A 57671-nucleotide genomic window follows, 5' to 3' on the forward strand; every position below is an offset into this window, starting at 1 on the left:
TTCCGTTGATAAGGCAGCATATTCTCAATCCGCCCCTGCGCCTTATGCAGTTTGGCAGATGCCACCATCTTCATAGCCGATGTTATCTGGCGTGTACTCTTGACGGAGCTTATTCTATTTTTTACCTCTTTCAGTGAAGACATATATCTATTTACGATTTAATTATTTACGATTTACGATTGAAGTTACTTTTGCTTGCAGCCGATTTACCACTTACCATATAGAGTAGCCCCAATCGTAAATCGTAAATCGTCCAATCGTAAATTACATGAATTGCCTTGCAACCGCCTCTGCCGTCTCCTCAATCTTCTTGCAGACATCGTCATTGATGGCACCCGTCTTTAAAACGTCGAGTACCTCCATGCGATAGTTCATCTCAAGAGACTCAAGGAAGTTGCGTTCAAACTCGCTGACCTTGTCCAAAGGAACATTCCTCAACAAGCCGTGCGTGCCGCAATAAAGAATGGCAATCTGCTTTTCTACCGGCATCGGGCTGTATTGGGGCTGTACCAGCAGGCGTGTATTCTTCTGTCCCTTGTCGATGGTCAATGCCGTCACGGGGTCCATATCGCCACTGAACTTGGTAAACGCTTCCAGCTCCCGGTACTGTGCCTGGTCAATCTTTAATGTACCTGCCACCTTCTTCATAGCCTTGACTTGGGCATTACCACCCACACGGCTCACAGAGATACCCACGTCAATGGCCGGACGGTTACCCTGGTTGAAGAGGTTCGTATCAAGGAATATCTGCCCGTCAGTGATTGAAATCACATTCGTTGGGATATAGGCAGACACGTCTCCTGCCTGAGTTTCGATAATGGGCAATGCAGTCAGCGAACCGCCACCTTTCACCTTGCCTTTCAGACTGTCCGGCAGGTCGTTCATCTCGCGTGCCACTTCCTCCTGGCTGATAATCTTCGCCGCACGTTCCAACAAACGGGAGTGCAGATAGAAGATATCACCCGGATAGGCCTCACGTCCTGATGGACGGCGCAGAATCAGAGACACTTCACGATAGGCCACCGCCTGCTTGGACAAGTCGTCATAGACCACCAGCGCATGACGGCCGGTATCACGGAAATACTCTCCGATGGCAGCCCCTGCAAAGGGAGCGTAATACTGCAATGCAGCCGGGTCGCCCGCCGTAGCAGCCACCACAATGGTATAGTCCATCGCACCGTACTGGTGCAGGGTATTCACGATAGAGGCAACGGTAGAACCTTTCTGACCAATGGCTACATAAATACAATACACCGGATCACCAGCTTCAAAATTGGCACGCTGGTTGATGATGGTATCGATGGCAATGGCCGTCTTACCGGTCTGGCGGTCACCGATAATCAGTTCACGCTGTCCGCGGCCGATAGGTATCATGGCATCCACAGCCTTCAGACCGGTCTGTAGCGGCTGATTCACCGGCTGACGGAAGATAACTCCCGGCGCCTTGCGTTCCAGCGGCATTTCATAAAGTTCTCCGCCTATCAGTCCTTTGCCATCGAGCGGCGCACCCAGAGGGTCTATTACACGGCCCAGCATACCCTCTCCCACCATGATGGAAGCAATACGCTTGGTACGCTTTACAATGAAGCCTTCCTTGATTTTATCCGTAGGGCCAAGCAACACAGCACCCACATTATCCTCTTCGAGGTTCATCACAATGGCCTTGATGCCGTTGTCGAACTCCAACAACTCGTTGGCTTCGGCATTGCGCAACCCATAGATACGGGCTACACCGTCACTGACTTGCAGTACCGTGCCAATCTCGTCCAACTGTACGCGGGTGTCAATCCCTTCCAGTTGCTTGCGGAGAATATCGGAGACTTCGCTTACTTTTATATTTTCAGACAACATCTTAGTATTTACTATTTTACAATTTACTATTTACTATTTGAAAGAACCCGAATCATATACTGTTTGACCTCTACAACTTACGCATCACAAGACTATTAAATAAGTAAATTGTAAATTGTCAAATCGTAAATCACACGATTCTTCTATTCTTATCAATGAACTGCTGTTTCACTTTCTTAAGCTGCGTAGCAATACTGGCATCCAGACGGAAGTCGTTGATGTCGAAGATAAAACCACCTTCAATGGAGGGATCCACTTCAGTCTGCAGCTCCATGCTGGCATGCAGCAGGGAGGAAGCACTGTCATGGATGCGCTCCCGCACTTCCTGGCTGACGGGAACGGCTGTTATCAGCTTTCCTACACCGATATGCTTGTCTTTCCGGTACAAATCCAGAAAACTCAGGCAGATGTACTGGAGAAAGTTTTCCCGCCGGTTCTTCAACACCAGGGTCATGAAACGCGCAAACTCACGGCCCGCAGGAGCATCCCCCACAGCAGCGGTACAGATAAGTGTTAACTTCTCACGTATCGTCAGGATGGGGTTTTCCAATGCCATGCGCAAATCCGGATGTTTCCTGAAGCTACGGTCGAGCATACAAAACTCCTTGTACAGAGTATCTTCTGCCCCCATGCTCTTGGCATATTCCATCAATGCTTTCGCATAACGCATCGAAACGATTCCTATATCCATTTCTTTGAGAATTAATTGTTTTTACTTGCGGCCAGCACTTCATCCAGCATCCGGTCTATCATCTCCATCTGCTCATGTTTCTCGTCCAGATTCTTGCGGATAATTTTCTCGGCTATATCTACGGACAAGACTGCCACCTGGCGGCGAATATCGCGGATGGCCTCTTCCTTCTCTTGCTGTATCTGCTTTTTAACTTCGTCCAGCTCCTTCTGCGCGGCGGCTTCCGCCTGCTTGCGTGCTTCGACGATAATCTTGTCACGCTCATGCATCGCCTCCCGCAGAATACGTCCTTGTTCTTTGTTGGCAGCAGCAATCAACGCTTCACTCTCCTCTTTCAGTTTGGAGAGCTGGGCATTTGCTTCGCGTGCCACTTCCAAAGACTGGTCGATGTAGGTCTTGCGACCTTCCACCATCTTGGTGATAACGGGAAAACCGTACTTGGCAAGCACCACAAACACCACACCGAATGAAAGGAGCATCCAGAACAGCAGACCACTATCGGGTAATAACAATGACATAATTTTATTTACTATTTGACAATTTACGATTTACAATTTGGCTGCGCGGTGATGCTGCACGGACAAATTGTAAATGGTAAATGGTAGATTGTACATTATAAAAAGAATACCAATAAACACACAACTACTGCCAACAAAGCAACACCTTCAATCAAGGCAGCGGCAATAATCATGTTCATACGGATATCTCCGGATGCTTCCGGCTGGCGGGCAATGGCCTCCATAGCAGAACCGCCGATTTTACCAATACCTACACCAGCACCAATAACAGCCAAACCAGCACCAATGGCTGCACCCAGTTTACTAACTCCCACACCTGCCGCAGCAGCTTGCAATAATACAGATAGTAACATAACTTTTAGTTTTTAAATGGTTATTTTTATTAATATTTATATTCCCAATAATCGTATCACTTCACCGCCTTCTCCTTATGCTCTTCCTGCGCCAGACCGATGAACACGGCTGACAGCATGGTGAACACATATGCCTGGATAAAGGCAACCAACAACTCAAGTGCATTCATAAAGATATTGAACAACACCGATGCCACGGTCAGCGTTCCATTCAAAGCAGGTCCCATACTGGCCGAGATGAATATTAGGCAGGTAAGCACCAGCATTGCCATGTGCCCTGCCAGCATATTGGCAAAAAGACGTATCATCAAAGCAAACGGTTTGGTGAAAATACCGAAGAACTCGATAAACGGCATCATGGGGACCGGTACCTTCAGCCACCAGGGCACATCCGGCCAAAAGATATCTTTCCAATAAGTCTTGGTTCCAAAGATATTCACGGCCAAGAAAGTACAGATGGCCAATACCATCGTAATGGCTATATTTCCCGTCACGTTGGCCCCTCCGGGAAAGAAAGGAATCAGCCCCATAATGTTGTTGATGAAAATAAAGAAGAAGGCCGTCAGCAAGTAAGGTGCGAATTTACGGTACTTCGGACCGACACAGCTCTTTATAATATCATCGTTCACCATCATGATAAACATCTCCATAAACCCGATGAAACCACCGGGAGCGGCACTTCCCTGCGGGTGCTTGCGATACCAGTGCGCCACACTCAAAATGATGAGAAGCAGCAATGCGCTGTTGATGAGCAAAGCCAGTGTCACCTTCGTGATGGAGATGTCCAACGGGCGTATTTCGTTTCCGGTGGCATCATACTCCACCAGCTTGCCTTCGTACTTGCTTCCTGCGGGAGCGATGGAAAAGCCTTCATAACTTCCACCGTTCTCCTCCAGACGTGAGGATAGAAAGGCATGCCATCCGGTGGTAGAGCTATGCACTATTACCGGCAAAGGAATCGTAACGTGAGTTTCGCCCCACGTCGTGATGTGCCATTCGTAAGAATCGCCGATATGCCCGAAGACAATCTCCTTCACGTCCACCGTATTCTCGGCCCGCACCGTGGCGGGTAGCAACATGCCCAGTGCCAGCAGAATTACAGTCAGTATGTTACGCAATCTTTTCATTGTTACTTTTCTTTTTCAGTTTCCGATTCGCCTCAAAAGTGAAGAAGAACCAGGAATCATAAATCAAATATATCAGATAGTTGGCTATAAACGTCAACAAAAACGCCCTGGCTTCCTCACGTACTGCAACGCAATAAAACAGCATCACAATCATGGAGACCAGCATTCTCATCACACGCATCAGCAGATAAATCTGCAACATTCGTCCTGGCATCCGGTGACGGCAGCTTTCGGTCATATTAATCATGAATACTCCGAAAACAAAGAAGAAAAGCGGAATCAGCGGATAACCGCCGAAATAGTGATGCGGATTTATCGAAAAATACGCCCAACCGCCTACAATTCCTATCAATACCGTCAAGAGCGCTGTATGCAATAAGTAGTTTCTCTTAGTAATAGTCACGCCAACAACCTCTATTTTTTAATTTTTAATTTTTTAATAGCCTATTGCTGTTCTATACAGACGGCAACCCTTCCGTTACTCATCTCCACGAATCCGCTTTGAATATCCAACTCATGTTCCTCACCGTCCGTTGCGTAAATCAATTTCCCCGTTCCCAACGATGATACAATCGGTGCATGCTGCGGCAGGATAGAAAAAGAGCCCATAGTGCCCGGCAATGTAACACTTTCCACTTCCCCGTTGAAGAGTTCCTTCTCCGGTGAAACAATATTCAAATGCAACTTTTTCATCATCAAAGCTCCCAGACTTTTAATTTTTAATCGTTTTTCCCCCTGCCTGCTCCAGTAGTTTCTTACCCTTCTCAATGGCTTCTTCAATGGTTCCCACATTCAAGAAAGCAGGTTCGGGCAGGTAGTCCACCTCTCCGTCAAGAATCATCTTGAAGCCTTTGATAGTGTCCTCAATGGAAACCATTGTACCTGGGACACCCGTAAACTGCTCGGCAACGGCAAACGGCTGTGAAAGGAAACGCTGCACACGACGTGCACGGTTCACCAACGTACGGTCGGCATCAGAGAGTTCCTCCATACCAAGGATGGAGATAATGTCTTGCAATTCCTTGTTGCGCTGCAATATTTGTTTTACACGTTGTGCCACTTCGTAGTGTTCTACCCCCACGATGTGTGGGTCGAGAATGCGTGAAGTAGATTCCAACGGGTCCACAGCAGGATAAATACCAAGTTCAGTAATCTTACGACTCAACACCGTGGTGGCATCGAGGTGGGTAAACGTTGTGGCAGGTGCCGGGTCCGTCAAGTCATCGGCAGGCACATATACAGCCTGCACGGAAGTGATGGAGCCGTTTCTTGTAGAGGTAATACGCTCCTGCATGGCACCCATTTCCGTTGCCAGTGTCGGCTGATAGCCTACGGCAGAAGGCATACGGCCCAGCAAGGCCGAAACCTCGGAACCGGCTTGGGTGAAACGGAAGATATTATCAATGAAGAACAGAATGTCACGCGGACCGTCCGTCTCCGCTCCCATGTCACGGAAGGACTCGGCCACCGTCAACCCAGACAATGCCACGGACTGACGCGCACCGGGAGGTTCGTTCATCTGACCGAATATCAAAGACACTTGTGATTTGGCCACTTCGTCATAATCTACTTTGGACAAATCCCAATGGCCTTCCTCCATACCTTTCTTGAATTCTTCTCCGTAACGGATAACGCCGGATTCAATCATTTCTCTCAGCAGGTCGTTGCCTTCACGTGTACGTTCTCCTACACCGGCAAACACAGAGAAGCCGTGCTGCTTCTTCGCAATATTGTTAATGAGCTCTTGGATAAGCACCGTCTTGCCTACACCGGCGCCACCAAACAGACCGATTTTACCGCCCTTGCTATATGGTTCCAGCAAGTCGATAACCTTGATGCCTGTATAAAGCACCTCTTGTACGGTAGTCAAATCTTCAAACTTAGGGGGGTCGCGATGGATGGGATAAGCACCTGTACGGTCCAACTCCTTCATGCCGTCGATAGAGTCGCCCACTACGTTCATCAGGCGGCCTTTGATTTGTGTACCTATCGGCATGGTGATGGGGCCTCCCAGCGGATGCACTGTCATTCCTCTCTGCAGGCCGTCCGTACTGTCCATAGCAACAGTACGCACCGTGTTTTCACCAATGTGCTGCTGTACCTCTACAATCAGTCTTTTGCCGTTCGACCTTTTTATTTCCAGTGCGTCGTGAATACTCGGCAACATCATTTCTGCCTCCGTTCCTTCGAAATAGACGTCTACTACAGGCCCGATTACCTGTGAGATATGTCCGACAATCTGTGACATAAGCAATCTTTTTATTCTATATTTCCTTAATTATTTTTCCCAATACTAAGTTGTAAGTCGCGTGTATCCTCATTAACAAGTCAGCCAAGTCGCGTCTTTCATCAGCTATGTACTCGTACCTATTAACGTTTGTCAGCTATGGTTTGTTCATCCCAATAGTTACATAAACAACAACGCAAATGTATAAACAATTTGCATGTAGTTGTTACCGTGTATAGCATTTTTTGAACAAAAAAGACTATTTTGAACGATTAATACTACAATTGGAACAAATTGTTACAGACATGATAACGTCAGTTAACAATTAGCAAGAAAAAGGAATTGCCCACCCATCTTATGAAAAAACACTGAATTGACAACAGAGGTTCTGTATATAATATACAAAAAATAAGCCTTGTCTCTCGACAAGGCTTATTCACAACACAAACACAAAATAAAACACGACAAAACTACTATGCAATCTTACCTGTCTATGCCGGGGAGGCATACGTACTAGTTACGGATATTCACATATACATAAACAGCTTCAGGCTGATTTGCACATTATAAACAAATGCGGGGAGGCATTTGTTTATTGCCTATTTGTTAAAAAACACAAATTCAAAGTTTGTCATTGAATACCTCTTTCACGAAGCTTCAACTGCCATTTCCATGCAGAAAGTAAAGTATCTTCAATACTTGTTTCTGCCTTCCAACCCAGTTCATTGTTTGCCAATTCCGGGTTTGCCCATACCTTCTCAATATCACCGGCACGCCGCCCTACTATCTGATAGTTCAGTTTTACACCGGTAGCCTTTTCGAAAGCATTAATCAGTTCCAATACGGAAAGTCCACGACCTGTACCGATATTGAATACTTCCACTTTTTCCTTCTGCTTGTTCTCCAAGATACGGCGGATAGCCACTACGTGTGCTTTGGCCAAATCGACTACATTGATGAAGTCGCGGATACAAGAACCGTCGGGAGTATCATAATCGTCACCAAACACGCTCAGTTTCTCACGGATGCCGATAGCGGTCTGGGTAAGATAAGGAATCAAGTTCTGCGGTACACCGTTAGGCAACTCTCCCAGCAATGCTGTGGGGTGTGCACCTATCGGGTTGAAGTAACGCAACAAGATGGCGTTTATCGGAGCACCGGAAGCAACCGTATCACGTACAATCTCTTCATTGATTTGCTTCGTGTTTCCATACGGAGACTCAGCTTTCTTAATAGGTGCCTTTTCCGTTACCGGAAGTTCGTCCGGCTGGCCGTAAACTGTGCAGGAAGAAGAGAATACGATACCTTCCACTCCATGCTTCGGCATCAATTCCAGCAGGTTTATCAGTGAAACCAGGTTATTACGATAGTAAAGCAATGGTTTCTGGACAGATTCACCCACAGCCTTGCTGGCCGCAAAGTGAATGATGGCTTTAATGCCTTTATATTTGGTAAACACAGCGTCAAGACCGGCATAATCCAAGCAATCCAATTCCTCGAATGCAGGGCGGATGCCCGATACCTTCTCTATGTTATCTACAACATCTGCGCTGGAGTTTGACAAATTATCAATAATAACAACTTCATAACCTGCGTTTTGAAGTTCCACCACCGTGTGAGAACCAATATAACCGGTTCCACCCGTAACTAAGATTTTCCCTTTCATATTAAATATAGATAATTTAGCTTTTAGGTTATCAATACGCCACAAATGTAAGGAAATAAATTAATAAAAACAGAAAAAGGGGGATAAATTTTAGTTTATCCCCCTTCCACTTTATTTCCGTTTTTTCTTCTTTAAATCTTCACAACCCCCGAAAAGCCCATGAATGCCATTGCCAGCAGTCCGGCAGTAATCAAAGCTATCGGAGTACCCTGCATACCTTTCGGTACACTAACCAGGCTCATTTGCTCGCGCAGGCCTGCAAACAGTGTCAGTGCCAAGCCAAAACCAAGTGCCGTAGAGAATGCATAAACCACTCCCGTCAGCAAATCATAATCTTTTTGGATAACAAGGATAGCCACACCGAGAATACAGCAGTTGGTAGTAATCAACGGCAGGAACACGCCCAAGGCCTGATACAGAGAAGGAGAAACTTTCTTCAGGATAATCTCTACCATCTGCACCAATGCGGCAATCACCAGGATAAAGGTAATAGTCTGCAAATAGCCCAAATCAAAAGCGTCGAGCACATACTTCTGAATAAGGAATGTCACGATAGTGGCGATGGTGAGCACGAATGCCACCGCTGCCGACATGCCCAATGCAGTCTCCACTTTCTTGGAAACTCCCAAGAACGGGCAAATTCCCAAGAATTGCGACAATACGATGTTGTTTACAAAGATTGCCGAGATAAATATCAATATATATTCCATAATCATTAAATTAAGAATTAAAAACTAAAAATTAAAAGCCCGGCAGTCTACCGCCGATACGTTCTCAATTTTTTCATTTTTAATTTTTCATTATTAATTCTTCTTCATACTGTTGATTAAAGCAATGAGATAGCCCAATGCGATGAATGCACCCGGAGCAAGGACAAATACCAACATGCCGTATTCTTCGGGAAGGATACTTAGGTTGAATATCTTGCCGGTTCCCAGGAACTCACGCACGGCACCCAGTAATGTCAGTGCAATGGTAAAGCCCAAGCCCATGCCCAGACCGTCGAACAAGGAAGCCACCGGATTGTTTTTGGCAGCAAATGCCTCGGCACGTCCCAATACGATACAGTTTACAACAATCAGTGGAATGAACAGGCCCAGTGTGGCGTACAATGCAGGAACGTAAGCTTGCATTATCATCTGCAACAGTGTCACAAATGATGCTATGACCACAATGAATGAAGGGATACGCACCATATCGGGAATCAGATTCTTGATGGCAGAAATCACCACATTGGAACATATCAGCACGAACATTGTAGCCAGTCCCATACCCATACCGTTAATGGCAGAGGAAGTGGTACCCAGTGTAGGACACATACCCAGCAGGAGTACAAACGTAGGATTCTCTTTGATAATCCCGTTCATCATAACTTTAAAATTATTCATATCTTCTACTCCTTTCTCATTTAGCGCTGAGTGTATCCACAGCTTCGGGAGCTGCGGAATCAGCAGGTTGTTCAACATTCTTTTGAGTAGCGCCGGTAGTGCCGTCGGCAGTTTCCTGACCGGCATAGGCAGCATAAGCCGCATTCACTGCATTCAAAAAAGCACGTGAGGTGATGGTAGACGCTGTAATGGCATCTACTTTACCACCGTCCTTGCTCACTGTCAACGCCGCTTCACCCGGATTCATGCCGGTGATGTCACCTTTATTGCCTTTCTTGAACCAGTCGGCAGCTTTGGAGCCCAACCCCGGAGTTTCCACATGCGACAACAAGGAGTAGTCGATGATTTTGCCTTCAGCATCGAAACCGACCAACACTTTCAGCTCACCGCCAAAACCCATGGCAACAGCTTCCACAGCAGCTCCGATATATTCTCCGCCTTTGGTGGCAGGATATACAGAATACTGTACTCCGTTTACTTCCTGCATCTTCTTCTCGGCGATGGGGTCATTGTCGAAGCCCGGAACCACCGCACTTACGGCATCGCTCAAGGTCTTTGCATTGGCCTGCGCAATGGGCTCCTTCGTCAATTCGTTTACATAAGCCAGCAGCGCTACGGAGATTGCGGTAACGCCCGTAAGTACCAGCAACATATTCTTCAAGGATGATTCTAACTTTTTCATTTCTTCTTCGCTACCTCCCCAAAGCGTTTAGGTTTAACATAGGTGTTGATGAGCGGAGTGAACGCATTCATAATCAGAATGGCAAACGACATGCCCTCCGGATATGCACCGAACAGACGGATGATGACAGTCAGCAGGCCGATGCAAACACCATAAATCAGCATACCTTTGTGGCTCATCGGAGAAGTCACGTAGTCCGTAGCCATAAAGACAGCACCCAGCATCAGACCACCGGACAACAACTGTACGACCGGGGATACATAAAGTTCCGGATTGACCAGATACATGATACCGGAGAACACGAATACCGTCACCAGAATAGATACCGGAATGTGCCAGGTGATGATTTTCTTCCACAACATGTAGAACAAACCAAGCAGCAGCGCCAAGGCACTCACCTCACCGAAACATCCTCCATTATTACCTATCAGAAGGTCGAAAGCTCCCGGAAGGTCGCTCAGGGACATGCCCGGAGCACCATTGATGACACCTTTCATAATAGCCAGCGGCGTAGCAGCCGTCGTGGCATCCGTATAGGCTGTCAACTGGCCTACAGCCGGCCATGTCGTCATCTGCACGGGGAATGAAAGCAGCAGGAACACACGTCCTGCCAGTGCAGGGTTAAAGGGATTGCAGCCCAAACCTCCGAAAGACATCTTGCCTACTCCGATGGCAAACAAGGCGCCGAGGATGATTATCCAAACGGGCAGGTTGGAAGGCAGGTTAAAGGCCAGCAACACACCGGTAATGATGGCAGAGCCGTCGGTGATGGTTGTGGTCTCTTTTTTCATGAGGAATTTGCCGATGGCCCATTCAAAGAACAAGCAGGCTGCTACGGAAGTGGCCGTAACAATCAGCGCACCCAGTCCGAAAAAGTAAAGCGAAACAAGGAATGCCGGAATCAATGCGATAAGCACACCGTACATATTCTTCTTCACGCTGTCACCGCCGTGAACGTGGGGCGAAAGGGATACGATTAATTTATTCATACTTCGTTATTTTTTAGCTTGACGTGCACGGATCATCGCTCCTACCTTACCCTTACCCAAGCGGATATAATCCAGCATCGGACGGTTGGAAGGACAAGTGAACTGGCATGAACCGCATTCTATACACGACATAATGTCTTCTTTCTCTACTCTTTCAAAATCTCCGTGGGCCGAAACGGTAGCCAGCAGATACGGCTCCAACCCCATCGGGCAGGCTCCCACGCACTTGGCACAACGGATACAAGGCTGTACCTCGCCGCGCTTGGCTTCCTTCTCGTTCATAATCAGAATACCGGAGCTGCCTTTAGCAGTCGGTACATCCGTATTCACCAGAGCTTTACCCATCATCGGGCCACCGCCGATAATCTTGCCCGTATCTTCGGGCAGGCCGCCGCAAGCTTCAATCAGCTGCTTCATCGGCGTACCGATACGTGCCAGGAAATTGGACGGCTTTGCCAGCGACTTACCAGTCACGGTAATGACACGCTCAAACAGAGGTTTGTTCTTCTGTACGGCCTGGTAAACGGCAAATGCGGTACCCACATTCTGCACCACAGCTCCCGTGGAGATAGGCAGCGCACCGGCTGCAACCTGGCGACTGATGACAGCATCAATCAACTGCTTTTCACCACCCTGCGGATATTGTACCTTCAAGGGTACCACCTCGATACCTGCATAGCTGGAAGCAACCTTCGTCATCAGCTGGATGGCATCGGGCTTGTTGTTCTCAATGCCAATGAATGCCTTGTTCACCTTTACCGCTTTCATCAGAATGGATACACCTACCATAATTTCTTCCGCATGTTCCAGCATCAGCTGATGGTCGGCAGTCAGATACGGTTCGCACTCTACGGCGTTGATGATGACACACTCTGCCTTGAATGCAGGAGGAGGACACAACTTGACCTGCGTAGGGAAGCATGCACCGCCCAGACCTACGATACCGGCATCAGCGATTTTCTTCACGATTTCCTCGGAGGTCAGACTGCATTCCTTCACCAACGTTTCGGAACGGTCAATGGATTCTTCCCACTCATCCCCTTCTACGTCAATGAATATAGCAGGCTTGGCGTAACCGCTGGCGTCGACAATCGTGTCAATCTTAGCGACCTTTCCGCTGACAGACGAATGGATGGCTGCTGATACAAAACCGCCGGGCTCGGCAATCTTCGTACCCACTTTCACAACATCACCTTTGGCAACGATAGGCTTGGCAGGAGCACCGATGTGCTGTCCCAGCAAGATAGCGGCCTTGGCCGGAATCTCTGCCTTGATGATAGGCTGATGTGCTGAAAGTTTATTTTCGTGTGGATGGACTCCACCAATTGAAAATGTCTTCAACATACAATTCTGTATTTTTAGTCGTTTATTTACTTTATTAATTCATACCTCAACTTGGGAAGTCTAAACCTCTGCTTTGGGAGTCTCAACCTCAGCTTTAGGAGCTGCAACCTTTACTTGGGGAGCTGCATCGTCAGCCTTCGGTTTGCGCGGCGGGAAGTTGAGGGCAATGATTGTGTTTTGCGGACAAGCTTCCTCGCACTTGCGACAGGATTTGCACTTATTGGGGTCAATGTAAGCCAGATTGTTTTCCAGCGTGATAGCCTCGAACGGACAAACCTTCACACACTTGCCGCAACCGATACATGCCACGGTACAAGCCTTGCGTGCTACGGCCCCCTTGTCCTTGTTTACACACTGTACGTAAATACGACGTGATTTCTTGCCTTGAGGACGGATTTCAATAATAGATTTCGGACAAGCCTTGGCACAAGCTCCACAAGCCGTACACTTTTCCTCATCCACTTCGGGAAGTCCGGTCTCCGGATTCATGTGGATAGCATCGAACTGGCAGGCAGCCACACAGTCGCCGCATCCCAGACAGCCATAACTACAACCCGTTTCACCACCATAGAGAGAAGCCGCAATGGCACAACTCTTGGCGCCATCGTATTGGTTCACACGAGGACGGTTGGCACAAGTTCCATTACATCTCACCACCGCAACCATAGGTTCGGCAGCAGCGGCATCCAAGCCCAGAATCTCGGCAATCTTTGTCATGACGGGCTGTCCACCCACCGGACAAAGTTTACCATCCAGCGAACCTGCCTTTACGCAAGCATCTGCAAATCCGCTACAACCGGGGTAACCACATCCACCGCAATTTGCCTGGGGAAGCACCTCTGCTACCTGGGCAATCCGCGGATCTTCATACACGGCGAATTTCTTGGAAGCCACGTAAAGAATAGCGGCTGATACCAGCGCTATAACTCCCAATGAAATCACTGCAATCAGAATTACATTCATAAATTAGTTGTTTATTAATTATTTGTTTTATTATTAGTTAGTTCATCGGTCGTACGGAGAATGAGAACTTCTTACCCATCCGCGACTTGTTCAGCCACAATATATAATAATAAGGTATAAGGAGTGCCAGCGAGCAAAGCGCGGAACGCAGCTCGTCATTCCAGATGGCCATAAAGACAAACAGTGAGATTATCAGAATAAGGAAAGGAAATATAAAGGCAAACAGAACTGCCATCACTCCCATTGAAAGTTCGCCCGTCACCCATACACGGTCGCCGGGCTGGTAGGATGCGGCATCGGCATCGGCCACATCGACAAGTTTCTCTTTCGTATCCGCAGAGGTACAATGTCCCTTGACACTACACGAAGCGCACGCTGAAGTCTGGATGATTCTCACTTGGAGATGAGAACCGTTTATGTTTTCCACAATACCTTGATGTTTTATAGTATTCGCCATTTTGCAAAGTGTGCATTACAAATCGCGGCAAATTTACGCATTATTTGTGAACTGCAAACCTTTCCTATGCATTTTCTGTGTTCGTAAACGTGCTTTTTCTATGTTTTTATGTTTTTTCACCTGCCACAGACTACAAAAAGACAAAAAACAGACGGTCTGTCAAGGAAAAACAGACCGTCTGACTAACCAAAACAGATAATCTGTTCACTCCGAACAGACCATTTGTTTATTTACCATTTATAATTGATACCGAAACTGAGCAATTCTTTTACCTGAAAATAGCTGTCCCCTTCCGTCGGCTTGGCACTGTCGTCATAGCGGGCGTGCACATAGAGCTTGGTGGAAAGATAGCGGTTCAGCACAAAGTTCACCGTGTTTTCCCATTCAATACGTGTCCACTCATAACTGGTCTGGAAGTCCAAGCGGGAATCCAGCGTAATGGAAGGAATGATGGTCCACGAAAGTGTAGGCTGTATCTGCGAACCGAAGTTATGCTTCACGCACTTGCCCTCCTCAAGACCGAAACTCACTTCATTCACCCCCTTATTTCCTACATAGCGCAGCATGTACGTCAGCGGAGCCATGAAAACGGACAAGCTGAATTTCTGCTTCTTCAACTTGTAGTCCATACCGATACTGCTCGACCAGTCTGCCGGAGCAAAGAAAGCCGAAACCAGCTCTTCACTGTTGGCCTTGTAGCCATTGCAGAACTGGGTCTTAAACTCAGTCGTGATGGTATAATACCACTTGGACGCAGCCTGAATACCCAGTTTACTGTACAGCCGGAGTTGGTCGGTACTTACCAGATAGTTATGAAACTCGTCGGAAGGTGCGGAGCTGAAGCCCAGCTTGGCATCGAGCAGATTTTCCCACTGCACCTTTTCACGGTCATTATAGTTGGCAAACAATTGCAGGTTGGCAAGCACGGCGTTAGTGCTCTCACCTCCCTTGTACCAGTTGTCGGAGATATAGTTCTGGGTAATCTGCAATGAACCGTTTCCACCCGTCACCCACCAGTTGGGCTTGTGGATAATCACGTCGGCTTCCTCCTTCACTCCCACCATATTCTCTTGTGCAAACAGTTTCACGACGGACGGCTTGGAAGAAACCTCCTTCTCTATATTATCCTTGAATATCTTCCCTTTCATCACCTCCTTCTCGGTCATTACAACCAGATTGGGACAATCTACATACGTGTTCAGCAGCGTACGGTCCACCAGTTTGTTGGCTCGGTCCTTTGAGGTGAAACTCAGTGTGTCGAACGGCAACATCTCGCGCGTCAGGGCAGGCACCGTATCAGGCACCTGGAAATGCCAGTCCACCTTGGAAAGGCGTCTCATGGGGGCATAATAATAGGTAAGGGGAAGGAACAACCTATAGTAGTTCGGATTGGAAGGTATATAACGCTCCGGAGTCGTGGGGTCATTCAAATAATCCAGCACTCCGATATACCTTTCATATAATATGGAAACAGTATCCAGCCTGTACCCCATACCTTCCGGTTTCAATTTCAGAATCATGTATTCTTTCATTATATCCGGCAAGGTGTCGGCTTTGGCAGTTGTTTCCTGTCCACTGTTCTTCGAGGCGGTATCCAGCGTATTCTGTGCCATCACCGACGAAGAAATCATCGTAGCAATTAACCAAAATGCAATGTGTCTATTCTTCATAATGCCCTAAAGTCTATGTTTCGAGCGCAAATTTAGCTTAAAATGTTTAGAAAACATAGAAAAGCCATAAGAAAAAGGCAAGAAGGACTTTCTTCGATGAAATCGTATTTTTTAATAATTGTTTCATCGAAACTTTCTCTACTTCCTCTTTTTTTTATAATTTTGCGCTTTTTAAGTTCTACGTGTACTGACGGGAGCAGTGCGCACCCTGAACGACAAGCCGTATAGGCTCTTGGCATTAGATTAAACAATTAATAAAATAATATAGTTGTGGGAGAAACAAAGTATATTTTCGTCACCGGTGGTGTTGCCTCTTCATTAGGTAAAGGTATCATCTCATCCTCCATCGGTAAATTGCTGCAAGCAAGAGGTTACAAGGTAACCATCCAGAAGTTTGACCCGTACATCAACATCGACCCGGGTACACTGAACCCTTATGAACACGGCGAATGCTACGTTACCGTGGATGGCCACGAAGCCGACCTCGATTTGGGCCATTACGAACGCTTCCTGGGCATCCAGACCACCAAGGCCAACAATATCACGACCGGACGCATCTACAAAAGCGTCATCGACAAAGAGCGCCGGGGTGACTATCTGGGAAAGACCATCCAGGTTATTCCCCATATTACAGACGAAATCAAGCGTAATGTAAAACTGTTGGGAAACAAATACAAATTCGACTTTGTTATTACCGAAATTGGCGGTACAGTGGGTGACATCGAGTCTCTACCCTATCTGGAAAGCATCCGTCAGCTGAAGTGGGAACTGGGAAAAGACGCCTTGTGCGTACACCTTACTTATGTCCCCTACCTGGCAGCTGCCGGTGAACTGAAGACCAAGCCCACCCAGCACTCCGTAAAGGAACTGCAAAGTGCCGGTATCCAACCCGATGTCCTCGTACTGCGTACGGAACATGAGTTGAGTACCACCCTGCGCAAGAAAGTGGCTCTGTTCTGCAATGTGGACGAGAATGCCGTGGTGCAAAGCATCGACGCGCCTACCATCTACGAAGTGCCTATCTTGATGCAGAGCCAGGGACTGGACGTTACCATTTTGAAGAAAATGGGACTTCCCGTCGGCGACACTCCGGGACTGGGACCGTGGCGCGCTTTCCTCGAACGCCGTCACAAAGCCGAAGAGACTGCCCCACTGCACATCGCATTGGTGGGCAAATATGACTTGCAGGATGCCTACAAGTCCATCCGCGAGGCCCTTTCACAAGCAGGAACCTACAATGACCGCAAAGTATCGGTAGACTTCGTGAACAGTGAAAAGCTGACTGACGAGAATGTGGCAGAAGCCCTGAAAGGCATGGCAGGCGTACTTATCGGTCCAGGCTTCGGCGAACGCGGCGTTGCCGGCAAGTTCGTAGCCATCAAATATGCGCGTACGCACGACATCCCCACCTTCGGTATCTGTCTGGGTATGCAGTGTATCGCCATCGAATTTGCCCGTAACGTACTGGGTTATGCCGATGCCAACTCACGCGAGATGGACGAAAAGACACCGCACAATGTCATCGACATCATGGAAGAGCAGAAGTCCATCACCAATATGGGTGGAACCATGCGTCTGGGTGCCTACGAATGTGTTCTGCAGAAAGGCAGCAAGGCATACGAGGCATATGGTACCGAGCATATCCAGGAACGTCACCGTCACCGCTACGAGTTCAACAACAGCTTCAAGGATGCCTACGAAGCAGCAGGTATGAAGTGTGTGGGTATAAACCCCGAATCGGACCTGGTGGAAATTGTTGAGATTCCCGCATTGAAGTGGTTTGTCGGTACCCAGTTCCATCCCGAATACAGCAGTACGGTATTGCATCCGCACCCACTGTTCGTAGCATTCGTGAAGGCCGCCATCGAAAATGAAAACGAAAAGAAATAATTTGTAATAAGTAATTTGTAATCAACAAAGAATGGATAAAAATACCATCACAGGTCTTGTTCTGATAGCGATATTGTTAGTAGGTTTCAGCTTTCTGAGTCGTCCCAGCCAGGAGCAGTTGGAAGCACAGCAACGTTACTACGACTCCATAGCCCAGGTGCAACAGCGCGAAGCCGACTTGAAAGCCAAGGCGGAAGCAGCCCTGGCCAACGAAAGCGGAGCGGAAGCAAGCGTTGACTCCACTGCCCTCTTCTTCGACGCCCGTCAAGGAACCAACTCGCAGGTAACCATCCAGAACAACCTGGCAGAAATAACCGTAGATACAAAAGGCGGGCGCATAGCTTCGGCCACGCTGAAGGAATACATGGGACAAGACAAGACGACCCCCGTCACACTGTTCAGCGGCAATGACGCTTCCATGAATTTCCTCTTTTACAACAAGAAAGAGACTATCCAGACGGAAGACTATTATTTCACCGCAGTAAACCGTACGGACAGTACCGTCACCATGCGTTTGTCGGCAGACAGCAACAGCTATATCGACTTTACATATCGCATGCACAATGACACATACCTGATAGACTTTACTATTCAGGCAGTCAATATGGAAGGTAAGCTGGCGGCTACCAACAATTATGTGGACATCGAGTGGTCTCAGCGTGCCCGTCAGATAGAGAAGGGTTACACCTACGAGAACCGTCTGGCTGAACTGACTTACAAAATCACCGGAGAGGGTACCGATTATCTGTCTGCCAACAAGAATGATGAAAAGGAAGTTCCGGAACGCCTGGACTGGATTGCTTTCAAGAACCAGTTCTTCTCTTCAGTATTTTTGGCAGATGCCGACTTTGAAAAGACCAAGCTGAGTTCCAAGATGGAGACTCAAGGCAGCGGCTACATCAAGGACTATTCTGCAGAGATGAGCACGAAGTTCGACCCTGCTGGCAAGGAACCTACCCAGCTGTTCTTTTACTTCGGCCCCAATCACTACAAGACTCTGACCGCACTCGACAAGGGACGTGACGCCAAGTGGGAGCTGAACCGTCTGGTCTATCTGGGCTGGCCGCTCATCCGCTGGATAAACAAATGGTTCACCATCAACATCTTCGACTGGTTGTCCAGTTGGGGGTTGAGCATGGGTATCGTACTGTTGTTCATGACGTTAATCGTAAAAGCTGTAGTATTCCCCGCAACGTGGAAAACCTACATGTCCTCTGCCAAGATGCGCGTACTGAAACCGAAAATCGACGAGATAAACAAGAAGTACCCCAAGCAGGAAGATGCCATGAAGAAGCAGCAGGAAGTGATGGGCCTCTACAGCCAGTACGGAGTCAGTCCGATGGGCGGATGTCTGCCGATGCTGATACAGTTCCCTATCTTGATGGCCTTGTTCATGTTCGTGCCGAGTGCCATTGAACTCCGCCAGCAGAGCTTCTTGTGGGCAGACGACCTTTCCACTTACGATGCGTTCATCAACTTCCCGTTCCATATCCCGTTCCTGGGAAGCCACCTCAGCTTGTTCTGCCTGCTGATGACGGTTACCAACATATTGAACACGAAGTACATGATGCAGCAACAGGATACGGGTGCCAATCCGCAGATGGCTGCCATGAAGTGGATGTCATACCTGATGCCTATCATGTTCCTCTTCATATTGAACGACTATCCTTCGGGATTGAACTATTACTACTTCATCTCTACGTTAGTCAGTGTGGTAACAACGCTCATCATGCGCAAGACAACCAATGAGGAAGCCCTTCTTGCTCAGTTGGAAGCCAACAAGAAAGACCCGAAGAAGATGAAGAAAACCGGTTTCGCCGCTCGTCTGGAAGCCATGCAGAAACAGCAGGAACAGATGATGAAAGAAAAACAGAACAAAAAGTAGTAAGACTACCGTTCAAGATATTCTTTTGCAGAAAGCCGGACAATGACATTTGCCCGGCTTTCTTATCCTTACGCCAATGAAAAAACTCACAGACTCTAAATTATGCAGACTAAATACACCTACAAACAAATCTGGCTCATAGCCTACCCTATCCTAATCAGCCTCCTTATGGAGCAGATGATAGGTATGACGGACACCGCCTTCCTCGGACGTGTAGGCGAAGTCGAGTTGGGAGCATCTGCCATCGCCGGTGTCTTCTATATGGTCATCTTCATGGTTGCCTTCGGTTTCAGCATCGGGGCACAGATACTCATTGCCCGGCGCAACGGCGAACGGCAGTATAAGGAAATCGGTGACTTGTTCTATCAGGGCATCTATTTCCAAGTCGGGATGGCGACAGTCATGTTCCTGCTGTCCTATTGCTTCTCGCCGATTATCCTGAAACGCATCGTAGCCTCGGAACATATCTACGAAGCAGCCACCAGCTACCTGCACTGGCGTGTATTCGGTGCCTTCTTCTCGTTCAGCGCAGTCATGTTCCGTGCCTTTTTCTTGGGAACCACCCAGACCAAGACACTGACACTGAACTCTATCGTCATGGTGTTGAGCAATGTTGTATTCAACTATATCCTGATTTTCGGTAAATTCGGTTTTCCTGCACTCGGCATTGCCGGAGCCGCCATCGGCTCCTCATTGGCCGAGCTGGTTTCGCTGTTATTCTTCATCCTCTATACCCGTAGCCGTATCGACTGCTGCAAGTACGGGCTGGACCGTATTCCGAAGTTCCGGTTGGACGTATTGAAACGGATGCTGAACGTCTCTTTCTGGACCATGATACAGAATTTCTTCTCCCTCTCCACCTGGTTCCTTTTCTTCCTTTATGTGGAGCATCTGGGAGAGCGCTCGCTGGCAGTGACCAACATTGTCCGCAACGTGTCCGGCATACTGTTCATGGTACTCATGGCGTTTGCCTCTACCTGCGGGTCACTGGTCAGCAACCTTATCGGTGCAGGCCACTCCGATTGCGTGGCAGGCACTATCCGGCAGCACGTACGCATAGCCTACGTTTTCGTACTTCCGCTGGCATTGCTTTTCGCGCTGTTCCCCAAGCTGATTCTGGGAATTTATACCGACATACCCGACCTGCAGGACGCTGCCGTGCATTCGCTTTGGGTGATGTGCTCCACCTATCTGTTCCTGGTTCCTGCCAATGTCTATTTCCAGGCAGTTTCCGGAACCGGCAATACGCGTACTGCATTGGGCATGGAGCTGGCAACGCTGGTCATCTACACAGCCTATATCACCTACATTATTCTGATTCTGCAACTCGACGTGGCCATCTGCTGGACCTCGGAAATGGTTTATTCCAGCTTTATTCTCATTTTCTGCTGGCTATATATCAAACGTGGGAATTGGCAAGGAAGGAAAATTTAGTATCTTTGCATTGAAATAACCGAAACAAAAAACATATATGAAACAAGTAAATCTACTACTTATGTCAGCAGCCATGACATTGGCCTCCTGCGGAGGAACAAAAGATGCCGGACAGCAGCAGGACGCAGCAGCGCTCATCCAGCGGTCGGACATCAAGATTGAAGGAAAGCGTATGACACCCGAGGCACTCTGGGCGATGGGACGTATCGGCAGTGTAGCCGTATCTCCCGACGAAAAGCAAATTGCCTACACGGTATCCTATTACAGCGTGCCCCAGAACAAGAGTAACAGCGAAGTCTTCGTCATGAATGCCGACGGTAGTGGCAATACCCAGATAACGCATGACGCCTGGCAAGAAGGACAGCCCACATGGTTCAAGGACGGCAAGAAGCTTGCCTTCCTTTGCAACGAAAGCGGCAGCAGCCAGGTATGGGAAATGAATCCCGACGGCAGCGGACGCAAGCAGCTGACCCAATACGAGGGAGACATCGAAGGGTTCTCTTTCTCGCCCGACGGCAAGAAACTCCTTTTCATTGCCCAGGTAAAGACCGTGAAGAGTACAGCAGACAAACATCCGGACCTTCCTAAAGCCACCGGCATCATCGTTACCGACCTGATGTACAAGCATTGGGATGAATGGGTGACTACTGCTCCCCATCCATTCGTTGCCGATTTCGACGGCAATGCCATCAGCAATGTCACTGATATTCTTGAGGGAGAGCCATACGAAAGCCCGATGAAGCCCTGGGGCGGTATCGAGCAGCTGGCATGGAGCCCGTCTTCTGATAAGGTGGCCTATACATGCCGTAAGAAAACCGGACTGGCGTATGCCATTTCCACCAACTCCGACATTTATATCTACGACCTTGCCTCCAAGGAAACCAAAAACATCACGGAAGAAAACAAGGGATATGACACGAATCCCCAATACTCTCCCGACGGCAAATACATCGCCTGGCAGAGCATGGAGCGTGACGGCTACGAAGCCGACTTGAACCGCTTGTTTATCATGAACCTCGAGACCGGCGAGAAACGTTTTGTAAGCAAAGCTTTCGAATCGAACGTGGACGCCTTCTTGTGGAACAAAGATTCCCAGAGCATCTACTTCATCGGTGTATGGCATGGCGAGACACAGATTTACAACATCGACCTTGCCGGAAACGACAAGCTTACCCAGCTCACCGACGGCATGTACGACTATGCTTCGCTTGCCCTTTGCGGAGACAAGATTATCGCCAAACGCCACTCCATGAGCATGGGCGACGAAATCTATGCCGTAAACAGTGCACGCAACGGCGACGCTTTTGCAGAAGCAGTGCAACTGACCACAGAAAACAAGCAGATTTACGACCAGCTGGAGATGGGTAAGGTGGAAGCCCGCTGGATGAAGACCACCGACGGCAAGCAGATGCTGACCTGGGTGATTTATCCTCCACAGTTCGACCCTAACAAGAAGTACCCCACCCTCCTCTTCTGTGAAGGTGGTCCTCAGAGTCCCGTCAGCCAGTTCTGGAGCTACCGTTGGAATTTCCAGATTATGGCGGCAAACGACTATATCATCGTAGCTCCCAACCGTCGTGGTCTTCCGGGCTTCGGTGTAGAGTGGAACGAAGCCATCAGCGGTGATTATGGCGGCCAGTGCATGAAGGACTACTTCACTGCCATTGACGAAATGGCCCAGGAACCTTTCGTCGACAAAGACCGCCTGGGTTGCGTAGGCGCCAGCTTCGGAGGCTTCTCCGTATATTGGCTTGCCGGACACCATGACAAACGCTTCAAGGCATTCATCGCACACGACGGTATCTTCAACATGGAAATGCAATATCTGGAAACGGAAGAGAAATGGTTTGCCAACTGGGATATGGGCGGTGCTTATTGGGAAAAGAACAACGCTACGGCACAACGCACTTTCGCCAACTCCCCGCACCTCTTCGTCGACAAATGGGACACCCCTATCCTCTGCATCCACGGAGAGAAGGACTTCCGCATCCTTGCCAACCAGGCAATGGCCGCCTTCGATGCAGCCGTGATGCGTGGCGTTCCTGCCGAACTGCTTATCTATCCGGACGAAAACCATTGGGTGCTGAAGCCTCAAAACGGCGTGCTGTGGCAACGTACCTTCTTTGAATGGCTGGACAAATGGCTGAAGCCGGCTAAGTAAAGCCCCTCAAAAACAATAAAAACAAATAATCCCGGACTCTTTGTCAAGAATCCGGGACTATTTGTTTTTATCGTACACCGCCCGATTCATTTTTTATGACTATAATTTGGGCAGTTCAAATAAAGTCAATACATTTGCTTTATGCACACTCCGAAGAAGTGTAAACAATATGTCCTAATATAACCCGATAAAAGATGAATGAAAATTGGCCTGAGATTGTGGAAACACTGATACCGTATTTTGAAACAAATTCGGTAGAAGGTGACTACCAGCGGGAAATAGAGAACTGCTTGAAATTTCTTGGATGGAAGAAGACCAATGGAACAATGGTATCCCAATATACATTACCGATAGGTAATAGCAACTCCATACGCCCGGACATTGTACTTTGGCGAAAGAACGAGCATGACACACAATCCCCCGTACTCCCTATTGAAATAAAGCGTCCGTCTAATATACGAAATGAAAGACAAGAAAATCAACTGATGTCGTATATGCGCCAACTGAAACTTAATGTCGGATTATATATAGGAGAAAAGATACAACTTTACTATGACATTCCCAATGATGGAGAGAATCCCATTTGTGTATTTACAGCGGAAATTAAAAAAGAAGATACAAATGGTTCCATCATCTGTGACTTATTGAGCTACGACAAATTCAATCTGGAAAAAATAGAAACATTCTGTAATGAGCAATATAAAAAAATCCAAGCGCGTAATAATCTGCATAGGAGGGTGTCAGAATTCTTATCCGAAGGCAATGGGGTAAAGAATATGATTTCGTTGCTCAAAGACAAGTTTACAGCTGAAGGATTTGAGGAATCCGCCATTAATGAAGAATTTGCCAATCTTACGCTTACAGTACATTACGAAAATAAGAGCATTCTGCCTTCATTACAGCTTAAAACGAGGCAAACATCTAAAAACTCACAAAACGACTATAAAGAAAGTGACTCCAAAGACCATACAAAATTCTCATTGGATGGAATCAACTTCTATGTCAAAAGACGTTTTGTATTGGAAGTAATCAAGCACTATATCAAAGACCATCCCAACATAAACTATGTTGAACTGGAAAAAGTCTTTCCATCCAATTTACACAGTAAAGCATTGGGTGTAATACGTACCTTGATAGAAGTCCAAGAAAAAATCAAATCTCATCCCGATTTAAAGAAACGTTACTTTCTTAAGCCTGATGAAGTTATTTTATTGGCAGACGGAACAAAAATTGTTGTCAACAACCAGTGGGGAACATTATTTCCAAGATTTCTTGAAGCAGCAAAGAAACTGTACCAAGTAACCAATGATACGGAAAGCAATACTCCAATATCCCGATTAAAGATTACTTTTGGTAATGGGAAAGTAATTCAAGAAACACAAGCAGCCGAGACTTTCCGGCAATTTGTGATGACAGTAGGTGTGGAACAAGTGCAATCTTTAAATATCAAGGTATGCAAGATTCCCTTGATATCAAACACACTTCATGAGAAATACCAGCGCGCTCAAAAACCATTAGGCAACGGACGGTTTCTTATGACCTGCAGCAATACAAAAACAAAGAAGCGTGATATCGAGCGTATTGCCAAAGCTTTGGGTATTCAGGTGACCGTGGAAATTGTATAATGGAAGACAGTAATTCAAGAGATATGTCTTGAAAAATACTTTTTCATGAAGAGTACGTATATTGCGCTCAACAGTAAGATACACCCTATCAAGAAGATATAGCCATACCGTTGGTAATAAATATATCCTACTATTATAAAAGTCTGTATTGTCATATAGACCAGAGAGACTATGACATGAGGAATCTTCAGCTCATTCGCCATAATCTGATACAGATGCTTGCGATGCGGCAGCCCGATATTCTCATGAAGTATCAGACGATGAATGATAGTCAGAACACTGTCTACCCCATAAACGGACAATAAGACAATCCAACTGAAATCACCAGTCTGGATGATGAGCCTGCCTATCAGGAAAAGAAGGATGAAAGCAATGCTCACCGAACCCACATCACCCGCAAAGCATTTGGCACGCTTGCGGAAATTGAAGAAACAGAAAACAAGAACGGAATAGATAACGGTATAGATGAAATCCGCTTCTACAAAAGTAACCACCTCCTTATTGATATAGGCCAACGCAGCAAGAATAACCAGAGAATAACCGCCAGTTATGCCGTTAATGCCATCCATAAAGTTGTAGGCATTGATGATACCCGTACAGACTATCAAGGCTATGACTATCCACCACCAGGACAAGGAGAACAGTCCCCACTGATAAAACATCAAGGCCATGGCAGAGAAATGAAAAAGCAGCCTTGTCATCTGTCCGGTGGATTTTATATCGTCCACGAAGCTGATGAACGTCACCAGTGTCAAGGCAAGCAGGAACCAGGGATATTCAAAGTCACTCGTCAGGAAATAGGCCAACGCTCCGAAATAGAAAATAATCCCACCACCGCGTAAAGTCACTTTCGTATGAGAACTCCGCTCATTGGGCTTGTCGATGATATTGCACCTATCAGCCACCCTAAAATAAAAAAGTTCTGCCAAAAACAGCAGAACCAATATTAACAGATAATACATAACAGTATTTTCCTCTTTAATTTTTAATTATCAATTTTTAATTCTTAACTTTTAATTTGAGAACGATTTTATCGTTCTCACTATCCCCTCCTCTGCCCTCACCGGCATTCTGTCAATTCCCAGGGCAGCCTTTATTTTCGCATTACTCACCACATAATTCTCTGTCAACTTGCGCAGACGCTCTGTATTCAAAGGCAAATGGAGCAGAGTCCCAAGCCGGGCACAGAATTCCATCAGTCCTCTGTTTATCTTCCAGATATGCGGCTTACGCTCCAAAGCCCGACACATCAAAGCTATCAGCTCATTCGTGGACAAGGCCTCGTCATCTCCCATGTGGTAGATACCACTCACCACCTCCTTAGTCAACAGCCCTTCCAACACGTAGCAAAGATTGTCTATCGAAGTAAAAGACCTCCTGTTCTCAAAGGCCCCCAAAGGCCAGGGGATGCCTTTCCTCACCACATTATAAAGAAGATTCAGATTGCCTTTATTGCCGGGACCATGAATCATGCAGGGACGCAGGATATAAACCTGCTTGTCATCATAAGGATTAGCTTTCAATTTCCCATTCTCAACCTTCAACTTGTCAAGGATGTAATTCTCGGCAGCTATCTTACTTTCCCCATAAGGCCCTACCGGAGCAGGCACCACATCTTCAGTCAGCATATCACCCACCACACTGTCTGCAGCGGCTTTCACAGAACTGAAGAATACGAACTTCTTCGCAGACGATTCCAGAAAGAAATCAAATATCTTTTGAGTCAATCCCATATTGATATCAAAATAGGCTTGGGCAGCAGACCGGTTCTTCGTGTCATGGGCTTTACCAGCCAGATGAATAATGGCATCGAATTCAGGAAGATTCCGCATCGGAAAAGAAGCTGGTTCAATATCCTTCCAGGAGAAAGTCTTTACCACCCCCTCCTTTTCAGGAGCAACAATATCCAGCCCGTAAAGGCTATGACGTTCCTTTAGGGCAACAACGAGATTGGAACCCACAAAGCCGTGGATTCCAGTGACGAGTATGTTCATTGAAATATGCTAAAAAATATACTGACCGGAAACGTGATTATTGGTTATGTATTTAATAAAATAAGTATCTCCAATGACAGAGAAGAAAATATACCACGTCGTATTAGAATTACGTTGATAAGTGATGTAATACATATCCTTACCATAACGCTCAAAAAAAGCGGGCGCTTTCTTTTTTAATTTAGAATGAATGTTCTGTTGAATATCAGCTATCAGTTCTTCTACATAAGAAATAGCAAAAGGATAAGTACCTAAATACTCCTTCTCAACAAGTATTTTTATAAGCCCATACAAATCCTCCTCTACTTCGGGAGCGAATACGACTCTCATCCAAACAAAGCCTTTATACGAGGGCAAAGCCTATCCAATAATTCTTCACCGGAAATAGCATGCCTAATGTCATCACGTCCTTCCGTAACGATATTCGGATTATTCTCATTACCCGTATATACAACTACCGGTTCACCAACATTCGGCACCATCGGTTCTTGTTCCTTATATGGCTTAATCTTCCTCATACATCCAATCTTTCCACAAAGATACCCGGAAATATCAAGTTATCCTAATCATTGACTGATAAATATCGTATGTTCATAAAGCTTCAACTAAGTCTACATATTTTTGAGTTACCACATCCTTGGAATATAATCGCTTAATCACCTCTACACCATTTCGACCCAGTAAAGCTAGTTCGCTTCTTGAGACGGAATTCAGCCAATCCACCATTTCTCCCACCTTCTTTTCCAAACTCTTCTCTGTAATCAATTTTGCACAGCCATGTTCCTGCAGGAAATTGATGATAGGCGTATCCTTTCCCGAGCAGACCAATAAAGGCCTACCACATGCCATGATTGTATAAACCTTGGAAGGGAATCCCTGCATCTCCATTTCAGGGTTCATGAAAATAAACTGGATGTCTGAATAGGCAAGAATGGACGGCATCAAACTTCTGGGCTGATAGGGCAAAATATGCACATTATCCAGCTCCAACTCACGTACTTTCTCCTCAAGAACGGGTTTCATGACTCCCTCACCGATTATAAAGTATTCAATGGAAAACCCTTTCGTCTTTTCTGCCAGACAAATTAAGGGCTCCCAATCTTGGGCATAACCAATATTCCCGGCATAAAGCAATTTCAAAGAATCTGTGGCAGGGAAAAAATGGGGATTCAGACATTCTACATTTCCACCTTGAGAATTATACAATTCTGTATCTACAAAATTAGGTATTATACAAAGCTTGGACTTATCCTTAAACCTTCCGGCTATTACATTATAAAAAACCTGGTCTATTGTCGTTACGGCCGTTGAGTTATTATAAACATACCGTTCCATCCTACGTAGCTGTTCTATAACAAGCCCGTCCTTTCGTTTCAAGATGTCAGGATATATTTCCTGCACATTATATATGGTTTTACATCCCTTGATTTTCGCCAGCCAAATGTTTATTACACCAATAGTCAAAGGAGGGGAAGGTGACAGTATGACATCTATATTTCTCTGGAACAAACCAATCAGGAAAGAGATAATATGCCAATAGACAAATCCCAGGACACGCAGAAATGTATTTCTGAATTTCTTCTGGGGTACATGAAGAACTCTGATTCCATGAAAACAGCTTTCTTTACAAATCCCCCAAACCTTCCATTTCAGAGGTTGTGCTGCCAGTTGTGATTCCACAACATTGTAATGAGGCGTAGTTGTCAATACCAATACTTCATAACCGTTTTCTTGGAATTTCAGAGCAATATCATTATAAAGATAGGCTGTCGAAACTCCATCCGGACTGAAAATCAGGCTATGTATCAAGATTTTCTTAGGCATGTCTCACCATTATTTTCTCCAGACCATCTTGTTCACCACCCCCGTATAGCTCTGAATCAACTTCACAACCTTGGCCGATACATTCTCATCCGTATAATTGGGCACCGGCAGGCCATCGTCACCATTCCTATTCATCTCCACAGCAGTATCTACAGCCTGAAGCAAGGATGTCCCATCAATGCCGGCAAGGACAAAGATACCCTTGTCAAGAGCCTCGGGACGCTCCGTACTCGTACGGATGCATACAGCAGGGAAAGGATGCCCCACAGAAGTGAAGAAACTGCTCTCCTCAGGCAGGGTACCGCTGTCACTCACAACGGCATAGGCGTTCATCTGCAGGCAGTTGTAGTCGTGGAAACCGAGAGGTTCATGCTGAATCACACGTCTGTCAAGTGCAAAGCCGCTTGATTCCAGACGTTTCCTGCTACGGGGATGACAACTGTAAAGTATGGGCATGTCATATTTCTCGGCCATAGCGTTAACCGCGCTGAAAAGGGACAGGAAGTTCTTCTCCGTGTCAATGTTCTCTTCCCGGTGCGCGGAGAGCAGGATGTATTTACCTTTCTGGAGATGCAATCTCTGGTGAATATCGCTGGACTCTATTTCCGTCAGGTTCTCATGCAGGACTTCCGCCATGGGCGAACCGGTTACGTATGTACGTTCTTTCGCCACGCCCGAAGCGTTCAGGTATCTGCGGGCATGCTCCGAATAGCAGAGGTTCACATCGGAAATGACGTCCACAATACGGCGGTTGGTCTCCTCAGGCAGGCACTCGTCAAAGCAGCGGTTGCCTGCCTCCATATGGAAGATGGGGATATGCAGACGTTTCGCGCCTATCACGCTCAGGCAGGAGTTCGTGTCTCCCAACACCAGCACGGCATCAGGTTTCACCTGCACCATCAGCTTGTAGCCGGCGTTGATAATATTCCCCATCGTGGCACCGAGGTCATCGCCGACGGCATCCATATACACATCGGGGTCTTTCAGCTTCAGGTCGCGGAAGAAGACACCGTTCAGGTTATAGTCGTAATTCTGGCCCGTATGTGCCAGCAGACAGTCAAAATAACTGCGGCATTTGTTGATGACAGCCGCCAGGCGGATGATTTCCGGACGGGTGCCCACTATAATCAGAAGTTTCAGTCTGCCGTTCTCCTGAAACCTGACTTGCGAATAATCCAATTTTATATCCATCTGTTCCTATATTCTTTAACTCGTTTCAGACTTTTTCAAAATAAGTGTCCGGACGTGCCGGGTCGAAACACTCGTTGCACCACATGAAGGTCACCAGGTCTTCCGTTTCCGAAAGGTTGACAATGTTGTGCGTATAGCCGGGAATCATCTCCACGACCTCCATCCTCCCGCCGCTTACCTCGAAGCTGACAACCTCCTCCGTACCTATCTTGCGGAGCTGTATCAGACCGTGCCCGCTCACCACCACAAACTTCTCGTTCTTGGTATGGTGCCAGTGCTGGCCTTTCGTAACGCCCGGCTTGGAGATGTTCACCGAGAACTGCCCGCGGTCGGAAGTACGGATAATCTCTGTAAAACTGCCGCGGTCGTCCACATTCATCTTCAGGGGATAGCTGAACCGTTCTTCAGGCAGGTATGAGAGGTATGTGGAATAGAGTTTCTTTGTAAAGGCATCGCTCAAATCCGGGACGGACAAGGTACCGGGCATTTGCCTGAAAGACCTTATCAGTTCCACAATGCCGCCCAAGGTAATGGTATGCACCACGGGCACTTCGCAATAATCCCCGTTGCGGTGTTCCCTGCCGCTTAGGGCAGAGATAAGCTCGTCCACCACATCGTCTATGTAAACCAGGTGCATCACCACCGAAGGGTCGTTCACCCGGATGGGCTGGTCATGGGCGATGTTGTTGCAGAAAGTGGCCACCGCGCTGTTATAGTTGGGGCGGCACCATTTACCGAAAACATTCGGGAAGCGGTACACCAGTACCTTTGCTCCCGTTTCCCTGGAGTACTCGAACAACAGTTGCTCCCCTGCCCGTTTCGATTCACCGTAAGGGTTGTCGAGTGTGGCCTGCGTGGAAGAGGAAATCATTACCGGACAGGTATTGCCGTACTTCTTCAATGTATCAAGCAGCGTGGAGGCGAAGCCGAAGTTCCCTTTCATAAACTCAGACGCATCCTGGGGACGGTTCACGCCCGCCAGATTGAAGACAAAGTCAGCTTGTCTGCAATAGACATCCAGTTCGGCAGGGTCACTGTCCATGTCATATTCGTAAATGGTAAGTTCCTCACCCGCAATGCCGTAATTACGGGCTTTCCCGTCACGGATGTTGTGCAGCTGGGATACAAGGTTCCGGCCGACAAACCCTCGGGAGCCGGTCACTAAGATTTTCATAAACTAATGGGTTCTGTTTGTCACAGAAAAGAGAAGATATTCATAGTGAATGACAGAAATCATCCAAACCTATAAAACTTACTTTTGGGAAATTATATTGCTTCAATATATGAAAATGATGATCTTCCGTAACAATAAACTTGGCATTAGCCACAATTGCACAGTCCACAAACTTATTATCATCCGAATCTGATTTTATCAGATTGAAGTTATAATAAGGAGTAAAGAACAAAGTATAAGGATTATTGAGAATGACATCAATCACCAGCTTAGCTATTTCCACACCTGCCAAACGTTCTAATATTTCCTCATATTCATTAAGAATTTCATCAGAAACGCATAACTGATTCGTTCCATCCAAAAAGCAATCCCAAATCTTACGGTACCTGCTTTTGGGAGAAATGCACTGTATCAAGCTATTTGTATCTAATACAATTCTATTCATCTCTTCGGAAGTGTACGGACATCAATTTTTCTCAGTTCATCAAGTTTTTCTTGGTTTAAAACTCCCGAATCCCATAAGTCATTCAAGCGGTCATCTAACTTCTGAGAAAAATATTTGGTCAACACTTCTTTAACTTCATTCAATCGCTCCTCCGAACCATCAAAAGCAAACATCTTCAAAAGATGTTGTTGAACTGAATTTAATACTGTTGCTGCCATATTCTCAATTATTAGTTTCAATATGGCAAAGATAGTTTTTTTTTCTAAAGGAACAATACATTCCCTCTTTCTTTCCTGTTGTATTATTCAAATTAAAGACTTATTCACTCTTGATTTCCGCGCTCTTCGCCTTTTCCTCCATTCCGAGGTCTTCGCGGATGAAGCGGAGTTTCAAAAGAAGCTTTTTCATGCCCTCCACATCCAGGCGGGCAGTGTTATGGCTGTGATAGTCCTCTATACGGGCAATATCCTCATTGCCTTCCGTGAAGAACTTGTCATAGTTCAGATCACGGGTGTCGCAGGGGATGCGGTAGTAGTCGCCCATGTCGACAGCCTTTGCCATCTCTTCGCGGGTTACCAGTGTCTCATACAGTTTCTCGCCGTGGCGCGTGCCGATGGTCTTCACCTCCGTCTCACCGTATTTCGGATCAACCTGCGCGTATGTTTCCTTCAAGGCCTGAGCCAGTACATCCAAGGTGGCGGCAGGAGCCTTCTGCACGAACAGGTCACCGTTATGCCCGTGCTCAAACGCATAGATTACCAGATCCACGGCATCGTCCAGCGTCATCATGAAGCGGGTCATGTTGGGGTCCGTTACCGTAATGGGCCTGCCGTTCTTTATCTGCTCCACCCACAAAGGAATCACAGAACCGCGACTTGCCATCACATTGCCGTAACGGGTACAGCAGATGGTCGTACCGGCTTCCTCACCCAACGCACGGCCCTTGGCTATGGCAACTTTCTCCATCATGGCCTTGCTGATACCCATGGCATTGATGGGATAGGCGGCCTTGTCGGTAGAAAGCACCACCACATTCTTTACACCATGCGCTATGGCGGATTCCAGTACATTGTCCGTACCGATCACATTGGTCTGCACAGCCTGCAACGGGAAGAACTCGCAACTGGGAACCTGCTTCAAGGCGGCGGCAGAAAACACATAATCCACTCCCATCATGGCACCGTCCACAGACTGGCGGTCACGGACATTACCAATGTAAAATTTTACTTTGGGATTTTGCAGGTGATGACGCATATCATCCTGTTTTTTCTCGTCACGGCTAAAAATACGGATCTCCTTGATGTCTGAATCAAGGAAACGACGCAATACAGCGTTACCGAAGGAACCGGTACCGCCAGTGATTAATAAAACTTTGTCTTTGAATATAGACATAACTACTATAGATTACAAAAATAATACAATAAAATTATGATTAAAGACTTACCACCTTTTCGTATAAATGCAAGTACTCCATATATCTTTCCTTTTTATCATATAAATTCCTTGCCCGTTCTCGACAGACAAAAGTCCAATGTTCTTTTCCCATTTCTTTGATAAACTCTACAATATTTGCAACTTCTGCAATATTTCCCTGTTCCACAACAAAACCTGTTCGTTCATCTACAGCTTCCACGCTACCACCAGTATGATATGTTATTACCGGAGTTCCACACGACAATGACTCTAAATTAGTAGTTGGAAAATTATCTTCCCAAGTCGGATTGAAATAGGCATCTGCTACAGAATAATAAGCAACCAAATCTTGAATGCTATTTGTACGCCTTATCCCAATAATTCCTTTAGGAAGTTGCTTGATTTGTTTTTCATCCAATCCAATCAACACAATACTATAATCATCAGATAAAAGCTTCCGAAGTTTTATAAAATCATCCAATCCTTTACGAGTCTCCCATACACTTGCAACTCCCAATATCATAAACTTATCTTTAAGTCCTAGATTGGATTTACAAATTTGTTTCGGACTAAATACATCTGTATCAATCCCATTATGAATCACTTGTATCGGATAATCTTTCAAAAAAGACAATCTCACCTCTTCTGCTAACCACGCAGAAACAGGAACTAAAGTCATATTCCTCACAGAAGTAAAAGCATGCAATTTATCACGGAAATTTTGTTCAGAGCGATCAGCAAACCATGAACTTGGATAGCTTTTTTTCTGAGGACAATCATGGCATAATGTACGCCAACGATTACAACCAACATAAGAATAATATGCACAATGCCCTGTAAATGCCCAACAATCATGGAGAGTCCATACTATGGGAATATCCAATTGAGCCAAATAGTCAAACAATATCTCATAGTTTAGATAATAACCATGAATGTTATGCAAATGTACTATATCAGGCTTTATGCTATCTATTTGTTTTATGAATGTCCGCGTTACTTGTTTAGAAGCCAAACCATGATTATCTAATAATCGAGACTGCAGAACATGATATTTCACATCCCAATTATTACCTATATGGATTAATTTCGACAAGCTTTTCGAATTAGTATCACGACCATAAGCAATATAACTTTCAAAATTATGAGACTTTGCCAATTTTCCAATTTCTTCTACTATATGCCCAGTAGACCCCCAATTAGCAACTACGTTCAGTTGAAGCAATATATACATAACATTATTGAAATACAAAACAATAAGGAGCATTCGCGATGTTTGCTCCTAATAGCAAGACTGTAAAAACAACCAATAGCACCAAAGAGAACTTCCTTTTAAGAAAATTATTATATCGCCATATTGATAATACATAGCATACAAAAAAGCTTGCAACAATAATTTTCATTGAAGTGAAACAAAAAGGCAATCGACTTAGTACCATATTCACTCCAGCAATATTTGCAATAATAGTACCTACAAAATAAATTCGAAAATAAATATCAAATCTCTCTTGTCTATATTTATAAAACAATATAGAAGAATTTAAAATTAGAATTATATCAACCAAATGCAATATTATCAATCCAATACCGCTACCTCCTTCCATTTCCCACTCATTCATAATTTCTAAATAAGTTGCATATCTTCCAGATAAGAAAGGAGTTATCATTTCAAAAAGAAAATGTTGTAGATAACTTGAAAAAAGCCATGTCAAAGTATAAACAAAAACAAGAAAATTAGAAGACAAAAGTTGACGTTGAGGAAAATAATAAAACAAAAAGCAAGGGATAAAATAAAAAGAGGTCACATGAAAACCTGCTGCAATTAAACAACACAACAGAAAAAAAAACAACCGTTTTTTTATAATATAATTGACCGAATATAACAATATAAAAAAAGCAATTGCCTGACGTTGAATATTGAGATACCAAAACAAGATTCCCAAGGAAATTAAAAAATATGTAGCATATGGAAATAGATAGCGAAAACAGTGAAATGATTTATAGTAAAAATAAAAAGGAATAAAAGCCATAATTACAAATAATAGATAATAAGGCATTCCAAATTTATAGCAACAAAAAGAAATAACAGCATAAAGAAATTCTATATTTTCCAAACTTTCATTAAATCCTCCCACAAAACGTGTTTCATAAATTTCTTTATATGCTAAGTAATCAACACCAACATCATATCTTAAACCGATTATCAAAGATATTAATGACACTGGAACTAAATAAAAGAAAATGCGATTCAGAATAGAACCACATTCTTTGTACACATTCAATTTATTGTTAGAAACAGCAGGAAACTTCCAAAAGAAAACAGCAATAATATACAACAAAAACACAACAAAAATTGTCAATATCATTTTAAGAGATATTTAATATCAAACAACCCACATAATAATTGTAGTGAAAAATTATATATAATAGCACAAATCTTTTCTTTTAAAGACATTCCTATCAATATCTTTATAGAAGGATATTCTCTCTTAAAATCCAACAAATATCTTCTTTTTTTTATACTATTTTCAAAATTTCCCAATAAGACTAAAAACATTATTTTAATACGATTTGACAATAATATAAAGTATTTCTTCTCTTTGTCATTACTTATAGATGGTATATAATTTTGATAGCTTTTCAAAATATAAAAAACGCTATCAAGCATTTTTTCATTTACAGAATTTACAAGAGAGTCCTTTCTTTGCCGATAATTGTATGCTATAAAGGGAAGCTCTTTAACACATTTAGCCTTTCTCAATACACGAGGAATTAATTGCAAATCTTCAAAAATAAGTCCTTCTGTAAAAAAGAAATTATTTTTCAATAAAAAATATCTATTAAACACAAAAGACCATGCATAAAATGAAAAAGAAAAATCTTTAGATAGAAACTCCATCCCTGTCTGACAAGATTCATCACCTTTTTTTAAGGGTGTATAATCTTTCAATATTTTTCCAGCCTCTGTAACTGTCCTATAATTCAATCTAAAACAATCTTTTGCACATAACGATATAGCCAATAAAATACGTTTTAAAATTCCAGGCTCAATCCAATCATCAGAATCTACAAACCATATATATTCCCCTTTAGCGATTTTCATTCCTGCATTTCTAGCAGCACTAAGCCCTAAATTTTCTTGATTGATTATAATTATATTCGATTGTTTTGCATATAAATTTATAAGATTAGCACTATTATCGGTAGAACCATCATTAACGATTATAATCTCATAATCAGTTATATCTACATTCTGTTCCAAACAGCTATCAAGACACTCAGATACATATTTTTCAACATTATACACAGGTATAACGATAGATAATTTCATACTCTAATAATATCTTATTCTATTTAAAATAAATCTTTTAGCTCTCTCAATTCCGCATACTATCAGAGGACTTTTATATCCAAGCAACTGAACAAATATAAAAGGTAGGAAAAATATATTCAAACCTTTACAGCTGTATTTTAAAGCTTGATAAGCTTCCCTATATTTACAAGTCAACAAAAGCAAATAAAAAGCATCTACACTATATTTCACTAATATCCGCTTTTGAAAATATTCTTTCAATTTTGTCTTTTCCGCAAACCATAATTGTATATCAACTCCATTTTGTATAAAATTTAATTGTTTTAAATACGAATCAAAATGAGATGCTGATAATTCCAACTTACGATAAACTCCTAAAACTTCATTTGCAAATTTTAATTTAGACTTTGAAGCAATATATAACCACAAAGGATAATCTCCCAACATTTTATTATGCATTTCTTTTATTTCCATAAATTCCAATAAATATATGGTGCGAAAGCAAACTGTCAAGGTAGGAATTGTATTTTCTAAAAGTAATTGTTCATACGAACTTGTCTGACGTCCAAATGAAGATAAAGAGACTTTTTGTTTATTCTGAACAAATACTCTTGCTTTTCCATAAATTAATCCATAATCAACATTAGCTTCTAAAAAATCAACTTGTTTTTGTAATTTTAGAGGATCAGTCCAATAATCATCTCCTTCACAATATGCTACATACTTTCCACAAGTATGTTTATTCATTATACGTCTAAGAGAACCATCTTTTTTTGAATATTGATTTTCTGTTTCATAAATAGGTTTAATAATATCTGGATACTTCTCTGCATATTCTCTTATAATCAGTGCAGTATCATCTGTTGATGCATCATCATGAACTATTGCCTCAAAACGAAAATTTGTCTTCTGCATACAAAAACCTTCTAAGCATTGCCTAATGTAGGGAGCTTGATTATAAGCTATGCACTGAATTGTTAATACAGGATTTTCCATTACTCCTCAAGATTATAAACAAAAATATTCAATGCTCTAGTGTCCTTAAAACTTTTGCAGGCATTCCTGCAACAACAGTATATTCTTCAACATTATGAGTAACCACAGCACCAGCACCAATATATGCGTTTTTACCTATTTCATGTACCTTGCCACTTACTATTAAAGCACCTATCCCTACAAAAGCATTATCTGCAATATGAACATAAGCACCTATTAATGCACCAAAGGCAAAATAGCAATTACAACCAATATAAGTATTGTGTGATATTGACACATTATAACTCAATACTGTGTTATCACCTATTACAACATCGGGATGAATCACTGTATTGATATGAACAACACATCCTATACCTATTTTTGCGAATCTAGATATTTGTACAGTAGGATGTATTAAAGTAGGAATTTTTCCACCTTTATCTCGTATTTTCTTGAATAAATCAGCCCTTATTTCATTATTTCCTTGACTTAAAGCAAAATTCATTCCACATAATGTCTCGTGTGAGAAAAGATCATTATATGAACCAATAATAGGATATCCATGATCTAATTTTCCAGTAAGTTCTTCATTGTAATGATACAATCCTTTTATAGTATATCCACAAGATTCTACCAAATCAATATAAACAGGAGTATTATGTCCAACACCTAAAATGTAAATTTCTTTATTCATGATTAGTTATTATGGTTATAATACGTTTAATAGAATCAATACACAAACCATTATACATCGGCAAACATATCACACTCTCTGCCACTTTATGTGCCACCAATAAATTCTCTTGCCGTGCTGACTCCAGCCCCCGGTAAGTAGAAAATTCACTTATCAAAGGATAGAAATACCGCCTACCTAAAACATTCCGTTCCTTCATCTTGAAATAAAGTTCATCGCGTGTCATGCCATATTTCTCAGAATCCACGAATATGGGAAAGTAAGAGTAATTATGACGGACTTCGGGCATATCTTCCATAAAAGTGATACCAGGTACATGTTCCAAGCCTTTACGATACATGATAGCCACTTGACGACGAGCTTCAATAGCTGCATTCACTTGTTTCAAATTCAACAAACCATAAGCACTACGTACTTCGTCCATCTTGCCATTGATACCCGGAGCTATGACAGTCGTTTCCCCCGCAAAACCGAAATTCTTCAAATAGTCGATACGCTTTTTAGTCTTCTCATCATGGCAAATCAAAGCACCACCTTCAATCGTATTGTAAACTTTGGTCGCATGAAAACTCAAGGTTGACATATCACCGGCATTCAGAATTGATTTTCCACCCACTTCTACCCCAAAAGCATGGGCAGCATCATAAATGACCTTCAAACCGTATTTGTCCGCTATCGCCTGGATACGCTCTGTATCACAAGGCTTGCCATAAACATGTACCGGCATAATCGCCGTTGTCTTGGGGGTTATTGCCGCTTCTATTTTGTCCGGATCAATGTTACAAGTTTCAGGGTCAATATCCACAAATACCGGTTTGATTCCATTCCACCACAAAGCATGGGTGGTAGCTACAAAGCTATACGGAGTTGTTATCACCTCACCAGTAATACGCAATGCTTGCAGAGCACACATCAAAGGCAGTGTGCCATTGGTAAAAAGACTGATATAAGGCACCTTCAAATATTCACACAAGGCTTTCTCCAATTCTTGATGATAATAACCGTTATTGGTCAGCCACTTACGGTTCCAAATATCCTGTAAATAAGGAATGAAATCGTCAAGCGAAGGAAGTAATGGAGAAGTAACTGTAATCACTTTATTTTCCATCTTACTATAAAAATATATACTGATTTCTATTTTTTGTGAAGAGCCGACAACCCAAGCCGTTTTACCTCAAGATACTCTGGTAATCTTAATCTTTCATAAACAGCAAAAGCTAATGTCAAACCAACAATAATCTGAATGGGCAATTGAATATAAACGGATATATCCAATAAGGAAAAAAGCCACATGACAGCAGCAATTGTCAAAGAAACTGCAAAAACCGGAAGCACATCCTTAATTTGTTCTATGGTAGAATAGCGTATCAAGTCGGCAGAATAGTGGCTATTTAAGAAATAGGCTATGAAAGAGGTTAAGACACTCCCCCACAGCATATATTCGATGCCATAAAAAATACCTATCAGAATAGGAAACACCGCAATGGTCTTCTTTATGATTTCTAATTTCAGAAACAAGTCCGAACGTCCTTTCACCTGCAAGATATTCAGATTGATGGCATGAAGCGGATAAAGCATACCGCTGAAACAAATGATCTGCAGAAAGGAAACGGCAGTCAACCATTTCTCACCGATCAGAATTATAATCAAAGGTCTAGCCACAGCTGCAAGTCCCAACATGCAAGCGAATGTCACAAGCATTGTAGTCTTTATTATCTGCCGATAAGCTTCGCGCAAGCGCTCCGGTTCTTCTTGAATGGAACTAAGCACCGGATAGCTGACACGCTGGACAATACTGGTCAGATTACTGGAAAATATCGTATTGAACTGCTCTGCACGAGTATATTGCCCCAACTGTGCAGAACTGTAACAACGGCCTATAACCACATAATAAACATTCTTGTAAAGAGTATCCAATAATCCGGACAACAAGAGCTTATAGCCAAAGCCGAACATTTCCTTGAAGCTTTTTACGGAGAATTCCCATTGGGGCATCCATTTACAGAATATCCAAAGAAACAGAGAATTCAGAATCTGCCGGGAAAGCTGTTGCCACACCAAACTCCATACTCCAAAGCCCACTATAGCCATGCCTACGCCAACCAATCCACTTGAAACAGAAGAGATTATGGATACTTTGGTCTGTGTCTTAAAATCAATACCTCTTACTAATATGGTACGGGGAATGATACCCAATGCATTAACAATCAGAATCAGCCCTATTACCCTTAACACATCTATCAAAACCGGTTCTTTAAAAAACAGACTGATAGCGGGAGCAGCTACATATAAAAGGATGTATAAAACAATACTGACTATCAAGTTAAACAAGAAAACCGTATTGTAGTCTACCTTTTCAATACGTACTTTCCGTATCAGTGCATTAGAGAAGCCACTGTCGACAATAGAGTTGGACACCGCTATGAAGATAGCTATCATGGCCATAATGCCATATTCGGCAGGAGTCAAGAGACGGGCCAATATCAGGCCTACCAAAAAGGTAACACCGGAATTGGATATGTTATCGATAAAGCTCCACTTCGCACCATGGACAGCTTTATTTTTCAAAGATTCGGGCAATATTGTTACAAATTATTATTCAATCTTCTCCACCAGCGACGCATGCACAAACGTCGTCGCCACCGCCATCACCCCCTCGATGTTCACCACCACCCTCCTATCATGGCGCACACGCACAAACACCCCTTCCACTCCTTCGAAGATGCCGCCGGTGATGCGTACCCGTGTTCCTTGGGAGAGGTTCAGTTCGGTGGGTTCAAGATAGAGCACGGCCTGGTCGTAGGTGCCCGACACGGCGATGAAGCTGCGCATTTGTGAGTCCGGGATGACGATGGGCTGGCGGGTCTCGCGGTCCATGATATAGCGGATAGGGATGTTCATGCCCGGTTTGTTCTTTATTTCATCCATACGCTCGCGGGTGGAGCGGACGAAGACCAGGTTATGGACCGCAGGAACAAGCTTGCGCAGGCGGCGCTCTTTCCTCACGACATACTCATAGCGCATGGGAATATAGTTTTCAATGCCCGCTGCATCCAGGTAATCCTTGAAAAAAAGCTCTCGGCTATAGGTGACACGCACTGCATACCAGTGCATTTCTGCATTCTCGTTCACGAAAAAATATGATTGGGGGACACCGGAGTAGCGAAGTACCTCCCGGTCAAGTAATGTAATGCGGTTACTTTAAATAGGCTATATGCATTCATTTTATTTCAAAACCCTCCACCATCTCGGAAGGAAGGCGACGAAATAGTTATATTCAAGCTATCTTGCGATAAGCCGTTATCAACGAAACGTTTATGATGAAAGAAATGTTTTATAACACGTTCCGTTTAATGAACGCAAAGGTAACGTCAAGAAATGAAAGTACAAAATATTCTGATTGATAAAATGATAATCTTTTTTAATGCAGACATCATCACACTATATATCAAAGAATTACGCCTATTAGGTAAGATACACGCGCACGCGCGTCATTTCTTATCTTTTTAAAGAAAGGGTGTGTTACATATATAACCATAGGTTCCGGTACCTCACCCTATACATACAGACTACACACACGCTTCACTTGTTCACGGAGAGGGGCACCACAGATTACACAGATTGGCACAGAGGAGCACAGAGAAGAATTCTTCGCTACGTTCTGAGTGACGGATACTCACGGAAACAAAAGGATGATACGCACGGACATACACAAAAGTGATACGCACAGAAACTACAAAAATCCGTGCCAATCCGTGTAATACATAGTGCACAGACTTCTCTTTTTTATTAATTTTGCACCCGATTCGTTAACTTAATATAAAATTAGATTTTCAAATTGTAATTATGAGAACAAAAAAACGCCAATTAGCGTGATGCAAATCAAAGGGAGAGATTACCAAGTGCTGTACACCAAAGAGAGCAAAGAGGTGCAAGTGGCCATCGACCTGCTTTCTATGGTAGAACACAAGTCGTTAACCGTGGAATACAAGGAGCGGAAGGCTTTCCTGACACCCTTCATCCCACTGCTGATAAATCCCCAAAAGGAACACGGACTGAAGGGCGTAAGCCCCTTCGCCAAGCTGCTGCATCTACTTGTAAACTTTATGGACGCGGACGGAAGCGGCAATACGCTGAACCCCGATTGCATTGAGGATGAGATATATAAGCTCTTCAATGAGCTATATCCCAAGGAGTAAAACGGACCAAGGAATTCAAATTGTAAAAAAACGGCTGTCCCACTGCGGATGGCCGTTTTTGCTTCCTAAGGAAATAAGCGGCATCTTTGCGCCGCCAATAAGGCAAACTTAATACAAGTAGAATGGAAAACATTCCAGTTACCACCTACCGTGGTTTCAGCGCCGTCAGCGGGGAGACAACCTTCACGCAGGACATGGCTGACATAAGAAACGGCAAGCATGCCAAGTTAATCATCAAAATCGCCAGCCTCGTGGCACAGGGAAAGGTGGAGGAAGCCAACCACGTCAAGAAGCAGCTTCCCTTCAGGACCCTCACGGCCAACTACCGGGAAAGAAGGCTCGCACCGAGCATCACCCGCTACAACCCCGTCATCACGCTCGACATCGACGACCTGGAAGAAGGACAGTTGGAGCAGACCCGGACCCTCATCAACGAAGACCCGCACACCCTGGGCAGTTTCCTCTCCCCCAAAAGGCACGGCTACAAGCTGTTCGTCTTCATGCAGACGGAATACACCCGGCGTCTGTATGACCGTCTCCGGCAGGGCGAGGTGACCTACGCCACGCTCGAGGAGATACACCTGAAGCTGTACAGCGCCGCCAAAGAGCACTACGAGGCCCTTCTCGGAGTAGAGGTGGACGGAAGCGGAAAGGACATCTCGCGAGGATACTTCATGTCCTTCGACCCGCATGCCTATATCAATGCCGCACTGCTGGAACAGATTTCCCCGTTGCCGGCACGCATCATCCCGCCTGCGAAGAAGGAGAACAGCCCAAAGAAGACGCCCGTCGAAACGGTACACCCCCTCCCCGCCTCCTCTGCCGCCACGCCGCAGGACGCAAAGCCTTGGGAGAAGCTGATATTCTCCCAAGCCGTGACCGCCGTGAAGCGCACCACCAGGTTCCGGGCAGGCAACCGCGACAACTTCCTCTTCGCCCTGGGCAACAAATGCTACAGCAAGGGCCTGGACGAGCAGACAGCCATCAGACTGGCGAAAAACGAGTTCGGACAAGAGTATCCCGACGTGGAATCTCCCCTGCACAATGCCTACATCTATACCGACAAGACCAGCGAAGCCGCTACAAAGAAGGAAGAGAAAAAGCCCGTCATCAACCAAGTGATGAGCTTTCTGGAAGAGCACTACGGCATCCGCAGGAACCTCATCCTGGACCGCCTCGAATTCATGCCCTATGCCCTGTCGGCAGATGCCGGAAAAGGTTACCGCCCCATGCGCGGAAAGGACTACAACACCATATTCGTAGACCTGCAGATGGCCGGCATCTCCTGCTACCAGAATTTCCTCAGAGCCGTGATAGACTCCAACTACGCCAAGGAGTTCAACCCCTACACCGACTATCTGTACGCGCTTCCCCCCTGGGACGGGACGGACTACATCGCCCAACTTGCCGACACCCTGACGACCGAGAACCGGGAACTGTGGCAGGAGGGCTTCAAACGGTGGATAGTGGGCCTGGTGGACTGCGCGCTGAGCGACGAGGACATGAACCAGCTCGTCATCATCCTCTACAGCGAGCAGGGAAAGGGAAAGAGCAGCTGGATTCGGCGCCTGCTGCCGCCCGAGTGGAAAGAGTACTTCTACAACGGCATAATAGACCCGAGCAACAAGGACGATGCCCGCCTGCTCGCCACGCGAATCATCATCAACATGGAGGAGTTCGAAGGCGTGAAGCCCGGCGAGCTGGCAGCATTGAAGCGAATCATCGCGCAGGACAACGTGACGCAGCGCAAGGCCTACGACATCGAAGCCTTCACCCTGCCCCGCCACTGCTCCTTCATCGCGAGCACCAACAACCGGCAGTGCCTGCAGGACATCGGTGGAAACCGGCGTTTCCTCCCCATCACCGTCACCGGCATAGACTACCACACCCCGGTGAACCATCCCGGCATCTACGCCCAGGCGCTCGCCTTGCTGAAAGACGGTTTCAGATACTGGTACGAGGGCGAGGAGATAGAACAGCTGAACAAGCATAACGAACGGCACCGCATGAAAGACCCCGTGGAGGAGAACCTCTTCGTCTTCTTCCGCAAACCGCTGCCCGAGGACCTGCAGGTAAAATGGCTCCCTGCCAGCGTCATACTGACCAAGCTCAGCATATTCGGGAAGGTGCAGGTGAACCCGCACACCCAGCTGGTACTGGTGCAGGCACTGGAAAAGTACGGATTCGGTACACGGACCAACGAGCAGGAGACGACCGAATATGAGGTAGTGGACATCCAGCTATATCAGTAACCGGTATTCGAGGAGAAGAGAGAAGCCCCGTAACATATATTGTTGTGCATGACAACATATATTGTTACGGGGCTTTACATATATTGGCGTTTTCTTTACACGGCTTCCCTATTTCCGGCCGGCATCCTGTCAGGGTTCTCCCAGATACTTCACCAGCACTTTCACTTCCAGCGGAGTGAAGGTGCGCCGGTATTTGTTGTAGCCCACCTTCTCCAGCTCACCCTTCAGCGCCTTGTTGTGGCGTATCCATGCCGCCAGGGTATAGATGGCATTGCTGATGCAGTAAGTCGGGTTGTAGAGCATGGCAAGCTCCTCCTTCGAATAGGCGTGGATGCGGAACGGACGAAGGTCTTCCTCCTCCTCTTCCCTCTTTTCTTTTTCTGTTTTCATTCCTTATGTTATTGGTTGATTATTACACCATAAAGATACTGAATATCAGCGGTATGACCAAGCGTATACAGACATAAACGGGCATCGGACGAAGAACTTTTCCTGAACAGAAAGGAAACGGGAAAGAGACGGCGTAACCCGAAGAAAGCCATGAGCAGAAAAAGCCGGAGAAGTACTTTTGCAGCACCCCTCTTCCCCCCCCTAAAGGAGAAAGAGAAGAGTATTGCAATACGGGACTTTAATTTCTAATTGTTAATTTTTAATTATTTAATTGTTTATGGGAGTACCATTCAAGAAGATTGCGAGGAAAGATCCTCGAAAGGCAGATGCGGTGGCAAAGTTCTACCCGCAGCTGGTGACACTGGGCGACAATGCGACGCTGGACGACATTGCGTATGTGATGAAGGAGAAGAGTTCGCTGACACTGGGAGACATCCAGAGTGTATTGACCAATTTTGTGGAGGCCATGATAACAACCCTCTACAGCGGCCAGTCGGTGAATATCAAGAACTTCGGCGTATTCAGCCTGTCGGCGCGTACGGCAGGCGTACTGGATGTAAAGGAGTGCACCGCCAAGAACATCAAAGCGGTGAAAATCAATTTCCGGCCTTCCAGCACCGTAAGACCGGACATCGCCGCCACGCGTGCCGGGCAGAAGATTGACTTCTACGACCTGGAGGCATTGGTGAACAAGGGAGACGGTGAAGGAGGAAGCTCCGGCGGCGGTTCCGGCTCGGGAGACGGAGGCGGTTCGGACGGAGACCAGGGCGAAAATCCGTTGGGATAAGTATGACTGATTTTACTACCGATTCGTATGTTCAACTTTTAAAACGTATATAGCATGAAAAAAAGTATCTGGGATAAAATTCTGAAAGTCGTAATTGCAGTAGCCTCTGCCATCTTAGGGGCATTGGGAGCCAATGCGATGAACGTGAACATTTAAGTCACCGGAAAGAAAGGACGGCAGGAAGAGGAAACCCCGAAAAAGGTTTCCTCTTTCTCTTCCCTCTCTATACAGCGCAGGATACGCCAGTCGCAGCTACGCACCCAATAGCGGAAAGCCATGTTCGGGTGGAAATGCTCCGAGAAGTCCAGCAGACGTTCCAAATCAAACTCCTCGGAGATGACACCGGCACCGCTACGGAATGCATCGTAGGCGTTACAGTCCTGCTCGATATGCGCCGGAACCATCAGCAAAGGCTTGCCCAGATACATCGCCTCGCAGACCGACTCGAAGCCGGCAGTGGTGGCATAGGCCTTGCAGCCTGCCATGTAGCGCAGGAACTTGACGTCATCGAGCTGATGGAAACTCAAGGTGTCGTCCACACGGCACACCTCGGCTTCGTCCTGCTTGTCCCAGAAGAAGTGGAGGGGTATTTCCGGATGGGCACTGTGCCAGTGGAGGATATTCTCGCCAAAACCGGAGTTTACCATGTATCCGTGGAGATAATCCCCTTCCGTACCTTCGCACGACAGCACCTCCCTCCGCAGCAATGGCGGAACCACGCGGACATACGCTTCTTCGTCATCCTCCATCTCGCGGAAGGAAAGGGCGAGCTTTTCGCGGGCACCTATGCACGTGAGGCGGGTGAAAAGGCGGAGCAGCCACAGATGGAAGCCGTTCTTACCGGGAAACTCGAAATCGCGGTGCAGGAACAGGTACTGGTGCCCGACGCTTATTTGAGGAACGGAAGGACGGAAGAAGAGATAGGTCATCCCCGTGAGCAGTTCGTAGAAGTTGATGACCAGTTCGGCGCCACTCTCCTCAATGCGGCGGTGTATATAGTGCATGCTTTTCAGATAGACGGGCAGACGGGTGAGATTATAGGCCACACTGCGCGCAAGACTTGCCCGCTTGTTGGCAGGCGTAGGCAGGAAATTGGGACTGAGAAAGCGTTTCACCGGAGCTTGAATGCTGCGGTTGAAGAAACCGGGCAGACAGCGCGAATTGCTTTTGCCCACCAACACTTCCACTACTTCGTGACCGTTGCGGCGCAGCAGCTCTTCCATTGTAATGGCTTGGGTCAGATGCCCGCGGCCTTCTCCTTGAACGATAAAAAGGACTTTCATTGAGACGACTTGATGATTTACAAATTACTGTTGAAACACATGCAGCACATGACGTTGCATTTAGTTGATGCAAATATCGCACCTCCGTGTTACGGCAGAATGTGAAGAATGTGACAATTCGGTTATAAATGACAAAAGTCACACCGGCATCGCGCAGACATGACTTCAAGAGAATTTATGGAATAAATACGTAAAAAGGATAATTCGGTCGGCATATGATGCCGGAATATCAGACAAATTCCTCGACCATATACATATCACTGACAAAATCGTCAACAATCTGTTCCAGGTTTTCGCAGGCTTCGTCAGGCGTTTCACCGTAGGCGCTGCACAACACATTATTCATAAAATAAGCGTAAAAACCACCGCCGGCTGCCGCCTCTACGGTATAGTCATTTCTGTTCAGTTTCATATTCGGGCCTCCTTTCTTTTTTTACGCTGCAAAAATGAGGGAAAGTTGTTACGAGGAGATGTGAAGGAGGTTACAATAGTATGTAGATTGGTTGGCTTTGATGCAGTGGAAAATAAATGGATTGAATATTAGGAGTTTTCATTTATTCAGTTTACCTTTGATTAAAAATAAAAGCAATGGGTAAAATTAAACCATATAAAGAGCAAGACTCTTCCAAACAAACGGCACAAGAACCGATGATGGCAACTTATCATCAATCAGCCATACCGATGGACGACTTTATCAACAGTATTCCCCGAGATGCTTTGGCTGAAGCCCTTCTATTTGCCTTAGAAGAGAATAAAGCAGGACACTGTATATCAAACTCCCAAATAGAGAGTATGATAAATGAACGCATGGGATGGAAATAGTCTGGTCTAAGTTGGCTTATGAGCACTTTTTAGAGATACTTATTTATGTAGAGAATAATTTTGGCATGTTGACGGCACAGAAAACACGTCAAAAGATACAAGACAAAGTAAATCTTTTAGCAAAACATCCGTATATAGGAATTATAGACAGTGATTTTTCTACTCTATTTAACAACATTACTGTCCGTCATTTAAAACTTTCCCCTAACGTGATATATTATTTGATTGATGAGAATAGGATTGTCATTGCAGCAATGCTTCATTCAAAACAATCTCCGGAAACTGTACGTAAAACAATCTCAGAATTTCTGAAGCAATATAAATAGCTGTTCATCAATTCATGATGAGAGATAACTCTATAAATTTAAAACCGAGAGGACGTATCAAGATATACAATCACCCCGGATTACGCGGATTAACGCAGATAAAAGTTTCTGATTATCAGAACTCCTAAAATCATCTGTGTTAATCCGCGTAATCCGGGGTGGGTATTATTAATAGGAACGTGCGAAAATCACGCGGCAGGCAGAAGGCTTGCCGGTAACCATACACTTGCCCGGTTCCTTGTCACCCGGAACAAATGAATCGAAAGGAATACAACGGATGGTTGCTTTGGTCTCTTCCTTGATTTTCTCTTCGGTTTCGGTAGTCCCGTCCCAATGAGCCAGAATGAAGCCGCCTTCTTCAATCTTTTCCTTGAATTCCTCGTAGCTGTCCACGCTGGTGATGCGGCTGTTACGGTAATCGAGCGCTTTCTTGTAGACATTAGCCTGAATGTCCTCGAGCAAATCCTTCACGTACTCTTCGATACCCTCGCAGGAACGCGTCTCCTTCTCCAGTGTATCGCGACGCATGATTTCCATTGTATTGTTCTCCAGGTCGCGGCCACCCATCACCAGACGAACGGGAACACCCTTCACCTCATAGTCGGCAAACTTGAAGCCCGGACGTTTGTTGTCGGCATTGTCGTACTTCACGGAAATACCCATTGACTTCAGCTTGGCAACAATGCCTGCCACTTTCTCGTCAATCTTAGCCAGCATCTCTGCATTCTTGTAGATAGGTACGATGACTACTTGTATCGGAGCCAGGTGCGGAGGAAGTACCAGACCGTTGTCATCGGAATGCGTCATGATAAGCGCTCCCATCAGACGGGTGGAAACACCCCAGGAGGTAGCCCAAACATACTCCAGCTTGTTCTCCTTATTGACGAACTGTACATCGAACGCCTTGGCGAAGTTCTGTCCCAAGAAGTGGGAAGTACCGCTCTGCAAAGCCTTTCCGTCCTGCATCATCGCTTCGATGGTGTAGGTGTTGAGGGCACCTGCAAAACGCTCGTTGGCAGACTTCACGCCCTTTACCACGGGCACCGCCATGTATTTTTCGGCAAACTCGGCATATACATTCAGCATCTTTACCGCTTCTTCTTCGGCTTCCTCGCGAGTGGCATGTGCCGTGTGTCCTTCCTGCCAGAGGAATTCGGCGGTACGGAGGAACAGACGGGTACGCATTTCCCAACGGAACACGTTTGCCCACTGGTTGCACAAGATAGGCAGGTCGCGGTATGAATTGATCCAGTTCTTGTAGGTGTTCCAGATGATGGTTTCGGAAGTGGGGCGGATAATCAGCTCTTCTTCCAGTTTTGCAGCAGGGTCCACCACCACACCGCCGCCATTCGGATCGTTCTTCAAACGATAGTGCGTCACGACGGCACACTCTTTGGCAAAGCCTTCCACATGTTCCGCTTCACGGCTGAGGAATGATTTCGGAATAAGCAAGGGGAAATAAGCGTTGACGTGTCCCGTTTCCTTGAACATATCGTCCAACTGACGTTGCATCTTCTCCCAGATAGCGTATCCGTAGGGCTTGATCACCATACAGCCGCGTACAGCCGATTGTTCTGCCAAATCGGCTTTTACCACCAACTCGTTGTACCACTGAGAATAGTTCTCACTACGTTTGGTAAGGTCTTTCAATTCTACTGCCATTCTATTTCGTTTTTTAAAGTTTTCGTTGATTTCTCTAAACAGTCGGCAAAAGTACAAATTTTAAAGGAAATTTATTTGAAAAACAAATAGTATTTTTAATAGAACCGAAAACACACTAATCTACATATTCTATTTTAATCACAATCTTCCTGCTTTTAACAAGTTCCCCCTTTCCCCGAACAGAAGGCTGGTGAATGTCCGAAGGGAAAAACAAGAAGAAACTGCCGGCATCGGCAGAGTAGTGTTTTATCCGGGAAGAGGTATAAAAAGCAACATCCTTTTTTGAATTATACGCCTGACGTACTTCGACGTCACTTGCCAGCCCCATCTTTTCATTTCCCCAGAGTACATACTGAAGGTCGACAAAACGGAGGTGACTTTCAATATTCCCTTTCTCCACCTCTTTGGGAATGTATTCACTGACCGTAGCCCAGCATTTCCCCTCCAGAATGACATGGTTGCCAATGGACAGCGCTTCCAAATCATGTTCGGCAAGAAAGCGGAATGCAGCATCCCAGACATCCTTGTTCTTATGATATTGGCAGGCAAATTCAACAGCATTGACTGATTTATGGGGAGAGACAGTCCAGCCATTGGACCAAACGGCACTTTTCATCCATTTCTTCGCATTTCCGGAAGTCCACTCCGGACTTGTCTGTGCTGATAAATACATACAAAAGAGTATTAATGAATAAATAATTGATATACGCTTCATATTTTTTATTTTATCGTGAATTGAAACTGGTCATAAGATTCCGTACGCCATGCCTTGTCCTTGGTTTGAGGAGAAAAGCCGAAAAGCGGAGAATAGGTCCTGACCTGCACCGTATGTCCGTCGGGCAGGAATTCGAGCAGACGCAGCCAGCCGTCTCCCCCGTTTCCACTCATGCCGCCACCCAACGCCTGGCAGTTGAACATCATCTGGTGCACATCGTGTCCGGCTGCATTCTTGTCGGTACGGAATCCCGTGGTATAGTCCAACCGTTCATTCGGAGTGGCATAGTGTCCGCACAACACAAGACGGATGTTGGCGGAAGGTTGCACCAGCTTCTGCCAGATGCCTTCGCCCGTATTGGACGGGGTTATCTTATAGCCTTCTTTGGTGATGCGCTTGCTGTCGAAGCCGGTAAGGTAGGAATGGGTGATGAGAATCACCGTATGGTCCTTGAAGCGCGGGGCAGCCACCAGCTCCCTGGCCCATGACAAGACCTCGTCGCGCGGGGCAAATTCAACGGCAATAATCAAAATCCTCCCCCAATGCTCGTCCGTTATCTCCATGGCGGCATTCTCCAGCGTAGGCAGGCCGTTTCTGTTATTGGTGGCGGCCACGATGGTCTTTCTCCATAGGCTGTTGCGCTCTATCGGGAAATATTCCGGGAAACGGGTCATCGAGTTCTCCGAACGGGTGTAGCCGTAATCATGGTTTCCGGTAGAAATGAGATAAGGGACCTTGTTGTCCAACCGCCCGAAAGCCCGCGACACAAATGTCCACTGCTCCCGGCTCGTAAGATTCCCGAAACGCGGGAAGGGAGGTAGAATACATTCATTCTGGTCTACCAAGTCGCCCGTACAAAGCACCGCCTTTACACGGAGGGAGTCTATATGATGAGCGGTCCACGCCGTCATCAGCTCAAAAACCGGCTGGTTATAGTCATACTTCACGTAGTTTTGCGGGTCGCCCAGCAGGACGATGGAAAAAGAATTAGGATTGCACAAATGCTGCTGGTTGGTATTGACTTGTGCCCGGAGCTGGAGGAATGCCAGCAGGCATCCCAAACAAAGAATGATTCTGTTTTTCATGGTTGCGTACTGAATTGATAAATACATGTCTGTTTATAAAGGTCTCCTTCACGTAATACGATGGAGGGGAAATGCGGATTGTTCGGTGTATCGGGAAAGCACTGGGTTTCAAAGCAGACGGCGCTACGACGCGGATACACAGTGCCATGCATGCCCGTGAAGCCCGGCAAATAATTGCCGGTGTACATGATAAGCCCCGGCTCTGTGGTATAGATATCCATTCTGCGCCCACTGGACGGACTGATGCAGGTGGCGGCGAAAGAGAGCTCATGCAGCGCGGGTTTCTTCAAGACAAAACAGTGGTCATAACCGTGGCCGTTGAGCAACTGCAAGTCTTTCCGGTTGATGCGTTCGCCTATGGAATGGTAGTCGCGGAAATCAAAAGGCGTATCGCCCACTGCCCTGACTTCACCGGTATTGTTCGTATTCATGTCGATAGGCAGGTAGAAATCCGCGTTTATCCTCACCAGATGGTCTTCAATGGAAGTAGTGGGAGTTCCCATGCCCGCCAGGTTAAAATAGGCATGATTGGTGGGACAGAACAAGGTGTCGCGGTCTGTCTCCGCCTCATAATCTATACGGAACCCATTGTCGTCCGTCAAGGTATACATCATCCTTACCGTAACATTGCCCGGAAAACCGGCTTCTCCATCGGCATGGAAATGCCGGAGGAGAAGTTGGTTTTCACACGGTTGCTGTGCTTCCCACACCACCGTGTGAAAACCGTTATCACCACTGTGCAGAGTATTAGAAACAGAGTTAAGCTGTAAGTGATAATCTTTTTCTCCTACACGGAAAGCGCCGTGCAATATGCGTCCGGCTACGGGGCCTATAGTAGCTCCTATATAATAGTCCTTGCTTTGCCTGCGGGCCTCTTCCAGCGTATCGAAGCCTATGACGACATTTTCAAACTTACCATGACTATCAGGAGCCATGATGGATAAGACGATGGCCCCGTAGTTCGTGACGCACATCTCCATACCGCTGCCATTGCGCAGTATATAAAGGCCGGTATCCTTTCCGTTGATTACGGACCGGAAATTATCAGGATTCAATCCCGTCAGGTTGGTCTTATCTTTCATACTTTCTAAACTTCGGGATATTCGTTGCACAACAGATGTTCGGCCGGAACATCCTCTTCTATCTGCGGGAAACGCCCCTTGGGGGTGAGGAAACGGTTGTCTCTCATGTCATCGTTCACTGTAGAGACTTCGCCTACCAGACAATGGTCGTCCTCGGCCCAGAAAGTATGGTAGAGATAAGGCTCATAACAAATGCTTTGTCCGGGAGCAAGACGCACCGTTTCTCCGGGAGCTACCCGTGTACTGACTCCGTCGATGGAAACGACAAGCGGTTCTTCAGTCAGCATTTCAGTTTCCTTGTCGGCCTTCCACAGACGCATGCAGAGGATTCCTCCACCCCGGTTGATGATGTCTTCCGTTTTCAGCCAATGGAAATGGGTGGGAGTAACTTGTCCGCAGCGGACAAACATAATCTTTTCACAATAGGGTTTGTCTTTCTTCTGCAGACTTCCATTACGGAGGGTTACCAGCGTCAGGCCGATTTTCAGGAAATCGCCCCAGCCGAAGTCGGTCAGGTCCCAACCCATGGCTCTTTCCCGGATATCATCACATTCCGGTCCTTTGGTCTTCCAGTCGTCCGGAGTCCAGTCCGCCCATGGAGGCAGCATGAAGTGGTACTTTGTCATAAATGCTTTGGCTTCGCGGATATATTGATTGATTTCACTGCGTTTCATATTTATCTATTTTTTAAGGTGTTATACTTTTATTTCTTCAATAATTCTTTCAGCGGGATAGCCTGGAACTGAATGTCGGCTTGACTCCCCTCATAAAAGATACCTATGGTATGCTCGTCAATAGAAGTCATGCAAGAGTACCCCGCCCCCCTACCTTCATCCAACAACATCCAATACTCCTCGGGCCAAGTTTGCCCGTCATCGAAACTCACCTTAATGGTAATGTTGTTACGGCGCTCTTTTGAATTAGGATTGGCAAAGAGTAATACATGACGTTCTTCTCCGTCTTCAATATAATCATGGCGCAGCAAGGATGCCTGGCAAGCCGGTTCAATGAGAGCTCTGCGCGACGTGGGATGTTCCGTCCACGTTTTTCCCAAATCGGCAGTGACGGCAATGGCCCGCCCATTACCTTCCTGACGTCCCCGGTTGCTGCGCTCACGCATGTTCAACATCAAGGAATGGTCTGAAAGTTCTACCACCTGACATTCGTTGGTATTGTAGTAGGCCGGTTCGCCTACGGTCCAGTTTTCGCCCTTGTCTTTACTCCACATGATTGTAGAGAACTGAAGCCCGTCTTCGTTCCGCCCCTCTACCGGAAATACCAATGTACCGTCTTCCATTGTGATGCCACGACCCGGTCCGGGAGCAAGCAGCCACCACTCTTCCTTTTTTACCTGGCGGGTAATGTTACGCGGCTCACTCCAGGTAAGTCCGTCGTCGGTACTCTTACTAATCAGGAATTGAGAACTTTGTTTGACACCATATCCCGGCTGAGAACCGTGCGCACGCCACTGATGGTTCCATACGGTCGAGGTATCGGTAAGATTCTCTATCCATTTGCCCGTCTTGGGGTTCAAGACTCCGTGCATCCATAACCCTATGACATAGAGGTCTCCGGTGAAATCATCCGACAAGATGCAACCATCACTCACTCCATTATATTTCTGAGGTAGCCCGCCCCATTCTTTCATATCCAGAACAGTCTGCATGGGTTGCCAAGTCCGCCCTCCATCTTCACTGCGATTGATGGCAATATCAATGTCGCCCTGCAAATCGTCATCTCTTTCATTGCGTGCATCATACAAGGCCAGCAAGGTACCTTTCGTCGAAGTCACCAATCCGGGAATGCGGGAAGTGTGTACCCCGTCCTGACCCGGCTGCCGCAGGGCCACTCCTATACGGAGCGGCTTTACTGCGGGCAACTGGCGGATGCCCACCAGCCCCAAGTCTGTCTGGACACTGCTGCATGAGATTTCAATCTTGCTTGTAGCCTGCGCCGCATCATCCCTCAGTCGGAGTGTCACCCAGCATGTCAGTGTATCTTCCTCTATCTGCCGGCCTACCTTAAAACTCAATTGTTTGTTCACCGGTTTGGCACTTGCACAAACCTGCCCACAATTCTTATCCAAGAACAGCGAAGCGGAAACGACATCACCGGAACGGACAGTTCCATCCAAAGTGAAATTTATCTTTTCCAACTGATATGCCACGCCGCTGTTCCTAATCAGACGCAGACACAATACCGGATTATGCTCCTTCAATGTCAACACCGGATATACCGGTTGCCGAATCTCCACCGCTATCTTATCCGTATAATTTTGGCATGCCATGATGCCCCAAGCAGACAAGACCAGTAAAAGTATAGTCTTATATCTCATATCATCCCAATATTTATTTGTAACCTTCCGTTTGTGTTATATTCGGATTAGTATTGAGACAAGCAGGAGCAATAGGCCACAAGGTAACATTCTTCTCCCCTTCACGCCCCTTCAAGGTCTCAATAAGCTCGAATTCCTTATTAAAGCGAAGGTATGCCCACCATGCTTTTGATTCTGCGACAAACTCTTTCAGTATTTCGCTGATAATGGCATTGTCTATGGCATCCTGAGTCCTTGCCGTGTAGTAGTTGTCTACCCCATAAGCACGCTTGGCCACTACATTCAGATTCTGCAAAGCGGCATCCGTATTTCCCAAGGCATTTTCCACTTCAGCTTTCAAAAGATAGGCTTCGGCCAAACGATAGACGGGGACATCACTGTCAAAACTACGCGTATCATTGGCAAAGGAGCCTTTGAACTTCACAACCATCCTTTTAATCTGTACTTCTTCCGTCAGGAACTTATCCTCGAATACCCGTACTGAAACATCCGTACGCGTGTCACGTGCATCCTCAGCCAGGAAATCGCAATAGGCTTGCGTGGGCACAACATACTGGGCATGGGAACCGGCAGGAACCTCATCCTCGGTATATCCGGCTTCCCTCAGCCGGGTTCTGTCACCGTTAGGTGCCAGATAATAGGCGAAAAAGTTGGGGGATGTTCCCGGAGTCACATTTTCATTGACGATATAGGGCAATGTCCAGATAAGCTCAGAATTGGCTTCGTTGCTTAAATTGAAAATATCGGCAAACGTGGGAAGAAGTGCATATCCGGCTTTCAATACCGCATCAACAGAAGACTGCGCCGTACTCAGAGCCGCATTCCCTCCTCCCAGACGCTTTGCCTTCCATAAGTAATATTCAGTACGCAACATGTTGATGGCTGCCGGAGATGCCTTATGGAGAAGCTTGGAAGAAGCGGGCATCAACCTTAAAGCTTCTTCTATATCGGTTTCGACCTGAGCATATACTTCAGAGGCCGCCGTACGGCTGGGATACATGTCCTCCTGCTTTTCTGACTCAAAGCCGGAAGTCAGTAGTGGACAGTCACCGAATACCCGCACCAGAGTAAAGTAACAATATGCCCGTAGGAAATAGGCATTGGCCATCACCTCATTACGTGTAGCTTCATTGGTGAAAGAGATTTCCGGAGTATGCTTCAGAATCAAATTTGCACTATTAATGGTAGTATATATACTACTCCAATTTGTACCTGCATCACCGCTCAGCAATACGTTTGTACCCACTCTATTAAAAAACGCATCATTTACCGCCCCACTCTCATACCAGTTTGAGCGCATCTCTCCATAGATGTTGAGCAAATCGGAAAAGGCGGAACGGAATTGAGTATATGCTCCATTTACCGCACTCGTAGCATCGCTCTCCTCTGTCCACATGGACAAGCTGGTGAACTGGCTGGGCTGTATCACATTCAGGTCTCCATGACATGATGTAAAAAACGAGACCCCACTTATAAGAAGAATGCCGGATAATATTTTTATTTTCATAATTCTTATTTTTCGTATTAAACTTCTTTTATCACAAAGTAACTTTACATCCGATAGAGAACTTACGGATAGGCGGATAGGTGTTGAAACTACCGGAATAGGTACTTGATGCACCTACTTCGGGAGAAAGGCCTATTACTTCCGTAAAATAATGCAGATTGTTTCCGGCCAGGGTCAATACCAGCCCTTTCAGACCAATCTTTGCCAGCAATGCCTGAGGCAGAGCATATTGCAGAGAGATTTCACGGATACAGAGATAATCGGCTTTCTGGGTGAAAACATCGGAGTTGTCCCGGAAATTCTTATTCAACTCATCGGAGTCATTGCCTGAGAAACGGGCATACTTGGCCTTACTCGGGTCATCCCCCACATTCCAGCATTTTAGGATTTCAGCAGGCAGGCTGGTGTTTCCATTCATGAAATTACACATCTGGCGTTGCAGATAACCATTGGAAATGGAGTGCCCCAAAGCAAAATCAAGATAGACATTCAATGTGAAGCCCTTGTAAGTGAAAGTATTGTTCAAACCTCCGGTGGTATGGGGAATCGTATTTCCCAGCAGGAACATATCATTGCTGTTGATGATATCGTCTCCGTTCAGGTCTTTCCACTCATAGTCTCCGATAGTCTTTTTTCCGACACCCAGTTTCTGTTTCGTGGTCCAGTCCCAACCTTTGGATGAGGTGTCATAACGGGCATTGGCAGCCTGCTCGGGAGTTGTAATGATAAAGTCTTTCTTATATCCATAGAAACGCCCCAACGGTTCACCCTCGGCAACACCTCCGAATTCTTTGGTCGTGCCATCCTGCATTTTTACAGAGTATCCTCCCTGGCGGTTCTTGTCCCGTCCGTTTTCGGGCAGTTTAAGCACCTTGTTCTTTACGTAAGTAATGGTGAATTTAGATTCCCACGTGAAATCCTTCTTGACAATGTTACGTGTTGTTATTTCAGCATCGAAACCACGGAAACGTACTTTTCCAAGATTGGTAAGGATGGAACCGTATCCCGACGTATTGGGCAATACTTTGGAAGTAATCAGGTTATCCGTAATCTTATTAAAGTAATCGATACCCAGAATGATGCGGTTCTTGAACAAGCCTAAATCAAAACCTAAATCCAATTGTGTGGAAGTCTCCCATTCAAGAGCCTTGTTAGGCATGGCCGAAGAAACGGTCGCAGCACTTTGATCGTAACTGGTGGTAATGGCATACAATCCTAATGCATCGTAATAGCCGATGGAGTTGTTACCGGTCTGCCCATAACTGCCACGCCACTTCAAATT

The 57671-nt window shown here is 45.8% G+C and carries 58 protein-coding genes (2 of these 58 cut by a window edge); 11 read left to right on the forward strand and 47 right to left on the reverse strand.

Annotated elements, in window-relative coordinates; all coding sequences use genetic code 11:
• From DWZ03_RS04425 to DWZ03_RS04510, 18 genes are all read right to left on the reverse strand, one after another.
• Positions 1-143, reverse strand: the beginning of a protein-coding gene (locus tag DWZ03_RS04425) for a F0F1 ATP synthase subunit gamma (protein WP_008663556.1). 748 nt of this gene lie to the left of the window's left edge; 143 of the gene's 891 nt are visible here — the first part of the coding sequence; its start codon is at positions 141-143; its stop codon lies off the left edge, out of view.
• A 121-nt stretch (positions 144-264) separates the two neighbouring features.
• Positions 265-1848, reverse strand: a complete 1584-nt coding sequence (gene atpA / locus DWZ03_RS04430; protein WP_087332616.1) for a F0F1 ATP synthase subunit alpha — start codon at positions 1846-1848, stop codon at positions 265-267.
• A gap of 133 nt (positions 1849-1981) precedes the next feature.
• Positions 1982-2542: a F0F1 ATP synthase subunit delta gene (locus DWZ03_RS04435; protein WP_005829118.1), complete on the reverse strand. Its 561-nt coding sequence runs from the start codon at positions 2540-2542 to the stop codon at positions 1982-1984.
• An 11-nt stretch (positions 2543-2553) separates the two neighbouring features.
• The gene (atpF, locus tag DWZ03_RS04440) at positions 2554-3060 is read right to left on the reverse strand and encodes a F0F1 ATP synthase subunit B (protein ID WP_005836994.1); all 507 of its coding nucleotides are present in this window, start codon (positions 3058-3060) and stop codon (positions 2554-2556) included.
• A 95-nt stretch (positions 3061-3155) separates the two neighbouring features.
• On the reverse strand, positions 3156-3413 hold the full coding sequence (atpE, locus tag DWZ03_RS04445; RefSeq protein ID WP_005829122.1) for an ATP synthase F0 subunit C: 258 nt from the start codon (positions 3411-3413) through the stop codon (positions 3156-3158).
• Positions 3414-3469: 56 nt separating this feature from the next.
• The gene (atpB, locus tag DWZ03_RS04450) at positions 3470-4540 is read right to left on the reverse strand and encodes a F0F1 ATP synthase subunit A (RefSeq protein ID WP_009038492.1); all 1071 of its coding nucleotides are present in this window, start codon (positions 4538-4540) and stop codon (positions 3470-3472) included.
• Entirely contained in the window at positions 4524-4943 is a 420-nt protein-coding gene (locus tag DWZ03_RS04455; RefSeq protein ID WP_057098112.1) for a hypothetical protein, read from the reverse strand. The genes atpB and DWZ03_RS04455 overlap by 17 nt, the downstream gene beginning before the upstream one ends.
• Positions 4944-4984: 41 nt before the next feature.
• Complete coding sequence (atpC, locus tag DWZ03_RS04460) at positions 4985-5233, reverse strand: ATP synthase F1 subunit epsilon (RefSeq protein ID WP_034523421.1); 249 nt, start codon at positions 5231-5233, stop codon at positions 4985-4987.
• A 19-nt stretch (positions 5234-5252) separates the two neighbouring features.
• Positions 5253-6788, reverse strand: coding sequence for a F0F1 ATP synthase subunit beta (gene atpD, locus DWZ03_RS04465; protein ID WP_005829130.1), 1536 nt, complete (start codon positions 6786-6788; stop codon positions 5253-5255).
• A 610-nt stretch (positions 6789-7398) separates the two neighbouring features.
• Entirely contained in the window at positions 7399-8433 is a 1035-nt protein-coding gene (galE, locus tag DWZ03_RS04470) for a UDP-glucose 4-epimerase GalE (protein ID WP_005836990.1), read from the reverse strand.
• Positions 8434-8564: 131 nt separating this feature from the next.
• Complete coding sequence (gene rsxA / locus DWZ03_RS04475; RefSeq protein WP_008663551.1) at positions 8565-9143, reverse strand: electron transport complex subunit RsxA; 579 nt, start codon at positions 9141-9143, stop codon at positions 8565-8567.
• Between the two features lie 93 nt (positions 9144-9236).
• Complete coding sequence (gene rsxE, locus DWZ03_RS04480; protein ID WP_005829138.1) at positions 9237-9821, reverse strand: electron transport complex subunit RsxE; 585 nt, start codon at positions 9819-9821, stop codon at positions 9237-9239.
• Positions 9822-9837: 16 nt separating this feature from the next.
• On the reverse strand, positions 9838-10503 hold the full coding sequence (locus tag DWZ03_RS04485; RefSeq protein ID WP_005829140.1) for an RnfABCDGE type electron transport complex subunit G: 666 nt from the start codon (positions 10501-10503) through the stop codon (positions 9838-9840).
• Positions 10500-11492, reverse strand: a complete 993-nt coding sequence (locus DWZ03_RS04490) for an RnfABCDGE type electron transport complex subunit D (RefSeq protein ID WP_120128981.1) — start codon at positions 11490-11492, stop codon at positions 10500-10502. Before DWZ03_RS04490 ends, DWZ03_RS04485 begins: the two co-directional genes overlap by 4 nt.
• Before the next feature lie 6 nt (positions 11493-11498).
• Positions 11499-12836, reverse strand: a complete 1338-nt coding sequence (rsxC, locus tag DWZ03_RS04495) for an electron transport complex subunit RsxC (protein ID WP_005829145.1) — start codon at positions 12834-12836, stop codon at positions 11499-11501.
• 60 nt (positions 12837-12896) lie between these two features.
• Entirely contained in the window at positions 12897-13799 is a 903-nt protein-coding gene (locus DWZ03_RS04500; protein ID WP_005829147.1) for a Fe-S cluster domain-containing protein, read from the reverse strand.
• A 37-nt stretch (positions 13800-13836) separates the two neighbouring features.
• Positions 13837-14256: a SoxR reducing system RseC family protein gene (locus tag DWZ03_RS04505; RefSeq protein WP_057252427.1), complete on the reverse strand. Its 420-nt coding sequence runs from the start codon at positions 14254-14256 to the stop codon at positions 13837-13839.
• A 230-nt stretch (positions 14257-14486) separates the two neighbouring features.
• A complete protein-coding gene (locus tag DWZ03_RS04510; protein WP_120128983.1) occupies positions 14487-15926 on the reverse strand; it encodes a DUF3078 domain-containing protein in 1440 nt (479 codons plus the stop codon).
• Positions 15927-16196: 270 nt separating this feature from the next.
• On the opposite strand from DWZ03_RS04510, the gene DWZ03_RS04520 reads away from it, so the two are divergent.
• The 5 genes from DWZ03_RS04520 (at position 16197) to DWZ03_RS04540 (ending at position 24921) form a co-directional block, all read left to right on the forward strand.
• Positions 16197-17816 carry a CTP synthase gene (locus DWZ03_RS04520; RefSeq protein WP_016273706.1) on the forward strand — a complete coding sequence of 540 codons (1620 nt, stop codon included), beginning with the start codon at positions 16197-16199 and terminating at the stop codon, positions 17814-17816.
• Positions 17817-17847: 31 nt separating this feature from the next.
• A complete protein-coding gene (yidC, locus tag DWZ03_RS04525) occupies positions 17848-19701 on the forward strand; it encodes a membrane protein insertase YidC (protein WP_120128985.1) in 1854 nt (617 codons plus the stop codon).
• A 102-nt stretch (positions 19702-19803) separates the two neighbouring features.
• On the forward strand, positions 19804-21135 hold the full coding sequence (locus DWZ03_RS04530; RefSeq protein WP_022400745.1) for an MATE family efflux transporter: 1332 nt from the start codon (positions 19804-19806) through the stop codon (positions 21133-21135).
• A 37-nt stretch (positions 21136-21172) separates the two neighbouring features.
• Positions 21173-23296 carry an alpha/beta hydrolase family protein gene (locus tag DWZ03_RS04535; RefSeq protein ID WP_057098108.1) on the forward strand — a complete coding sequence of 708 codons (2124 nt, stop codon included), beginning with the start codon at positions 21173-21175 and terminating at the stop codon, positions 23294-23296.
• Between the two features lie 494 nt (positions 23297-23790).
• The gene (locus tag DWZ03_RS04540) at positions 23791-24921 is read left to right on the forward strand and encodes a hypothetical protein (protein ID WP_229122401.1); all 1131 of its coding nucleotides are present in this window, start codon (positions 23791-23793) and stop codon (positions 24919-24921) included.
• Positions 24922-24935: 14 nt separating this feature from the next.
• On the opposite strand, the gene DWZ03_RS04545 is transcribed toward DWZ03_RS04540, so the two are convergent.
• From DWZ03_RS04545 to DWZ03_RS04630, 18 genes are all read right to left on the reverse strand, one after another.
• On the reverse strand, positions 24936-25883 hold the full coding sequence (locus DWZ03_RS04545; RefSeq protein ID WP_120128987.1) for an MraY family glycosyltransferase: 948 nt from the start codon (positions 25881-25883) through the stop codon (positions 24936-24938).
• A 51-nt stretch (positions 25884-25934) separates the two neighbouring features.
• Positions 25935-26915 carry an NAD-dependent epimerase/dehydratase family protein gene (locus DWZ03_RS04550; RefSeq protein WP_120128989.1) on the reverse strand — a complete coding sequence of 327 codons (981 nt, stop codon included), beginning with the start codon at positions 26913-26915 and terminating at the stop codon, positions 25935-25937.
• Positions 26916-26924: 9 nt separating this feature from the next.
• Positions 26925-27245, reverse strand: coding sequence for a hypothetical protein (locus tag DWZ03_RS04555; RefSeq protein ID WP_005829173.1), 321 nt, complete (start codon positions 27243-27245; stop codon positions 26925-26927).
• Entirely contained in the window at positions 27242-27433 is a 192-nt protein-coding gene (locus DWZ03_RS04560; RefSeq protein WP_035457993.1) for a hypothetical protein, read from the reverse strand. The genes DWZ03_RS04555 and DWZ03_RS04560 overlap by 4 nt, the downstream gene beginning before the upstream one ends.
• Before the next feature lie 73 nt (positions 27434-27506).
• Positions 27507-28739: a glycosyltransferase family 4 protein gene (locus DWZ03_RS04565; protein ID WP_120128991.1), complete on the reverse strand. Its 1233-nt coding sequence runs from the start codon at positions 28737-28739 to the stop codon at positions 27507-27509.
• A gap of 9 nt (positions 28740-28748) precedes the next feature.
• A complete protein-coding gene (gene wecB / locus DWZ03_RS04570) occupies positions 28749-29930 on the reverse strand; it encodes a non-hydrolyzing UDP-N-acetylglucosamine 2-epimerase (RefSeq protein WP_120128993.1) in 1182 nt (393 codons plus the stop codon).
• 25 nt (positions 29931-29955) lie between these two features.
• Entirely contained in the window at positions 29956-31104 is a 1149-nt protein-coding gene (locus DWZ03_RS04575) for a capsular polysaccharide biosynthesis protein CapF (protein ID WP_057258531.1), read from the reverse strand.
• Positions 31105-31144: 40 nt separating this feature from the next.
• On the reverse strand, positions 31145-31549 hold the full coding sequence (locus tag DWZ03_RS04580) for a putative toxin-antitoxin system toxin component, PIN family (protein ID WP_120128995.1): 405 nt from the start codon (positions 31547-31549) through the stop codon (positions 31145-31147).
• Positions 31546-31767: a hypothetical protein gene (locus tag DWZ03_RS04585; protein ID WP_005829183.1), complete on the reverse strand. Its 222-nt coding sequence runs from the start codon at positions 31765-31767 to the stop codon at positions 31546-31548. Before DWZ03_RS04585 ends, DWZ03_RS04580 begins: the two co-directional genes overlap by 4 nt.
• 100 nt (positions 31768-31867) lie before the next feature.
• Positions 31868-32941 carry a polysaccharide biosynthesis protein gene (locus DWZ03_RS04590; protein WP_008663517.1) on the reverse strand — a complete coding sequence of 358 codons (1074 nt, stop codon included), beginning with the start codon at positions 32939-32941 and terminating at the stop codon, positions 31868-31870.
• 40 nt (positions 32942-32981) lie between these two features.
• Positions 32982-34193 (reverse strand): glycosyltransferase, encoded by a 1212-nt coding sequence (locus tag DWZ03_RS04595; protein WP_118940823.1) that lies wholly within the window; start codon positions 34191-34193, stop codon positions 32982-32984.
• A 4-nt stretch (positions 34194-34197) separates the two neighbouring features.
• Complete coding sequence (locus DWZ03_RS04600) at positions 34198-35325, reverse strand: EpsG family protein (protein ID WP_120128997.1); 1128 nt, start codon at positions 35323-35325, stop codon at positions 34198-34200.
• Complete coding sequence (locus DWZ03_RS04605) at positions 35322-36290, reverse strand: glycosyltransferase (protein WP_118940796.1); 969 nt, start codon at positions 36288-36290, stop codon at positions 35322-35324. Before DWZ03_RS04605 ends, DWZ03_RS04600 begins: the two co-directional genes overlap by 4 nt.
• A gap of 3 nt (positions 36291-36293) precedes the next feature.
• A complete protein-coding gene (locus DWZ03_RS04610; RefSeq protein WP_117703324.1) occupies positions 36294-37268 on the reverse strand; it encodes a glycosyltransferase in 975 nt (324 codons plus the stop codon).
• A 28-nt stretch (positions 37269-37296) separates the two neighbouring features.
• Positions 37297-37944, reverse strand: coding sequence for a transferase (locus DWZ03_RS04615; RefSeq protein WP_117703325.1), 648 nt, complete (start codon positions 37942-37944; stop codon positions 37297-37299).
• Positions 37937-39052, reverse strand: a complete 1116-nt coding sequence (locus DWZ03_RS04620; RefSeq protein ID WP_120128999.1) for a DegT/DnrJ/EryC1/StrS family aminotransferase — start codon at positions 39050-39052, stop codon at positions 37937-37939. Before DWZ03_RS04620 ends, DWZ03_RS04615 begins: the two co-directional genes overlap by 8 nt.
• A 26-nt stretch (positions 39053-39078) precedes the next feature.
• A complete protein-coding gene (locus DWZ03_RS04625) occupies positions 39079-40524 on the reverse strand; it encodes a lipopolysaccharide biosynthesis protein (protein WP_120129001.1) in 1446 nt (481 codons plus the stop codon).
• A gap of 15 nt (positions 40525-40539) precedes the next feature.
• Positions 40540-41058, reverse strand: coding sequence for a UpxY family transcription antiterminator (locus tag DWZ03_RS04630; RefSeq protein WP_120129003.1), 519 nt, complete (start codon positions 41056-41058; stop codon positions 40540-40542).
• A 761-nt stretch (positions 41059-41819) separates the two neighbouring features.
• Between DWZ03_RS04630 and DWZ03_RS04640 the strand changes: the two genes are divergently transcribed.
• The gene (locus DWZ03_RS04640; protein WP_005829213.1) at positions 41820-42143 is read left to right on the forward strand and encodes a hypothetical protein; all 324 of its coding nucleotides are present in this window, start codon (positions 41820-41822) and stop codon (positions 42141-42143) included.
• Positions 42144-42265: 122 nt separating this feature from the next.
• Positions 42266-44395: a VapE domain-containing protein gene (locus DWZ03_RS04645; RefSeq protein ID WP_120129005.1), complete on the forward strand. Its 2130-nt coding sequence runs from the start codon at positions 42266-42268 to the stop codon at positions 44393-44395.
• Between the two features lie 129 nt (positions 44396-44524).
• Here the strand turns inward: DWZ03_RS04645 and DWZ03_RS04650 are convergent, their stop codons facing one another.
• Entirely contained in the window at positions 44525-44785 is a 261-nt protein-coding gene (locus tag DWZ03_RS04650) for a DUF4248 domain-containing protein (protein ID WP_005829216.1), read from the reverse strand.
• A gap of 277 nt (positions 44786-45062) precedes the next feature.
• Between DWZ03_RS04650 and DWZ03_RS04655 the strand changes: the two genes are divergently transcribed.
• The gene (locus DWZ03_RS04655) at positions 45063-45572 is read left to right on the forward strand and encodes an HU family DNA-binding protein (RefSeq protein WP_005829218.1); all 510 of its coding nucleotides are present in this window, start codon (positions 45063-45065) and stop codon (positions 45570-45572) included.
• Positions 45573-45626: 54 nt separating this feature from the next.
• Positions 45627-45728, forward strand: coding sequence for a smalltalk protein (locus DWZ03_RS19925; RefSeq protein ID WP_005836960.1), 102 nt, complete (start codon positions 45627-45629; stop codon positions 45726-45728).
• Here the strand turns inward: DWZ03_RS19925 and DWZ03_RS04660 are convergent.
• Positions 45725-46855 carry a glycosyltransferase family protein gene (locus DWZ03_RS04660; RefSeq protein WP_120129007.1) on the reverse strand — a complete coding sequence of 377 codons (1131 nt, stop codon included), beginning with the start codon at positions 46853-46855 and terminating at the stop codon, positions 45725-45727. The genes DWZ03_RS19925 and DWZ03_RS04660 overlap by 4 nt on opposite strands.
• A gap of 229 nt (positions 46856-47084) precedes the next feature.
• Positions 47085-47267, reverse strand: coding sequence for a hypothetical protein (locus DWZ03_RS04665; RefSeq protein ID WP_005829223.1), 183 nt, complete (start codon positions 47265-47267; stop codon positions 47085-47087).
• Positions 47268-47443: 176 nt separating this feature from the next.
• Between DWZ03_RS04665 and DWZ03_RS04670 the strand changes: the two genes are divergently transcribed.
• Both DWZ03_RS04670 and DWZ03_RS04675 read left to right on the forward strand, forming a co-directional pair.
• Positions 47444-47677, forward strand: a complete 234-nt coding sequence (locus DWZ03_RS04670) for a hypothetical protein (RefSeq protein ID WP_005829224.1) — start codon at positions 47444-47446, stop codon at positions 47675-47677.
• Positions 47668-48003: a type II toxin-antitoxin system RelE/ParE family toxin gene (locus tag DWZ03_RS04675; RefSeq protein WP_005836958.1), complete on the forward strand. Its 336-nt coding sequence runs from the start codon at positions 47668-47670 to the stop codon at positions 48001-48003. Before DWZ03_RS04670 ends, DWZ03_RS04675 begins: the two co-directional genes overlap by 10 nt.
• A 168-nt stretch (positions 48004-48171) precedes the next feature.
• On the opposite strand, the gene proS is transcribed toward DWZ03_RS04675, so the two are convergent.
• The 8 genes from proS to DWZ03_RS04715 form a co-directional block, all read right to left on the reverse strand.
• The gene (proS, locus tag DWZ03_RS04680; protein WP_005829226.1) at positions 48172-49665 is read right to left on the reverse strand and encodes a proline--tRNA ligase; all 1494 of its coding nucleotides are present in this window, start codon (positions 49663-49665) and stop codon (positions 48172-48174) included.
• Between the two features lie 115 nt (positions 49666-49780).
• Positions 49781-50338 (reverse strand): YhcH/YjgK/YiaL family protein, encoded by a 558-nt coding sequence (locus tag DWZ03_RS04685; RefSeq protein WP_005829228.1) that lies wholly within the window; start codon positions 50336-50338, stop codon positions 49781-49783.
• Between the two features lie 47 nt (positions 50339-50385).
• Positions 50386-51465, reverse strand: coding sequence for a metallophosphoesterase (locus tag DWZ03_RS04690; RefSeq protein WP_005829230.1), 1080 nt, complete (start codon positions 51463-51465; stop codon positions 50386-50388).
• Positions 51462-52547, reverse strand: coding sequence for an aldose epimerase family protein (locus DWZ03_RS04695; protein WP_005829232.1), 1086 nt, complete (start codon positions 52545-52547; stop codon positions 51462-51464). The genes DWZ03_RS04690 and DWZ03_RS04695 overlap by 4 nt, the downstream gene beginning before the upstream one ends.
• Positions 52548-52552: 5 nt before the next feature.
• Positions 52553-53221, reverse strand: coding sequence for a D-lyxose/D-mannose family sugar isomerase (locus tag DWZ03_RS04700; RefSeq protein WP_005829234.1), 669 nt, complete (start codon positions 53219-53221; stop codon positions 52553-52555).
• A 29-nt stretch (positions 53222-53250) separates the two neighbouring features.
• Positions 53251-54882: a sialidase family protein gene (locus DWZ03_RS04705; RefSeq protein WP_120129009.1), complete on the reverse strand. Its 1632-nt coding sequence runs from the start codon at positions 54880-54882 to the stop codon at positions 53251-53253.
• A 13-nt stretch (positions 54883-54895) separates the two neighbouring features.
• Positions 54896-56389, reverse strand: a complete 1494-nt coding sequence (locus DWZ03_RS04710; RefSeq protein ID WP_005829240.1) for a RagB/SusD family nutrient uptake outer membrane protein — start codon at positions 56387-56389, stop codon at positions 54896-54898.
• A gap of 31 nt (positions 56390-56420) precedes the next feature.
• Positions 56421-57671 carry the 3' portion of a SusC/RagA family TonB-linked outer membrane protein gene (locus tag DWZ03_RS04715; RefSeq protein WP_005836952.1) on the reverse strand. The gene runs 1929 nt beyond the window's last position, so only the last 1251 of its 3180 coding nucleotides appear in the window; its start codon lies beyond the right edge, outside the window; it ends in the stop codon at positions 56421-56423.

Origin of the sequence: Bacteroides sp. AF29-11, from assembly GCF_003602895.1 — a bacterium.
Lineage (GTDB): Bacteria > Bacteroidota > Bacteroidia > Bacteroidales > Bacteroidaceae > Bacteroides > Bacteroides uniformis.

What these genes read in the sequence shown, in the direction of transcription:
- DWZ03_RS04435 (WP_005829118.1), bottom strand. Translation starts at nt 2,542, where the DNA reads ATGGATATAGGAATCGTTTCGATGCGTTATGCGAAAGCATTGATGGAA.
- atpF (WP_005836994.1), bottom strand. Translation starts at nt 3,060, where the DNA reads ATGTCATTGTTATTACCCGATAGTGGTCTGCTGTTCTGGATGCTCCTT.
- atpE (WP_005829122.1), bottom strand. Translation starts at nt 3,413, where the DNA reads ATGTTACTATCTGTATTATTGCAAGCTGCTGCGGCAGGTGTGGGAGTT.
- atpB (WP_009038492.1), bottom strand. Translation starts at nt 4,540, where the DNA reads ATGAAAAGATTGCGTAACATACTGACTGTAATTCTGCTGGCACTGGGC.
- atpC (WP_034523421.1), bottom strand. Translation starts at nt 5,233, where the DNA reads ATGAAAAAGTTGCATTTGAATATTGTTTCACCGGAGAAGGAACTCTTC.
- atpD (WP_005829130.1), bottom strand. Translation starts at nt 6,788, where the DNA reads ATGTCACAGATTGTCGGACATATCTCACAGGTAATCGGGCCTGTAGTA.
- galE (WP_005836990.1), bottom strand. Translation starts at nt 8,433, where the DNA reads ATGAAAGGGAAAATCTTAGTTACGGGTGGAACCGGTTATATTGGTTCT.
- rsxA (WP_008663551.1), bottom strand. Translation starts at nt 9,143, where the DNA reads ATGGAATATATATTGATATTTATCTCGGCAATCTTTGTAAACAACATC.
- rsxE (WP_005829138.1), bottom strand. Translation starts at nt 9,821, where the DNA reads ATGAATAATTTTAAAGTTATGATGAACGGGATTATCAAAGAGAATCCT.
- DWZ03_RS04485 (WP_005829140.1), bottom strand. Translation starts at nt 10,503, where the DNA reads ATGAAAAAGTTAGAATCATCCTTGAAGAATATGTTGCTGGTACTTACG.
- DWZ03_RS04490 (WP_120128981.1), bottom strand. Translation starts at nt 11,492, where the DNA reads ATGAATAAATTAATCGTATCCCTTTCGCCCCACGTTCACGGCGGTGAC.
- rsxC (WP_005829145.1), bottom strand. Translation starts at nt 12,836, where the DNA reads ATGTTGAAGACATTTTCAATTGGTGGAGTCCATCCACACGAAAATAAA.
- DWZ03_RS04500 (WP_005829147.1), bottom strand. Translation starts at nt 13,799, where the DNA reads ATGAATGTAATTCTGATTGCAGTGATTTCATTGGGAGTTATAGCGCTG.
- DWZ03_RS04505 (WP_057252427.1), bottom strand. Translation starts at nt 14,256, where the DNA reads ATGGCGAATACTATAAAACATCAAGGTATTGTGGAAAACATAAACGGT.
- DWZ03_RS04510 (WP_120128983.1), bottom strand. Translation starts at nt 15,926, where the DNA reads ATGAAGAATAGACACATTGCATTTTGGTTAATTGCTACGATGATTTCT.
- yidC (WP_120128985.1), top strand. Translation starts at nt 17,848, where the DNA reads ATGGATAAAAATACCATCACAGGTCTTGTTCTGATAGCGATATTGTTA.
- DWZ03_RS04530 (WP_022400745.1), top strand. Translation starts at nt 19,804, where the DNA reads ATGCAGACTAAATACACCTACAAACAAATCTGGCTCATAGCCTACCCT.
- DWZ03_RS04535 (WP_057098108.1), top strand. Translation starts at nt 21,173, where the DNA reads ATGAAACAAGTAAATCTACTACTTATGTCAGCAGCCATGACATTGGCC.
- DWZ03_RS04540 (WP_229122401.1), top strand. Translation starts at nt 23,791, where the DNA reads ATGCGCCAACTGAAACTTAATGTCGGATTATATATAGGAGAAAAGATA.
- DWZ03_RS04545 (WP_120128987.1), bottom strand. Translation starts at nt 25,883, where the DNA reads ATGTATTATCTGTTAATATTGGTTCTGCTGTTTTTGGCAGAACTTTTT.
- DWZ03_RS04550 (WP_120128989.1), bottom strand. Translation starts at nt 26,915, where the DNA reads ATGAACATACTCGTCACTGGAATCCACGGCTTTGTGGGTTCCAATCTC.
- DWZ03_RS04555 (WP_005829173.1), bottom strand. Translation starts at nt 27,245, where the DNA reads ATGAGAGTCGTATTCGCTCCCGAAGTAGAGGAGGATTTGTATGGGCTT.
- DWZ03_RS04560 (WP_035457993.1), bottom strand. Translation starts at nt 27,433, where the DNA reads ATGAGGAAGATTAAGCCATATAAGGAACAAGAACCGATGGTGCCGAAT.
- DWZ03_RS04565 (WP_120128991.1), bottom strand. Translation starts at nt 28,739, where the DNA reads ATGCCTAAGAAAATCTTGATACATAGCCTGATTTTCAGTCCGGATGGA.
- wecB (WP_120128993.1), bottom strand. Translation starts at nt 29,930, where the DNA reads ATGGATATAAAATTGGATTATTCGCAAGTCAGGTTTCAGGAGAACGGC.
- DWZ03_RS04575 (WP_057258531.1), bottom strand. Translation starts at nt 31,104, where the DNA reads ATGAAAATCTTAGTGACCGGCTCCCGAGGGTTTGTCGGCCGGAACCTT.
- DWZ03_RS04580 (WP_120128995.1), bottom strand. Translation starts at nt 31,549, where the DNA reads ATGAATAGAATTGTATTAGATACAAATAGCTTGATACAGTGCATTTCT.
- DWZ03_RS04585 (WP_005829183.1), bottom strand. Translation starts at nt 31,767, where the DNA reads ATGGCAGCAACAGTATTAAATTCAGTTCAACAACATCTTTTGAAGATG.
- DWZ03_RS04590 (WP_008663517.1), bottom strand. Translation starts at nt 32,941, where the DNA reads ATGTCTATATTCAAAGACAAAGTTTTATTAATCACTGGCGGTACCGGT.
- DWZ03_RS04595 (WP_118940823.1), bottom strand. Translation starts at nt 34,193, where the DNA reads ATGTATATATTGCTTCAACTGAACGTAGTTGCTAATTGGGGGTCTACT.
- DWZ03_RS04600 (WP_120128997.1), bottom strand. Translation starts at nt 35,325, where the DNA reads ATGATATTGACAATTTTTGTTGTGTTTTTGTTGTATATTATTGCTGTT.
- DWZ03_RS04605 (WP_118940796.1), bottom strand. Translation starts at nt 36,290, where the DNA reads ATGAAATTATCTATCGTTATACCTGTGTATAATGTTGAAAAATATGTA.
- DWZ03_RS04610 (WP_117703324.1), bottom strand. Translation starts at nt 37,268, where the DNA reads ATGGAAAATCCTGTATTAACAATTCAGTGCATAGCTTATAATCAAGCT.
- DWZ03_RS04615 (WP_117703325.1), bottom strand. Translation starts at nt 37,944, where the DNA reads ATGAATAAAGAAATTTACATTTTAGGTGTTGGACATAATACTCCTGTT.
- DWZ03_RS04620 (WP_120128999.1), bottom strand. Translation starts at nt 39,052, where the DNA reads ATGGAAAATAAAGTGATTACAGTTACTTCTCCATTACTTCCTTCGCTT.
- DWZ03_RS04630 (WP_120129003.1), bottom strand. Translation starts at nt 41,058, where the DNA reads ATGCACTGGTATGCAGTGCGTGTCACCTATAGCCGAGAGCTTTTTTTC.
- DWZ03_RS04640 (WP_005829213.1), top strand. Translation starts at nt 41,820, where the DNA reads ATGCAAATCAAAGGGAGAGATTACCAAGTGCTGTACACCAAAGAGAGC.
- DWZ03_RS04645 (WP_120129005.1), top strand. Translation starts at nt 42,266, where the DNA reads ATGGAAAACATTCCAGTTACCACCTACCGTGGTTTCAGCGCCGTCAGC.
- DWZ03_RS04650 (WP_005829216.1), bottom strand. Translation starts at nt 44,785, where the DNA reads ATGAAAACAGAAAAAGAAAAGAGGGAAGAGGAGGAGGAAGACCTTCGT.
- DWZ03_RS04655 (WP_005829218.1), top strand. Translation starts at nt 45,063, where the DNA reads ATGGGAGTACCATTCAAGAAGATTGCGAGGAAAGATCCTCGAAAGGCA.
- DWZ03_RS19925 (WP_005836960.1), top strand. Translation starts at nt 45,627, where the DNA reads ATGAAAAAAAGTATCTGGGATAAAATTCTGAAAGTCGTAATTGCAGTA.
- DWZ03_RS04660 (WP_120129007.1), bottom strand. Translation starts at nt 46,855, where the DNA reads ATGAAAGTCCTTTTTATCGTTCAAGGAGAAGGCCGCGGGCATCTGACC.
- DWZ03_RS04665 (WP_005829223.1), bottom strand. Translation starts at nt 47,267, where the DNA reads ATGAAACTGAACAGAAATGACTATACCGTAGAGGCGGCAGCCGGCGGT.
- DWZ03_RS04670 (WP_005829224.1), top strand. Translation starts at nt 47,444, where the DNA reads ATGGGTAAAATTAAACCATATAAAGAGCAAGACTCTTCCAAACAAACG.
- DWZ03_RS04675 (WP_005836958.1), top strand. Translation starts at nt 47,668, where the DNA reads ATGGAAATAGTCTGGTCTAAGTTGGCTTATGAGCACTTTTTAGAGATA.
- proS (WP_005829226.1), bottom strand. Translation starts at nt 49,665, where the DNA reads ATGGCAGTAGAATTGAAAGACCTTACCAAACGTAGTGAGAACTATTCT.
- DWZ03_RS04685 (WP_005829228.1), bottom strand. Translation starts at nt 50,338, where the DNA reads ATGTATTTATCAGCACAGACAAGTCCGGAGTGGACTTCCGGAAATGCG.
- DWZ03_RS04690 (WP_005829230.1), bottom strand. Translation starts at nt 51,465, where the DNA reads ATGAAAAACAGAATCATTCTTTGTTTGGGATGCCTGCTGGCATTCCTC.
- DWZ03_RS04695 (WP_005829232.1), bottom strand. Translation starts at nt 52,547, where the DNA reads ATGAAAGATAAGACCAACCTGACGGGATTGAATCCTGATAATTTCCGG.
- DWZ03_RS04700 (WP_005829234.1), bottom strand. Translation starts at nt 53,221, where the DNA reads ATGAAACGCAGTGAAATCAATCAATATATCCGCGAAGCCAAAGCATTT.
- DWZ03_RS04705 (WP_120129009.1), bottom strand. Translation starts at nt 54,882, where the DNA reads ATGAGATATAAGACTATACTTTTACTGGTCTTGTCTGCTTGGGGCATC.
- DWZ03_RS04710 (WP_005829240.1), bottom strand. Translation starts at nt 56,389, where the DNA reads ATGAAAATAAAAATATTATCCGGCATTCTTCTTATAAGTGGGGTCTCG.